Raw genomic sequence first — 44045 nt, forward strand, 5'->3', positions numbered from 1 at the left:
GTGGTCGGTGAGCGGAGTCGAACCGTGGTAGGTGAGCGGAGTCGAACCGTGGTCGGTGAGCGGAGTCGAACCGTGGTCGGTGAGCGGAGTCGAACCGTGGTCGGTGAGCGGAGTCGAACCGTGGTCGGTGAGCGGAGTCGAACCGTGGTCGGTTGGCTGTAACTCAGCTTTTAAACGCGTTAAATTAGTCGTAAACATAAATTCCGTCTATTTTCTACTAACTCAAATAGACTTGGAAGCCAAGGCACGGCGCGAGTCTTCCGGGGCTTTTTATTTCAGCCCATGGGAAGGTCGCAAGGAAGAATTAATTAACCGTGGTATTACGGCTGGTCGCCCCGGTATTACTACCACCCTAGCTCAGGACATAGAACCAGAGGCGATCGCCATCACCAGAGATGGTAATACAGCTTACATATCCTTACAAGAGAATAACGCGATCGCCGCCCGGACTTTATCCTACCACTCAGGAATTTTAATAAGCTGTTCTTTCATGGCCATCGGGCAGTAGCTGCAAGATCCCCGACTTCTGACATAATTAAGTATAGCTATGTATAATTTCTCCAGAAATCAGGTATCTGTGGGGGGATACAAGAGGCGATGTTAAATGCGATAGCGAAGCGCTACTGTAAGCAGATCGCCACCAAAGAAAGCGTTACAAAGCCATAAAAAATAAACCTTTGCGTACCTTTGCGTACCTTTGCGCCCCTTTGCGTTTAACAACAGATATTGTTTTTTTGTCTGTTCCCTGCTCCCCAAGATAAAAATTACCCGTTAAAAACCTATCAAACAAACTCTTAGTTATATGACAGCAAGAAAGATTCTTATTATTGGTTACGGTAACCAGTTACGCAGTGATGACGGTGTAGGGATATGGGTAGCCCAGGCTTTACAATCAATGGAGTTAGAGCAAGTAAAAACTCTAGCGGTTCACCAACTCACCCCAGAACTAGCCGATATTTTAGCTAATGTCGATTTAGCAATTTTTATTGATGCTTGTTTGACCACCCACAGCACTCAAGTGGAACTAGAATTAATTACACCCAACTCCGACCACATCATCACCACACACACCGGTAACCCTCCCGCTCTTCTGACTTTTACCCAGGCGGTTTATGGTTGTTCCCCCCGGTCTTGGTGGGTAAAAATTCCTGCAGTTAATGTTGATTTCGGCCATAAATTCTCAGCTGTCGCTCAAGCTGGATGTGCGATCGCATTAGAAAAAATTTCTACCCTTCTCAAATTTACCTATGCAAAATTCACTACCGAGAATTGACGCTCACGACATCCTGGGAACTCAAAAGCAAAACCCCCTAGATGCTATTTTTAAACCCAAGACAGTAGCAGTAATTGGCGCGAGTGAGAAAAAACAGAGTGTAGGACGTACCCTACTGTGGAACTTGATTAGTAACCCCTTTGGGGGTACGGTTTTCCCAGTTAACCCCAAACATCATAGTATTTTGGGGATTAAAGCTTACCCTACTGTCCTTGATGTACCTGAACCCATAGACCTAGCAGTAATTGCTACCCCGGCCCCCACAGTTCCCGGTATCATCAAGCAATGTGTAGCAGCGGGGGTTAAAGGTGCGATTATCCTCAGCGCCGGTTTTAAGGAAATTGGCACCCAGGGAGTCATTTTAGAACAGCAGATTCAGGCCGAAGCACAAGGTAAAATCCCCATTATTGGCCCTAACTGTCTAGGTGTCATGGCTCCCCTGACTGGTTTAAATGCTACCTTTGCTAGTAAAATCGCCCGTGGGGGAAATGTGGGCTTTATTAGTCAAAGCGGCGCTCTGTGTACTGCCATTTTAGATTGGAGTTTCCGGGAAAATGTCGGCTTTAGCGCCTTCGTCTCCCTAGGTTCTATGCTGGATATAGGTTGGGGAGATTTAATAGATTATCTCGGAGATGACCCGGAGACTAAAAGTATTATTATTTATATGGAGTCCATTGGGGATGCTGCTTCCTTCCTCTGTGCGGCTCGGAAAGTGGCTCTGACTAAGCCCATTATTGTCATCAAAGCCGGACGAACAGCGGCCGCAGCCCAAGCCGCTGCTTCCCACACCGGTGCTCTAGCGGGGAGTGATGAAGTGCTAGATGCAGCTTTTCGCCGTTGTGGGGTCTTGCGTGTCAATAGTATTTCTGACCTATTTAATATGGCGGAACTCTTAGCAAAACAACCCCGCCCTTCTGGACCACGGCTGACAATTTTAACCAATGCAGGGGGTCCGGGGGTATTAGCTACAGATGCTTTAATTGCAGCGGGGGGAGAGATTGCACCCATACCCAGGGAAACTCAAGCAGAGTTACAAAAAATACTACCGCCCCATAGTTCTGTGAGTAATCCCATCGATATCCTGGGGGATGCAGACCCACAGCGGTACTCCCAAGCCTTACAAGTGGCTTTAAATACCCCACAGAGCGACGGGTTATTAGTCATCCTCACCCCCCAAGCAATGACAGACCCGACTCAAACAGCCCAGATGTTGGCGGATTGTGTCCAGGATATCCAGCAAGCATCTGTGGTCGGTGAGCGGAGTCGAACCGTAAAAACTAAACCAATTCCCATCCTGGCCAGTTGGATGGGAGGAGAAGAGGTAGCAGAGGGACAAATGATTTTAAATAAACACCATATTCCCACTTACCCCTATCCTGATACTGCCGCTCGGATGTTTTGTTATATGTGGCAATCGAGTTACAATTTACGTGGTATCTATGAAACCCCCCTAATATCGGATTCTTCCACTGGAACGCCAGACCATAAAACTGTAGAAGCAACTATTGCAGCGGCTACAACAGCCCAACGCCAGATTTTAACAGAGTTAGAGTCAAAGCAGATTTTAGCAGCCTATGGTATTAATATAGTGCCCACAGAGGTGGCTTATAGTCCAGCAGCAGCGGTTAAATGCGCCGAAACTATTGGTTATCCCGTGGTGTTAAAGTTATTTTCCCACACTATTACCCATAAAACTGATGTGGGAGGTGTGCAGTTAAACCTAATGGACTCCACAGCTGTAACTCAGGCTTATAATTTAATTCGTCAGCAAGTAGAAGAGAAAGACTTTTTAGGGGTGACTGTGCAACCGATGGTAAAAACCACCGGTTATGAGTTAATTGTTGGTAGCACTGTAGATGCTCAGTTTGGACCGGTTTTACTGTTTGGTACTGGGGGTCAGTTAGCTGAGGTGTTTAAAGATTACGCGATCGCCCTTCCTCCTTTAAATACTACCTTGGCGCGGCGGATGATAGAACAAACACAAATCTATCAAGCACTTACAGGGGTGCGGGGGCGCAAAAGTATTGACATAGCGGCTCTAGAAAAACTCATGGTAGTATTTAGTCGTCTGGTTGTGGAACAACCCAGAATCAAAGAAATTGACATTAACCCTTTATTAGCTTCTTCTGAGAAGTTAATCGCCCTGGACGCGCGGATTATTCTCCATGACCCGGAAATCCCAGACCAGGAGTTACCCAACCCCCCCCTAACCCTAGAGATTCTAGAGAATTTGCGCTAAAAACTTTCGCGTCCGGGCTTCCTTGGGGTTGGTGAAAAAATCATCAGGTGTAGCTGACTCAATCAGGGAACCACTATCCATGAGAATTACTCGGTCAGCAACTTCACGAGCAAATCCGACTTCGTGGGTAACTACTACCATCGTCATCCCATCCCTAGCCAGGCTCCGCATTACATCTAATACTTCTCTGACCATCTCTGGATCTAATGCAGAAGTGGGTTCATCAAACAGCATAATTTTAGGTTTCATCGCTAAAGCACGGGCGATCGCCACCCGTTGTTGCTGTCCACCAGATAATTGTCCGGGATATTTCTGCGCTTGTGCTAAAATACCAACTCTTTCTAGGAGTTGCATGGCTAATTCTTCAGCTTTTGGCCTTGTCAACCGCCGCACCCAAATGGGAGCTAAAGAAATATTTTGCAGTACTGTTAAATGGGGAAATAAATTAAACTGCTGAAAGACCATCCCGACTTCTCGGCGAATCATTTCAATATTTTGCAAGTCATGGCTAAGGGTAATACCGTCAATGATAATTTTTCCCTGTTGGTATGTTTCTAAAGCGTTAAATGTGCGGATAAAGGTTGACTTACCAGAACCAGAAGGCCCCATCAAAACTACCACTTCTCCACGATTGACATCTAAACTCACGCCCTGGAGAGCATGAAATTTACCGTACCATTTGTGAACATCTTCAGCAACAATTATTGGTTGTAACTCTGACATAGGCTCTAAATTGGGAATCATTAGTAATATTGCTCTATTGACTAATATTTAATTGTCTTTCTAATCGTCTAGAGGCTAAGGACATCAAGTAACAAAATATCCAGTAAATTAATCCAATAAATAAATAAACTTCTGCATAGCGTCCCAGAAATTGGGGCTGCGCCAAAATAGAACGGGAAATACCCGTGAGTTCTACCAATCCCACCAGAGATAATAGGGAAGTGTCTTTAAATAAGCCAATAAACTGACCAACTATTGCTGGAATCACCGCCCGTAAAGCTTGGGGGAGAATAATTAAAATTACTACTAAAGGTGTATTCAGTCCTAATGCTTTTGCTGCTTCGATTTGTCCAATTGGGATCGCTTGCAGTCCGCCACGCACGTTTTCTGCCATGTAAGCAGCACTAAATAATACTAGTCCCGCAACTCCTCGCAATAACCGATCTAAACGCAAATCTGTGGGCAGAAATAATGGCAACATGACTTGGGCTAAGAACAAAATTCCAATTAGCGGTAGTCCTCTCACAATTTCAATGTAGCAGATGCAAAACCAACGCACTACAGGCAAATAACTGGTGCGTCCTAATGCTAGTAAAACACCAATGGGAAAGGAAAGTATTATACTAACCACTGCCATGAGTAATGTTAGTAATAAACCGTTCCAAAGGTTGGTAGATACCGGTTGTAAGCCAAATCCACCGCCAATTAGCCACAGAATTACGGGGAAGGACAACAACCATATTAGAGAAAGCCAAGGTGCTATTAGTTGATGAAATTTACCTCCTAACCAAAAACCTGTAACGAGCAAAACTGCAATCAACAGCAACCACAGGCGGGATGTCAAATCCCAGGGGAAAATCAGGCACAAGAATCCCGCAATCAAGGCATATGCAGCTTGGCGCTTTGTCAACTGTTGTTTACTAAAGAATACACCCACAGTGATGGCACTGAAGGTGGAAGCGATCGCCAGGACAATCCAAACTCGCCAGTATAAGGCTTGAGGAAATCTACCGACTAAAAATAAACGTAAATTCACCCAAATCACTGCCCATTGTGCTTGAGTAATTGCCCAATTCAGTAATCCCCATACCGTCCAAAACAACAGTAATAAGCAGATAACAGTTAATAAGCTGTTATACCAGCTACTAAAGAGGTTTTTACGTAACCAAGTGAGTTTAGTCATTAGTTATAGCACTACGCATACACGTTAGGACATCATAATTGTGGTTTTAAGGGAACAGGGAACAGGGAACAGGGAATGGGGAAATGTCCTAACACTTGTGGTTACTGCTATAGTGGTCATTGGTCATTGGTCATTGCTTCCTACTCCCTGCACCCTACTTATTTGATCTGCACTTGGCGGTTGAATAAGTTCATTGTTAGGGAAATAGTTAAACTTAGGGTGAGATATGTCAATATCAGTAGCAACATTACTTCTACGGCTCTCCCGGTTTGGTTAAAGGTGGTAGAGGCCACAAAATAAAGATCGGGGTAGCCGATGGCGATCGCTAAACTGGAATTTTTAGTTAAGTTTAAATACTGACTGGTCAGTGGCGGAAGAATTACCCGCAAGGCTTGGGGAAATATGACCAGACGCATAATTAATAATGGTGGAAGTCCTAGCGATCGCGCTGCTTCCCATTGCCCTTTTGGTACTGATTGAATACCCCCGCGAACGATTTCGGCAATAAACGCACCAGTGAAAAACACCAAACCCAGCAATAAAGCTGAAAACTCTGGAGATAAAGTAAACCAAGGCAGTTCTAGTCCATCTTGGCTGAGTCCCAAAAATCCCCAGAGGGAAATTTTCTCCTCTCTTGTGGGAAAACCTAAAAATACAGCAAAGTACCAAAATAATAATTGCAGCAGTAAAGGTGTATTGCGAAAAATCTCTACGTAAATACTCGTAATCTTTCGCAATAGCCAGTTATCAGAAAAACTCGCTATCCCGGCACTAATCCCTACAATGGTCGTGAAGAAAATACCTAAAATCGCCACCCGCAATGAGTTCACTAATCCTACCCACAAAGCGTAAGTGTAGGTATCAGTTGGTTGGTAATTCAGTAGGCTTTCACCAATCCCAAAAGAGGCTTGCTGCTGGAGAAAATCAAATCCTAACTGAATGCCTAATTGCTGCAAATTGCGGTGGAGATTACCCCACAGAATCATCACCATAACTGCTGCTAACAATACAGCCATCAGTTGTGCTACAATATTCCAAAACCGATAATCTCGCCATATAGGTGGTTTGGGATTAGCCATGAGTGATTTTCCCCTTTACCGAAACGGCGGCGAATAGAGTAATCCGCCCTTTGTCCATAGTTGATTTTGACTGCGAGGGAGATTCAGGTTAGTATTTGGACCTAGATTGCGATCGTAAATTTCGGCATAGTTCCCGACCTGTTTGACTATCCTGGCGGCGAAGTCGTTTGTTAAACCTAGTCCTTCTCCCAGGTTGCCTTCTGTGCCTAAAAAGCGTTTAATATCTGGGTCGTTACTAGTAGCCAATTGTTCCACATTTTGGGAATTAATCCCCAACTCTTCGGCTTTAATCAGGGAATAAACTACCCAGGTCACTGCACTAGCTAATACAGAGTCACCTTTAGCAACCGCTGGTGCTAGGGGTTCTGAGGAAATTATTTCATCCAGAAGGACGTTATCTTCTGGATTGGGTAGAGTGGTTCGCCGAGAGACTAAGGCAGAACGATCAGCTGTAATCCCATCACAACGCTTTTCAGCATAAGTGGCAAAAGTCACATTAATATCTTCAAAGACGATGGGCTTGTAGGTGATGTTTCGTTTCCGCATTTGGTCTGCTAAATTTTGCTCCGTAGTGGTTCCATTTTGAACACAGATGGTTTTGTCTTTCATATCTGTCAAGGAATTAATTCCACTATTTTTGCGCACCATGATGGCTTGACCATCGTAAAAGACAACGGGGGCAAATTCTAGACCGATGGAAGTAGCGCGGCTGAGAGTCCAGGTGGTGTTACGGCTGAGAACGTCTACTTCCCCTGTCTGGACTGCGGTAAATCGCTCTTGGGCGCTCAGATTGCGAAATTCTACTGCATCTGGGTTGTCAAATAAAGCAGATGCGATCGCTCGGCAGATATCCACGTCGATACCACTATACTTACCGTCAGTTTCCACAAAGCTAAACCCTGGGATTTGTCCACTGACACCACAAATTAGCTGACCACGACTTTTGATGCTATCCCAACGATTACGAGTTGTTTGTGTTCCGGGATTGTTGGCTGTGTTTGTTGTTCCTTCTGGGTTGTTACAAGCGGTAATAGCAAATATTAGGGGAGCGATCGCTAAAATTAACGCTGATCTTCTCATAAACTTCATGAATGCTGCACCTGACAAATTGTATTAGTGACTACAATATTTTTCTTGTAAATAAGTAGCTATTCGCAATATAAAACTTTTTGAGTACCTATGCTAAATATTCCTGGAATCTCAAATATTAATGTAGTCACTAAAAAATATTTCAAGGATGTTGCGTTTAAATGCTCACCATTGCATCCCCAGGCTATAAAGCCTTGGGGAATTAGGCGAGTTTAGTTAGAGATGAAACTGAATTACATTATCCAGCGGTTGTAAGAACTTGTTATTCACAACTTCCTGATACATCTTCAGGTCTGTTTCCCAGTTATCGATGATTTTAGCTAAAGCTGTTAAACCCTGTTTTTCGTCTTCTGGGTTGATGGGGTGTAAGCAATTAGCGGTAAATAATACAACCTTTTGTGAGGTTTGCTCTGCTAATTGCAGGAGTGCTTCGTTAATGTCTAGATTCATTTGTACCCCTGGTTGATTGTACATAAACTTCAGAGACGCTTGTACTGGCGTTGTACCGTATTCTAGCCATGGTCCGGAATTTAACAGGGTTCTGTATATATATTCCCGCGTTCCATTTTCTTGGTTATCAAATGGCGCATGACCCCGAAAGGTGATACTTATGCCTTTGTAGTTTACTTGTGGTAGGGTCTGAATATATTTATGAGCAATGGCTGGAATTTGTACTACTTGCGGTTGTCCTTGTACGGACAAAGGTTGTGCGAAAATAATCCGATTTAAGTCTGCTATGACTGTAATCCCATTTTGAAAGGTAACCTGGGCTGCACTGTTGGTCAATATTGGCGCTTTGGCTAATTCCCACTCACTGGGTACAATACCACTGTATTTGAGAAAGTCTGGGGTTAAAATGGTGGGGTTGTTTTTCTGCGCGGCGATCGCGATCGCCATTTCCTGTATATTTAACTTTGAATTCATCTGGAGTTGTGATATAATTGTTTACAGTCATGATTCAATGAATAGTATAACATTTTACCAAAAAAACTGCTAACTTGCTTTTAGCACTTCTTCCCAACTGCTCCTTTTTAAGGCAATAGATAACTGTCTTAATCTTTCACTCACTTCTAAATCAGATGTTGTTCCTTGCAAACTCTGGGGAATTTCGGCTAAAAGTAATGGGTTTCCTTGTAACCATTCATTAATAGCCACCCCTGTCCAAGTACCTTGTTTATCTCTGAAACTATCAACTAATCCCTTGAGTTCTTGAACACAATAGGACTCAAAACTGGCTGCATCAAAAATTGCCGCACATAAGTATTCTTCAAAGGCATTAATATCACTTTCCACTTCAAAACTTACGGCTTCTTGTGGTACAATAGGTTCCGTCATCCCAGATTTTGATAGTGTTACCTCTGTCACCCCTAACACCTTTTGGCGAGTTTCCGGGTTAAACAGCAAATCAGCACCATACTTTACATATCTTTTCAAAATACTATAACCAGGTTCCAATCCAGTATAATAGTTATCAACAATTTCAATATCTACTCCCAAACTTTTCACAATTTTATTGCGGGTATCACTGTTAACTGGACCGCGAATTAACACCTCTGCTACTGGACGCGCAAAGCGTAAAAATAACACACTTAAACTATTTTCTAACTTAGATAAAAAATAAGCTTCGGAATTTTCAATTAATCTAGCTTTAACTTGATCACTTCCCCATAATAAAGTGGTCATGTATTCCACTAACTTTAATGCTTCATTCTTTAATTCTAGAGCAAGTTCATGGGCAATTGTTGATAACACCCTGGTAATATCAATATATAAATCATCACGCCAAGCAAAATTAGCTTTCATGCGGTCAAATTCTGGATTGGAATTAGCCAAAAAAATAGTATCTTTCTTTCGCAATGTTTCCTCCCGCAGTTTCTGCATTTCGCTGTTGACAACTTGCAGATATCTTTGGCGGAATTTTTCTATTTTGGGTAAGGAGTCAGTAGTTAAATTCTCTAATGTGTTTCTAGATACATAATCTTCATAATATTGTTGTAAATCAGCTTTAATGCTTAACCATTTTTGATTCCACCATTCTGCAAATAAAACTCGTCGATTATTTTCTGCAAATAATTTTGCCTCCTCAGTATTTTCCGGGTGCTTCTGACCGACTAGATGATAAATTTGTTCAGAGGTGCTAATGATTTTATTCAGAGAAGCTTCACACCGTTTCTTTAAAATATTCACACGCTCATGATTAATATAATTAAAGATTTTCTCTTTAATAGCTGGGATACCAGTAGCATTGGTTTTGAGAATTTCTGCATCGGTAATCCCAGTTAATCGCTGTAAATGAGCTGCAATCATACCAGCGTCGCCAATTTCTAATTTAGTCTGTGATCCTGCTATATTATTTAAAATCAAATATGCACCAGCAGAACCAGAAACAAGACGTTGACTAGGTAAGTTCGCCCGTTTTGACCAGTCTTGAAATGCTTCTTGGATATGGGTTTCTAGTGCTTCAGGACTAGCTATAGAATCAATGCGACTGAGAAATACAAACAGTTTATCAGCAACGGTGACGTTTTTATCCCCTAGTTCCGTAAATTTGATGATTTCTAATTCCTTCTCTCTCAGACTAGTAAAGCGCTGTACCAAAATCACAGCGTCACAGTCTGATAACATTTCCTGTGCTTCATCAACGTGTTTTGCTAAACCTGAATCTAAACCGGGAACATCATAAAAAACAATTCCTTCAGCTTGTGCAAGTTTGTTAGTATAAAGTCTAGCTTCTAACACAGCATGAGCGTATCTTTCATCAGCTACATACTTTTTTAACAGTTCTTTAATATCTTCTAGTCTGGTAAATGGAAAAGTGCGATCGCCTTCCCTCCTCACTTGCTGTAAAGTTACTTGATTAGCGTGGATAGTATTCAGGTCTTCCTTTGCGTTGGCTTTTTCTAGTTCCGTGAGTAAGTTGGTAAATTCAGCTTCGGTTTTAGCTTGTACCTCTAGTCGTTGTTCAGACTCATTTGCAACGGAGTAAATTTGTGTAGTGGTAAATGTACATCTTCCTCCCTTTGCTGGGAGTAAGTCACATTCTAACCAAGCATTGACAAAGGTACTTTTTCCGGCTTTTTCTAACCCCACAACCGCAATCCGGAACTCCCGTTTTTGCAGTCTTTCCAACTGACGACGGGTGGGTTCTGCTTCTTGGATCAGAGTTTCTATTAATTTAGTAGGAACTTGTGCTTGGGGTAAATTAGCTAAACTCAAAGCGTGTCTTTGAATATTTAAAGCATCGCTCAGACGAGTTTCATAGTAGGAAGATGCTGTTTTCCAATCCATTTTGGCAAATCCTTTAAATCCTGTTAAATTCTTCTAAACCCAACACAGATAAATATTTAATACAAGCTATTTTGCGGATCACCCCTTGACCATGAGCAGGTAGATTACTTTTTAAAGTGTATGAGATTTGCTTCCCGATCATGTCTTGTCCATCAGCAATGTTAATTCTGATGTAAACTTCTCTTTGTTCACTTATATCTGTGATCTTCTCGTCGGTTAAATCTAGGTTCTCCTGGACGCTATCAGCTTTTTGATCATTAGTACACAGAAAATAGGAAGCATTACCTATCAAGTCCTTGATGTCAGCTTGATTAATAGGGTTATTGTTGGTAAATTTTCTCGCTACTGATGCTGGTACAACCAGACATAAAGATGCAGATTCACTCTTTTTTGGGGGAGTAGCAGGGGTTGGAGCAATCGGAGATTTTAATGGTAACTGTGTGTTTTCTCTATTTTTTAGAAATAAATAAACTAATAAAATTCCCAAGGCAATAATAATAATAATGAAGTACAAGTCTTCATTAATCATTTGCTCTCCGCTTGGACTCTGCGAAGTATTTTTGCTACTATTTAATAAGTTGTTTTTTATCAAATTACCTAACATATATAAATCATCTTTCAACTTAGAGTTACCTTCAATTCCCAAATCTTGACAAATTTGATCAGCTTGTGTTTTATCTGAATCAAGGATACGGTAAATTACCGCATATAAAACTCCCACTTTCTGACCCTTGATATGATCATACTCCTGAGCATACACTTGTTGATATTGTTGATATAGTTCTTTTAATTTTGATGGGTGCATATGATTGTATTTGAATTTATATGCAAAATCAACTTTTCACATTCCAACTTTGTCCTAAGCTATCAAAATCTTCAGAGAGGTTTTGAGCTTTTTCCTGCATAGGTACCCAGATATTTCTTTGTTTTTCATAATCTAGAGTAGTTTCTTGGTGTGCTTTATCCAGTCTGGCTTGATAACGGTCAATAATATCATTCTGAATTTGAGATACGGTTTTTTTTAAACAATTAATTTGTGTGATTAACCAAGTGGCGATTTTATTGACTATTTCTGCTTCTTGCTGTTTCGACTGAATAATCCAACTGGTCAGCAAATCTTCTACACTAGGTATTGCCGCATTATCACTAGAACGGGTTTGATATTCAGTTTCATAAAAAGTTTTTTCCCATATCCATAGAGTATACCAGAGTCTTTCTTTTTTTTCTACCTTGATTTCTTCTTCCCAAGTTCCTTGATGAATAGGAAAACCAGCTTGAAAGCAGAAATTAAATGTCAATTGGTTAGCGTCAACTTTAATCAGTTGTCCTTCTGGGAATTTGATGGCTATATGGGGGGCTTGATTATTGGCATTTTCTTCAATATAAGCCAAATGACAACGGAATAATTCAGAAACTGAATTGTAAATTCTCTCTACCACCTGTTGGGAAACTTGCTTTAATACATCTTGCAAAATAACGTTTAAATGTATAGCTAGTTCATTTAGTCCCTCATTGATCTGTTGGAGTCCTTTTTTCTGTGCTTCTGTCCTCGCTTCCATATTTTTGCCTTCTTTAGCTAGGGAACCTGTATAACCCAAGTTAATTAAACGCTGTAAATTTTTTGAGAGTAAATTCACGCTTAATACATTGGCTCGTTTCAAGTTGGGAGTGTCTAAATCTACCTTTCCGGTTTCTAAAGACTTTGCAACTGCTTCTAATACTTGGTTAATTCCCTTGTTCAATTCCGGGAAGCATCCGTATATGGGGAATAATTTCTCTCCTAATTGATTATAAGGTGCCTGTGCTTGCAGTTCCCCAATTACCTTTTTGATGTGATTAACTAGGTCTTCTGTTGATTCCCCTGCTGAAACCTGTTTAACTTTTATTTCTAGGTCTTCGCAGGGTTTTTTAAGCTGTGCATCACTTTCTTCAAGTAATGACTGTAGCGCTGACCTGGTTTGTGATATCTTTTCGCACTCTTGTTGATATTGTTCCTCAGAACTATTAACAATAGCGGTTGTTGTTTGTAAAGACCACTCTCTCACAGCATTTCCAGCAGCTATATTAAACCGTTCTATGATTTGAGGGATGACTAACTGAGGGAAATGTTGATTAATATGTTTTCTTAAGTTATCGTGAAATTCCTGTCCATAGGATTTTTGCCATAATGCTTGCGCCACTCTGTTTTTGTCGTGAACAGACCATTTTTGAGTGTTCCGGGGCAAATCTTCTAATATATCTTCAATTAATACACTAAAATAGTTATCCGCCTTTTTACACGCTTCACCGCTGTAAATAGTATCAAAACTTTGCATTTGCAGGGATAACAAGGCGGGCCATGTACTTAATTTGACTACTTCTAAATTTTCGATTTCCTCTGAGTATTCCCTTAGCTGCTGGGTTAACTCCCTTTTAATATTAGCTATGGTGCTTTCACAAAAGCGATTTTCTGTTTCTGGCCAGTTTTTATCGGTGCGGAAAACATCGATTCGATTCAAAGTAAATAGCATTCTCGCGGGAGAACCGCCTAAATCTTTGACCTGCTGTACTACTTCTTGTAGTAAACTATGTACTTTTTGGGAATCTGTCTCTGCGCTGTTATAGGTGACTATACACAGAGCCTCGCGACACTGTTTAATCACATTAGCGTTACCCTCATCACCCACGTAAGCTAAACCGGGTAAATCCAGAATTCTCACGGTGGTACCTTGTGGTAGTTCCCATTGGGAGTCGTTTAAAAGTCTAATGGGGTAAAAAATTTTAGATTGTGGACAAGCTAAGTTGGGTTGTGTTTCTCGGTTTTCGATATAAGTGATCATCGCCTGGTAGAGACGCTGATAAATTTTCTCTTCAGTAATACCCTTCCATTCTCCACACTCCCACAATGCGCCTGGGGTTTCATAGATGACTAAAGACTTTTGTGGATTGTATTCAATAGTCACAGTACCAGCACTCATTTCACTCACCGCTACTGGTACAATTTCCGCTCCGCAGAGTAAATTAACTAAGGTGCTTTTACCGCTGCTGGTGGTTCCTGTGGTAGCTAGGGTAAGAGTGGGATAACGCAGTTCATTCACCAGTTGATTTAAGGCTGTTTCCAGGTTATGTGACAGTTTTTCTATTTCCGGTAGATATGTCTCTGGTAAGTGCTGGCAGATTTCTATGTGAAAATTATTCCAGCATTGAGCCAGTAGTTTGGCTTTAAATTCGATAGCTTCAAATACCTCGTAGACTTGATCATTCATATTATTTTGTATTTATTTGTACAATTGTTGTACTTTCTTAGTGTAGCGTATTGGTAGCCTAAATCTCTATATGCTCAAAATTTCATCATTTCTTCATAGAATTAATGATTTTTGGGGGTTGATGTATAAGCTCTTACCACAACCCCCGATGTTAGGCGTGGGGATTGTCAATCAAGCCTTTTGCTGTTGATACATCTGCTTAAATACAGCTTGTTGTACTTTATGATCTACAATTGGGGCGGGATAACCACAGGCTTGTAATTCTAAAGGTGGAATTTTGCCTGTGACTAAATATTCTGAGTCTACCGACCGGAGTTCTGATACCCATTGGCGAATATATTCTCCTTCCCCATCAAATTTTTGGGCTTGACTGGCTGGGTTAAAAATTCTTAAGGGCTTGGGATCCATACCACTAGAGGCGCTCCATTGCCATCCGCCATTATTTGCAGATAAATCACCGTCGATGAGTTTCTGCATAAAGTATTTTTCTCCCCATTGGGGATTGATAATTAAATCTTTGGTTAAAAAACTGGCGACAATCATCCGACACCGGTTATGCATCCAGCCAGTTTGATTTAATTGCCGCATGGCTGCATCTACAATAGGATAGCCGGTTTTACCTTCACACCAAGCCTGAAAATGTTCTTGGTTATTCCGCCAGGGAAAGTTTTTGAAGGTGTCGCGGTAAGCACCTGAAGCTAATTCGGGGAAGTTATACATGGCGTGTTGATAAAACTCCCGCCAGGCTAATTCCTGTTGCCATGTGCGGATACTATTTTCTGCTTCTTCGCTGTGGCTATGTTCTGCAGCCTCTAAGGTGGCTTGCCACACTGTACGAATGCCAATAGCTCCAAGTTTCAAAGCCGCACTCAGTCTAGATGTGCCATCAATTCCAGGCAAGTTACGCTGTTCTTGGTATTTTGTGATATGATGATTAGTAAATTCCTCTAACTGTGCCTGTGCTGGGGCTTCTCCCGGTTGAATAATTAATTCTTGCTCCCAAATATATCCTATGTCTTGGGCTGAGGGTAATTCAATTACCCCTACTTGTTTGGCAGTTTCTGCCTCAGTCTCTGTTAATCCTAGGGCATTTTCTAGGGTTGCTACTGGCTGCGCCTTGGGTCTGCTGCTCCAATTTCTCCAAAAAGGAGTATAAACAGTGTAAGGAGTTTTCGCACCTGTACGAATCTCTTCCGGTGGGTGCAGCAATTGGTCCCAAGTTTGCTGACATTCAATACCTTGTTGTTTGAGCGCAGACATCACCTCCCGATCCCTGGTTTGGGAATAAGGCTCTACGTCTGAGTTCCAAAATACGGCTTTGGCTTTTAAGGCCACTGCTAAGGCTGGTATGGCCCGGATGGGGTTGTTATGAATTATTAATAATTGGCTACCTACTTGAGTATATCTTTGTTGCAGTGCTTGTAAACAGCCAATCATGTATGTTACTCTGGCGGGGGCAATATCGTCTCGTTCCAGAATCTGGGGGTCAAGGCAAAATACCCCTACTATTTTGGCGCTCCGCTCCCTAGCCGCAGCTAGTCCTGTATTATCGGAAATACGTAAATCACGACGATGCCAAAACAAAATTAACTCAGACATTGCACACCAATAATACAGCAACGGACGGGTAATTGAACAACTAGAACAACTATTATATAGTTGGCATTTGACTTGTGATTTTTTCTGTGCTAGAATGCTAACATTAAGGTATTATAGGGTACGATTATTCAATCGCTCCATGAGTTGATGGGCGTGGCAGGCGATCGCCTGCCAATTGCCAGATTTTACCAGTGATGATGGGAATAATTGACCGCTCAAGCCCACAGCGATCGCCCCGGCTTGGATAAAATCCTCTGCATTGTCGGGGGTGACTCCCCCAGTGGGAATTAAGGGAATATGACCGAGTGGACCTTGTAAACTTTTAATGTAGTTGACCCCGCCCACAGCTTGCACGGGAAACACCTTGACACAGCTAGCTCCGTGACTCCAAGCGGTGACTATTTCTGTGGGGGTCAAAGCACCAGGAATAATGGGGACATTTTTGGCTAGTGCGGCTTGAATCATCGCCACATCAACATGGGGAGTAAAGAGAAATTGCGCCCCACAGGCGATCGCCTCTTGCAGTTGCTGGACATTGAACAGGGTACCAGTACCAATTACACAGTTTGGTAATTCTGCCCGTAATTGACTAATTAATTCCCCGGGGCGATGGCTATTCCAGGTAATTTCAATTAACTGCATTCCCCCAGAGGCGACCGCCATAGCCATTTTGGCAGCTAATTGCATATCTGAGGCGCGGATAACGGCGATCGCCCGGTGTTTTTGCAGATGTGATAACCAAACTTGATCAGACATGGATGTGATTTTACAACTGATTCCTAACTAGGGTTGGGAACAGGGAATAGGGAACGGGGAACACACCGAACAGTTTCAGCTATCTGTCATCCCCAAATTTTCTGATTTATTTAACCCAAAATGTACACTTTTGATAGGAAACCCTTCAAAAACCCTGAACCTATTTTCTTGTTTAGCCTCCTCAAAGCTTTGATTTATGGTTTTACATTTATTCACCAGAGCAACTAAATAACTCCTCCCACACAGAGAACTATATATCTAGTATCATCCACCCTGAGCCAGATGGAATCAGCAGTCAAGACTTTTAAGCTTAACTTAGTTACAGCCTAAATCTACCAGGTGTAAAACCCTATCCCTGGGGTTGTGAGCCAGAATTTTCAAAGATTAATTCCTATGCTTGATGCAACTATCACCAACATAGTCGATGGGGTGCGTGGGTACGCCCACCCCTTAACCGACGCTGCGCAAGACTACGACCCATTGCTGAACTTAATTGGCGAAGCCTCCTACTGTACCCATGAATTTTACCAGCAACGGGCAGAAATTACCAAGCGACTCATTCAAGAACAGGGATTTACAGCTTGATGATACCAAGGGGGTTCAACCTCTAGACCGCGTTCCTACCTGGGAAATGGGAGACGCACCCGAAACTTTTCCCTCTGGTCTTTAGAAAACCGGTTTTTACCCTGTGCTCACATCCCCAATCTTTGCTGTGACTCACTCACTCATGTAATTAATTGGAGCTAAAAATTATGGTATTAAGTCGCTGGGAACCTTTTAGAGAAATAGAAACCATGCAACGCCAGATGAATCGTCTCCTTGATCAAATTGCCGGACCGAGTGAAACTGGGGATATCCTGAGCGATCGCTTAACATTTGTACCCCCAGCAGAAATTGACGAAACCCCGGAGCAAGTCACCCTGCGGATGGAAATTCCCGGGATTTCACCCCAGGACTTAGATGTTAAAGTCGCCGCAGATACAGTTTCCGTCACGGGTGAGCGTAAATCTGAAATCAAAGAAGAAAAAACAGGGATGCGTCGTTCAGAATTTCGCTATGGCAGATTTCAAAGGATAATACCCCTACCATCTCGCATTCAGAACGATCAAGTACAAGCAGATTTTAGAAATGGTGTTTTATGTCTCACTATGCCTAAAGCCGAAGAAGAAAAGAGAAGAGTAGTTACCATTAGCTTACCAGGACAAGACCAGAAGGAGCTAACCGGCAGTTAACTCTCCATTTTTTTTGTGAACCAAGGGGCGATGCTCCCTCAACAGCAGTATTAAATTAATCTATCGCCCCCTTACCTATCAAACCATGCAGAAACCTACGCAGATTTACTCATTAGTTGCGATGATAACTGTGGAGGGCAATATTCAGGAACCAGCACTTTCAGCAGAGATAAGAGAGTATCTCTGTCTTCTGTTTGGGCTGCTAAGAATAGCTGATGCAGATATGGCTCTAGCTTTGTCCAAGGTATCATTGCTTCCTGGGCGGCATAAATTTTTGGATGTATAGTTCTTTGAACATTGTCTTCTTGAATCAACAGCTCTTCATAGAGCTTTTCCCCTGGACGCAACCCTGTGATCTTAATCTCAATGTCCTTCCCTAAAACTAGACCACTGAGTTTCACCATTTGCACCGCCAGATCGTAAATTTTCACCGGTTCCCCCATATCCAAGAGGAAAACCTCCCCCCCATCCCCCAGAGCGCCCGCTTGAATGACCAGGCGAGCTGCTTCGGGAATGGACATAAAATAGCGAGTAATTTCGGGATGGGTAATAGTAATCGGTTGTCGCTGCAAAATTTGCCGCTGAAATCGGGGTACGACTGAACCAGTACTATTTAAGACATTACCAAACCGCACCATAATCAAACGAGTGTAAGTGTCCGGCTGTTTTGATAAAGCTTGCAAAATCAACTCAGCCACTCGTTTGGTTGTTCCCATCACACTGGTGGGACGTACAGCCTTATCGGTAGAAATTAAAACAAAAGTCTCAACTTTACACTCATTGGCCGTGCGGGTAGCTACTAGTGTACCGTAAATGTTGTTAATCACTCCTTGGGCTGGGTTCATTTCCACTAAAGGAACGTGTTTGTAAGCCGCAGCATGATATAAAGTATCAACATCATATTCTGTAATTACCTGTTTGAGACGTTCGGCATCAGTTACTGAGCCTAGACAAGCAGAACAACATAAATTAGGGTAGGTTTCTCGTAACTCTATCTCAATGCTGTATAGTGCAAATTCATTTAATTCATATAGAACCAGGTGGCGGGGTTGTTGTTGAGCAATTTGGCGACAGAGTTCTGAGCCAATAGAACCACCCGCACCCGTGACTAAAACAGATTTATTTGTGATGTTGACTCGCAGTAAGTTGGGATCTGGTAGAACTTCCTCACGTCCTAAAATATCGCCTATATTAATTTGACGTACCTGATCGATGGAGACTTTACCAGATATGATTTCTGCTAGGGTGGGTACCGTTTTGACTTCTAAATCTAGAGCTTTGAGTTCCGCAACAATTTTTTGCTTTCTTTTGGGGGTAGCTGATGGAATTGCTAAGAGTACTAGCTGCACCTGGTACTTGTTAATTAGATATTCCAACTTATCAGGGCTATAAACCTGAATGCCATTAATCGCATGTTTCCATAGTTGTGAATTGTCGTCCACAAAGGCTATAATCTCAAAGTTGTTATCCTGAGCAAGTGCTTGGGATAGTTGAAATCCAGCTTGTCCGGCTCCATAGATAATTACTGGTTCCAGGAGTTGCTTGCTATCTGCTACACTACCATTGGGTTGAGAGTGCTGTTTTAATCTCAGGGGGGAACTCAAACCATATAACAGCCATCGGGCTATGAGTCTGACTGTGACTATTAAAATTAGTGTGATTAAAGTATCTAATATCTGAACAGAGATGGGGAGGAAATTGACCCGGAAAATCAAATCCAGGATGATCAATCCTCCTTGTCCCAGGATAACTGATTTGAATGCTGTGTATAAAAAGGCAAATTCACTGTACTTGAGGACATTTTTGTACATTCCCAGTAGGGAAAATAACAGGATTTTTCCGGGAATCAGCAGAATAATCAAAGCGAGATGTTTACCCAGCATATCCAAAGGAAATAAACTCTGGGAATTTATGCAAAATGCAATATAAATTGCCAATAAAAATAGTAGAGAGTCAGTTAAATAGAGAATCAGATGCTTTTTGGTTCTTGAGGAAGTCTTGAGAAAATGGGCAATATTTTTGATAAAAACAGTTTTTTTCAAAACACTAAGCAGAAAATATGTTATTCGCATAATTATGTATGTGAAAGTGTGATCAAACAGTTTTGAAATTAAATTTGGTATAAATTAAGTATTAATAATCAAATCCCCGACTTCTCGTAACACTTGTACATTACCAGGAGTCGGGGATATTTGGGGGATATATTAGTAAATTTACACAGTTATGATCTGCTATTCCCTCTCGCCGATTGTAAGCGGGGATTGTAACTGGCTCCGGTGCGCCCGGTAACTAACCACAGCACTGAGCGCCCTATGTCCCTAGCGATACGGGGGCGAGCTTCTCGCCGAGAGCTTTGGGAGGGGACGGGGACGGGAGTAAAGGCGATTCCCTGACTACCAAAAACGATAGTTGCGATCGCCTGGGAGCGGGGCATATGGTAGTCTGAGGTGACGAGATAGACGTGGCGAATATTATTTTGTTGCAAAGGTGCAACCATGGTGGTAAAATTAGTAACTGTATCTGTGGCGCGGTTGTCGTACTGGATGCGATCGCCTCCCTGTAGCCCTTGGTTGTCAAGTCCGCCTAAGATGCTGCGGATTTCCGGGTCGCCCACGGAGACCCAGATGGGAAGGTCAGGGAATTCTTGAGCCATTTCTCGGGTGAATTTGGCTCTGCTGCTGTCCCCACTGAGCATCAAGATGGCTTGGGGCTGGGGGTTTTGTTGAAGTGCTATGGCTAGACGCAGGGGGATAGCGGTGGCTATGGTGAACATTCCCAAGCAACCAGCTAGGGTAAATAGGCGCAGAGGTTTGAGCATAATCCATGGATGAGATTTCAGCTATATGCCTATGTTAGAGGCAAATTTTTCATCTGAGATAATTTTCCCCAGATATCCGTTTATCTCACCTTGACCTGAGATTCTAGCCACCGGTTAAATGTGGTTAGGGTAGTTTTAATTTTTGGTAAAATTACTTCTATATCGCACCCGTGGTAGTGTTAAAGGCGATCGCACCAGCACCAGTGTATTTAACAGTAATATTCCTATTTTTCCTGATGTGTACCATTTAACCAAGCTTCTAGGTCAGCAATGGCAGTAAAGTCTAGGAGGGCTTCCCCTAGGGACTCCAGTTGATTCAGGTCTAAGGAACGGATTTGAGCTTCTTGGTTGGGTGAAAATACTCCACAGCGACGCTTCAACAGACGGATAATTAGCTGGGCTTCACCCTCCTGTCTACCTTCGGCTTTACCTTCGGCTTTACCTTCCTTAGCTCCTAGTTGAAACACATCCCGATAGAATCTTGTCTGGGTAATATCTGCTGTTTTCAGGTCTAACATCTTCAATATTTCCTCTGGACTGATTTGGGGGAATTTGCTTACTAGTATAGCCTCTATCAAGTCTAGTCTTTGTGTGAATTGTGTTTTGTTCTCTACATTTTGCAGTAGTTTTTGGGCTGCTTCACCTACCCGGTTTTGAGGGAGAACGATTAACTGTAATATTCCCAGGTTAGGACTTAGGTCTGTTTCTGACAGCAAGTCTTCCAGGTAAAGTCTCTGTACTTTTTTCTCTAAATCTCCATAAGGTATTTCTGACCCCAGTTCATGACCACGGGATTTGAGGATGATTAGTCCCCGCCATGGTCTGCTGATGTTGTATTCTTTCAAGTATGAGTGGACTGAGGCAAAGTAGCGCCCATAAAAACCTTTATCTGGTTCCATTTGCGCTTCCACAAATACTATGGGTAGGTTGAGGTCGTCCCCTATGGGAGTTAAAACCCCATCGTAGCGAAATTCCTCTGCCTTAATCACTGGGGCGGAGTAGTCAAACTCACAGTCTGGAGGAATTCCCGGTATCAGTTCAGCCAGTAGGCTCTTTTGAGTTAGGAATATACGGTAAAATAGCTTGTCTGTTTTCATCACTCTGGGTAGGTTGATGTCCTCCCCTATGGGAGTTAATACCCCATCGTGGCGAAATTCCTCTACCTTAATCACAGGGTCGGAGTATTCAAACTCACAGTCTGGAGGGATTCCTGGTATCAGTTCGGCAAGGATACCTGGTTGAGTTAGGAATATGCGGTAAAATAGCTTATCTGTTTTCATCTTTTTTCAGAGCAGCGATCGCCCCCAGGGTAGTGTTAAAGGCGATCGCCTATTATTTCACCCTATATCAATTGCAGAATAAACAACCGCTTCACATATCATCTTTTACATCTTTTGTCAATACCTTCTCACGAGAATCTGTAGTAAGTTGCTTTAAATACATTTCCAGAAAGGCGATCGCGGCTATTGTTATGAGTAAGTTTATCCAGGCTCCAACACTAGCGAACAGATAAATGTTCAGGCCTATGGCACTGGTAAATATCATATAGCTAATGGCGACCTGGGAGTGATTCCATCCGGCTTGGTGTAAACGTTGATATAGGTGAGTGCGATGGGCTTTAAAAATATTTTCCCGGCGCTTTAACCTGCAAATTAAGGTATAAATAGCGTCTCCAGCAATAGGTAAGGTGATGGTTAAGGCTGACCATGCTTGCACAACAGAGCCATCATGGGAATAATTGAATAGGGCTATGGCTACTGTAGCCCCTAAGACAGTACTCCCTACATCTCCCATAAATATCTTGGCGGGGGACCAGTTCCAGTACAAAAATCCCGCTAGAGCAGCTATCAGCAGCACCCACAGAGGTTGATTTCCCATCAGTGCTATCAAACTCAGTTGAATCATGGTTACCCCCGCTACTAGACCATCTAAACCATCCATGAAGTTGTAGAAGTTAATCAGGGCGGTCATACCCACGAGGGTGAGAAGGATAGCGACTGTAATACCAACCGGACCGAGGTTGGTTAACCAGGGTTGAGGAAAGATCCCAAAGAAAGATATGGCAATACTGGCTGCAACTATCTGTACTAAGTATCTCAGCCTAGCTGGAATTTGCCAACGGTCATCCAGTAAGCCAACCACTGTCAGAGGTAGGAGTACTAACCAGATATGGCTAACGTTGATCTGGGCTGTACTGAGAGTATTGGGGGTAAATAGCCAGGAAAAGCACCAACTGACAATGAAAAAGGAGGCTACAAAACCCAGTCCGCCCCCTCTGGGGGTAGGTTGAGTGTGGGAACTGCGCTCATTGGGAATATCTATGAGATGGGCGCTAAGTTGATTTTTGATCAGATAGACCAACAGACAACTAAGCAGGAAGCTCAGGGGAATGAATATGAGGTAAATCACTTGGTATGAAATTGGTATTAGATTTTAGATGTCTAAGTTAAAGCAAGTAGATGCATGGGGTGTAATTTATAAATCTTTGTATAAAATTAATGGTTAATATTTGCTAGTATAATCTGTAATTGCAACTAGTCAGATCCCCGACTTCTGCTGATAATCTTCTCATGCGATCACAAGTGCTGATAGAAGTCAAGGATCTTTTACAGAGGCGTTGGGCTTTTGCCTAGGAGGGATGCTGTAAATTCCAGTTGTCCAAACACCAGGTAATGAGTTTAAATAATCCCTTGTGCCCGCATCAGGGCGATTTCTTCTCTCAGACCTGTTTCTAATGAGCGGGGCGTAAAACCAAAGTCTCGTGTAGCTGCTGCGTAAGGATAGGCTTTATCTTCTTGGAGTCGCAGAATTTGTTCCCGTCTCACCGGGGAACGTCTACCCAGGGTTTTCTCTAGGAGAGTAGCTAAAGTAATACCCATGCTAAAAGGTAGAGAAAGCTGATATACAGGTTTACCCATGAGTTTGCTTAGGAGTTTGAGCAGGTCTCGAAAGGTGAGAATGGTTTCCCCAGAGAGGTCGTAGGCTCCCTGGATATGTGGGGATTGCCAAACATCGAGGAGAGCTTGGGCTAAGTCCTCAGTATGGACTGGTTGTAGGAGATTATTGCCCTTACCGAAGACAGGAAAGAATTGATACCGATGGCAAAACTTGATCAGCTTGTGTAGGTTTTTGTCTTTGGGAGAACCATAAATCATGGTTGGGCGTAGCAAGCAATAAGACCCACCATACTGGGATAGAACTTGTTCTGCTTGTTTATACTCAGCTGAATATTGGTTGTATTGAGAGTAAACCCCTGTTGTACCAATGATGATTAATCGCGGAGTTTGCTGGAATTTATTCAAGCTATCGAGGAGGGTAGGAATCTGGCGCAGTTGGACTAAATGAATAATGGTTGTAAAAGCTGCTTGGGATAGAACTGTGTCCCATGTATTGGGGTTAGCGCTGTCGCCTTGGTGATAGGTAAGTTTGAGATTTAGGGAGTTTATGAGATCGCGGTTACTGCTAGGACGAACTAAGCAACTGATTTCCGAGCCAGGATGAAGGGTGGCAATTTTTTGCAGGAGTAGTCCACCGGTGAGTCCTGTGGCTCCTGTTAATAATGTTTTCATAATATAAGATAAGTTATTTATCCCTGAGATTTAGATTTGAGTAATACGTTTTCATAGGTCTGGTAAGTTTGAGTAAACATATGATCAAAGGTAAATTCCTGTTCATATCTTTGTCGGGCTGCGGTTCCCATTTTGTAACGTAATTCCGCATTTTTTATTAGTTGCTTGAGTCGGTCTTCCAAGGTGTGCACATCACCGCGAGGGATGGTGAAACCAGAAACTCCTTCATCAATAGCTTCTGCTGCTCCACCAACATCGGAAGCAATCACTGGTAGTCCCGCCCGCATGGCTTCAATAATAGTTAGGGGAAAGCCTTCCCAATGGGAGATTAGGGCAAATATTTGGGCTTGAGCTAAGACTTGAGCAATATCTTGGCGGAAGCCCAGAAAGTTTACTGTTTGGGAAAGACCTAATTTAACAGCGAGGTTTTTGATATTATCTAGTCCAGGTCCATCTCCCACCAAGTTGAGTTGAGCACCGGATACTCTTTGAAAGGCTTGGAGCAAGGTGTAGTGATCTTTTTGTTTATCAAACCGGGCTACCATGACAATTTTCACTGGCTCACTATCAGCGGGGTTCGACCTCAGGGATGGGGAAATATCTGGCATACCATTGTGAATGGTTTTAAGTCGCTTGGGGTTCATACCGGTTTTTAACCCGATATATCGGTCGTGGTCAGACACACAGATAATTTGATTGGACAATGGTTCTGCCAATCGCTCAATGATTTGATAAATTTTGCGGGTAGGTTGAGGAACACCTTCAGTAAAAGCCCAACCGTGGGCTGTGAACAAGCAAGGAGTTTTGGTTATTTTCCCGGCTAAACGCCCCAAAATTCCTGCTTTACTGGAATGGCTGCTAATAATATCGGGGCGGAATTGTTTAATAGTTTGGAGGAAAAACCGCAGGGTCTGCCAGTCTTGAAAGGGCTTAATCTGTTTGTGAAATGTTGTACAAGCACGAAAGTCTATATTGTTGGTGTATAGGTCGTCCGTGTAAAGTCCCGGCATTCCAGTAATAACTAGGACTTGATGTCCATCAGCTTGTAAGGCCTTACTCAAGTCACGCACATGAACTTGTACACCCCCAACTGTATCTGCGCGGGTGATTATATATAAGATTCTCATTATTAAGGTTGGTAAGTAGTATTCAGTTAGGTCTTAGAAGCACTGAAAAGCCAGATATACAAAGTTCTTCATCTGATTCTGAGTTTAGATCCCCGACTTCTATCAGCACTTGTGATCAGATAACAAGATTGTGTTCAGAAGTCGGGTATCTTTGGCCTTGACCTATTAACTAAGATTGTGTTTTCAAACTTCTATTTAATTTATACCTGATAATAATTGCTATACCAATCGATAAAACGCCTGATACCCACGTCAATGGGAGTGGCGGGTTTAAACCCCACATCTGCAATTAAATCATCAACATCAGCATAGGTCATGGTTACATCTCCGGGTTGCAGAGGCAACATATTCTTTTGCGCCTTCATCCCCAAGCAGTTTTCTATAACCTCAATGAAATGTAACAACTCCACGGGATTGTTATTACCAATGTTATATATTTTATAAGGTGCTTTACTAGTCCCTGGGTCAGGTTTATCCCCCGACCAATGAGGATTACCTTGGGGAATAGTATCGATAACTCTTACCACCCCTTCGATAATATCATCAATGTAAGTAAAATCACGTTTCATTTTACCATAATTGAATACATCAATGGGTTGACCTGATAAAATGGCTTTGGTAAATAAAAAGTACGCCATGTCCGGCCTTCCCCATGGTCCATAAACGGTAAAAAAGCGTAGTCCGGTGGTGGGTAAGCCGTAGAGGTGGCTGTAAGTATGTGCCATTAGCTCGTTGGCTTTTTTACTGGCAGCATATAAACTAATCGGGTGGTCTACATTATCATGGACGGAAAAGGGTATTTTAGTGTTGGCTCCATAGACAGAACTGGAGGAGGCAAATACTAAATGTTTGACTTGGGAGTGACGACAACCTTCTAAGATGTTGGTGAATCCCAGAATATTACTGTTAATATAGGCGTGGGGATTTTGGAGAGAATACCTCACCCCAGCTTGGGCTGCGAGGTTGACAACTACATCAAATTGATGTGTTGTAAATAGGTTGTTGATTCCCTCTTGATCCGCTAAGTCCAGTTGAGTAAAGGTGAATAGCTGCTCTGATTGCAGTTGAGCGAGGCGAGCTTGTTTGAGGGAAACGTCATAGTAGTTATTCAGGTTATCGAGTCCTATAACCTCGTCACCGCGGTTTAATAGTCGCTGGCTCAGGTGGAAGCCAATAAAGCCTGCAGCACCTGTAACTAAGATTTTCATAATTTTTTTATTGGCATCCTAGGGTTTAGATGTTTAACTAAACAAATTTTGGTAACAATTCATCAATTGTTTCTAAGTGATGGAAACCACATACTCATAGTTCTTACCGGGGGTAAGTATAGGTAAAACCGATGACTAGATGAGATAAATTCTGCTATTCCACCAGTTCAACATGGAACTATTACTTTCACCCAGGGTTATTAGAACTTAATCAAGGCGATCGCTTCTCATTTATGGATGCTCATCTGATATTCAAGCTAGTGGACAGGTAAGCGATCGCCCTCTGACATTTCTTAGTAACGTACTTGTGCGATCGCCTTCCATTGTACAAATAAATTTTAACACTCAGTATATTTGTATTTACATCATGGCACTTAGTTTACATTACAACCGGTTCACAATCACCATTACTTTTCAGCTAAAATCAGAGCTAATCCCAGATCAATAATTTCCTGGCGATCAACCATCTTCTCTAATGTTTCTATATCGTAAATCCCCTCTGCTACTTCCAAGGATGCAGCATTGAGGGCTTGTTCGTAACTGTCTTCTAGACACAGGCGCAGTTCTGGAGGTTGGAGATAATACCCTCCTGCTTTGCGCCGTTTATTTTTCCTTTGAATCTCCAGAGCCGAGTTACGAATAGAAACATCCCAAGAACGTGTAGTCCTATTTTCAGCCTGTTGTTTAATCAGATGCAGGAGCAGAATTTTCCCATGACTACAAATATTATTGATTTTGTCGTCTCTGCTCATTTCTTCCAAGTCTTCCACAATGGCTAGCGCCCCAGAAATATCACCTTGAAGCAACAAGCCTTTTAATTCTAAGAGTTCTTCCATAGGTTAGGGTCATCTAGCTCATCTACTGTATATCTCTCAATTAGTTTATACTTCGGTATTATAGCGTAGTTGGTGAAAACTATTCAGGTGTTGCTGTTGGCTGTGGGGTCAATCAAAGCCAGGGCGTGATTGATAATTTCCTGTTGATTCACCAGGTTTTCTAACTCTTCGGTTTCGTAACGTCCCCCTTCTACTTCCAGAGAGGCTTGATCAATAGCCATGGGGTAAGCAACCTCTAGGATTTGAAGTAAATCTTCTGGGTTTAAATAATGTCCCCCTGCTTTGCGCCGCTTATTTTTTTCCCTAATTTCTCTGACACTATTGCGAATAGAAACATCCCAGGAGCGCGTGGTACGCTTTTCTGCCTGTCGCTTAATTAAGTGCAGTAGCAGTATAACTGTGTAACTACGAATATTGTTGATTTTGTCATCCCGACTCATTTCTTCTAAGTCTTCAACAATGGCTAGCGCCCCAGAAATATCACCTTGAAGCAACAAACCTTTTAATTCTAGGAGTTCTTCCATAGCTGAGGATGATTTAACTTAGCTCTTTTTCTAGTCAGATTTTAGCACTTTAAAATTGATTCCTATTGAGAGAGGTGTTTAACTGCTTCTTCTTTTTCAGTCTCAAAGGAGCGATCGCCTCTATTATATTATCCTAGGAATAAAACCCCTATCAATCCCTCAGATGGTAAAAATCTCAACTATGGTCAGGGGAATCGCTCTCTACTTCTTTGGTGGTGTCAATTGCTGCTTTGAGATTATTGATGCTATATTGCGGTTGATATCAAAGCCTACTATATCTGTGGGGCTAAAGCTACAGGAAGACTAATATAGCACCAAGTACGCAAATGCAATCATTTTATTTTTTGATCAAATCACTAGATTTATTATTTTTGTAGCTTTTGAATTACTTATGTTTACATGAGTTGAGTACTACTTTTTTCGCAAGACGATATTGTAATGAGTAAAAGCGATTGCAAACCATGGTGGAACCAATTTTTCTAGCCATGCATAACCTTCAGCACCAGGTAAATCTGGCAAAATCCTGAAGTATCTTTTTGAAACTACCTCAAACCCATTATTTTTGAACAGTCTAGCCAGAATACCAGGCGTAGTAATGCGCTCGTTGCCATACACATGCTCTATGCCATGGTTATCAGTAAAACGTTTTATGGTCTTAAAACCTCGCTGACGGAACAGGGATAATTGAATTAGTGGATTCCAACCATTCCCCTCTGAAATGATTATGTATCCTCCAGGCTTTAATATATCAAAACAGATAGCCGGTAGGTTTTCTCGCGGTTCAATATGATGAAATGCCTGTTCCATCCATATTACATCAATGGTATTTGACCCAACATTCAAGTCAAAAATATTAGCAAATTTAAAATCTGCATCAATTTCAAATTTCACATTATCTCTAAGAATACGTAAACGTTCTCTAGCAACATTTAAACGTGGTTCACTTAAGTCAATACCTAATACTGAAGCACCTTTTATAGCAAACCATAATGACTCTGTACCACAGCCACAGCCGACCTCCAATATCCTCGGTCTTCCTTTGAAACTTGATAAAGTATCTTCTATTTCTTTGACTTGATTTCCATAATGTTTAGCAATATATTTGCCGAAATTACGCTTGTAGGAGTAATAATATTTGTCAAATATACGTTGGTTGTCATCTGAAAGTTTTTCAGATAACAACCACCACTCCATAAATTTTGTAATATTTGTTGTATTAATCATGATGCCAAGCAACCTAATAATTAGAGTTCATTGAATATCTAACCTCAAAGCAATAATAACCTAAACATTATCGTTCATTTACTAACCTTTAGTTTTAAAGTGTAAAGTTCTTGATACAGTGACTCATAAAGCCTCACCACATGATTAATTTCAAAGTTTTCCTGAATCCGATGGCGAGCATGTTCCCCCAGGGTGAGACGCTGGGAACTTGGGAGACTGAGTAAGGAGTCGAGAGCCTCAGCTAAACTGATCATGTCATTAGGATCAACAACTTTACCTGTCTCCCCAACAATATAGCCTGAGTCCCCCACATCGGTGACAACACAAGGAACACCACACCCCATGGCTTCACCCAAAACATTGGGAAAGCCTTCGCCATAGGAAGAAGGGGAAACTAAAACATCCAGGGAAGCCATGAGCCGGGGAATATCTTGACGCAGACCTAACAAATGGGTGACGTGGCTGACTTGAGCCTTGTCGATGGCTTGCATCAGTACAGAATTATCAGTATCAATACCACTTCCCGCCAGCAAGAAATGGGCATCTGGTCTTTTTTGATGTAGATAGCCAGCAGCTGCAAAAAAGCCTGTATGATTCTTCTGGGGGTCAAAGCGAGCAATCACACCCACCAAAGGTGTATCGGCTGCAATTCCTAACTCTTGTCGTACAGATTCACGCAAGTTTGGGTTGGGCTGAAATCTTTCTAGATCAAAACCGTTCGGTGTGACTATGAATTTATCTGGAGCATAACCAAGTGATGTATGAATATCCTTCGCTATAGCAGAACAGCACTGAATGCGATGGGGAATAATTGGGGATAGTCGCGCACATAATCCTGCAACCAATCGAGTAGTGGCTTTATTCTTTTCTTTGGATAGGTCACTATGGCGAATATTCCAAATTACCTTTGACACTCCAGCCATAGGAGCGGCCAATCCCCCCAGTAAGTCAGCATGATACATCCAGGTATGAACTATATCAGGTTGACTGTGTTTTAATAACTTGACTAGCTTGAGTAAAGCCAAGGGATTGGGAATTGTGCGACTCATACCCAAGGCTGTGACGGGAATACCTAGGGCTTGAATGCGTTTACCGATCGCACCAATATCAGTTAGGGATATGACTTGAGGGGTAAATTCTGGTGATAACCGCTCTAGAAGTTTGAGCAGCATCATTTCTGCTCCGCCAGTGTTAAGTCCGGTGATGATAAGAGTAAGTTTAATCACATGGGTACGATTGAGTAGTGGGATATCAAGCCTATTAGCCATATTGTAATAATTTGTCACCGCTAAAATAGCTAATACCAGCAATCTATAGGATAAAAGGATGGGGTTACCCACCAATCCCGGTAGACTGACTTGCCGATCTAAACCCAGACTTTCGACTCTTATCTGAATTTAGTGATAAATTCAGATAATTTGGTCATATGGTGATGGTAATCAAATACTTCACGACCTCGCCTTTGACCTGCAATCCCAATCTGTAATGCACGCTCCGGATATTGCCATAATCTTATAATTCCATAGGCTAAAGCATTTGATGTGTCTGCTGATACAATCTCTGCATGGATTCCGGCATCCAAATATCGGGGAACATCTGGAACATTGGTAGTTAACACTGGACGCCCTGTTGAAAGAAACTCAGGTAGTCTAGTGGGAAATGCAGCGTTGACAGTTTGGCAATCAGGACGAGGTAACACTAAGCAATTGGCAGAACAAAGTGTAGAAAGGTAATTTTCATCACTTACTCTCCCCAAGAAACGTACACGAAAACGTAAAATTTCATCTTGTTCGCAAATCTGGCGTTGTTTTGCCGCAGGTCCTGATAAACCATCTGTGCCCAAAACGTCTAAACGAATAGGACACCCTTTGGAAAAGGCTATTTTGACTGCATCTAATAAGTTTTCAAATCCATCACCAAGTTTACAAGTACCTGCATAAAGTACAACAAACTGTTTATCTTTAATTTCTGTATCTGGGGGTTTTAGTTGCTGACTGAGAGAATAATCAAAAATACTAGGAAGAATCAAGCAAGGAATTTGGTGACGAATGTACTTTTCTGAAATATAATGGGTGATGGAAATTACACCTTGAGAACCCAAAAGCGGTAAATAACGTCCTAACCAATCGTCATAAAACATAGGATTAATCAGCCCGCCTTTAAATTGGCTAGGGGGGAACCACTCCACCATATCGTAAAATAGTGGAACACCATAAAAACGTGCCAGCATGACCACAGGCAAATAAGATATTACACTTCTGCCATAAATCATGATGCTGTCAACTTGGGCAGTGTGTATTAATTTATAAACCCTGACCCAGCTTTTGTAAATAGCTTGCAAGTATTTCCAAATGCGTTGGATAAGCGATAATTTTCTACCATCATTCTCGTAACAGTTTTCAGTTTCGTATTTGATATTTTGCCAAGATAGTTCCCCGGTATCTGTGTGGTCTTCATTCCGCAAAGGTATACGCGCAGTTGTTACAACAAACACTTCAAAACCATTTTCGTTCAATCCCTTAGCCAAAGTCCTTATTCTTGATGCTGCAGCACTTCCAAATGGGAACTTAAACCAACCAATAATTAATATTTTATGATTTTTCTGCATAGAAGAACGAAATTTATTTGTAATAATTGAGGACTAAGTTTATGGAGTCAAAGACGGAGTAAATTCACGGTCATAAAATTGAGCATGAAGAGATTGTTCAAAACAAGTATAGATCAACAGTGTTCCCAAACCATTTATTGCTACTTGGCTATTGGGCACTTGTCCCTAATTTCACAGCCAAGAATGGTTGCAGCGATACTATTAAATATTGCTATGATGTCATCTTTACTAGCCAGTTTAAATAACAAAATTAATTTTTCAGACGATACTTTGTTGAATCAACGAGAAATATTATCACATAATAGTTTAAAAATCCTATAGGATGGGGTCTCTGTAAAAAGTTTAATGCCATAATTAACCAGCATGATATTAATAGGTTTCTATGTACAGTGTTTGATTGACTAAAAACTAGATATGTCCAGTAGAAGACACCTAAAAATGAAACTAAAGTACCCACTATTCCATATATTGCCAATGGTGCAAAAAGGTTAGCCCCCATGTAAATATTATAGTACTTACTACTTATATCTTCACGATATCTATGCCCTTGTCCAATTAAAGGTGAATCCATGAAAGCTTCCGCCGCCAGAGAAAAAAGTTCAGATCTGTTATCACCAACAGTTAGTCCTTCTGAAGAACTTTCATCTCGTTCAAATCTCTGTATGGTCAGACGATATAGTGTGAAATTAGTTTCACTATCGTATTTAGCAGTATTTACATAAAATCCTAGGGATGCGATGATAATTGATCCTAACAAAAAATATTTTAGTCGTTTAAAATTACCGTAAAAAATAATTAAGTATACGGAAACTGTAATATAAAATGCCATGGATAAAGTAAAGATTCCTCCTATTATTATTATCCACTCTAGTTTCTTGGAAAAGCCATATATTTTATTAATCAGCAATGCAAAAGTAATGTAATAAGCAAAAGTTCCTGGTTCATCAAAGAAACCTGCAATTCTTATTATAGTTGCTCTCCCAACATGATTAATTGAGTTACTAAATGTCAGGAGAAAATTATAAGCTGTTCTTGTATCAAGATTTTGATGAGTTGAAACTATATCTATTGCCCCTACTATTCCCAAAAAGAAAGCCGCAGTTCCCATAATAGCCATGAGAGTTATTACGTAAATGAAACTCTTCGCCATCTTATGGATTGAATAAAAATTATATACATAAATGTAAAGTAAAAGTATTGCTATATACTGTATACTTATTGTAATATAACTCCCTTGATGGAATTCACCATGGAGGAAAGAAAGGGGAAATACAAAGAAGAATGCTTGAGCAATGAGGATGCCGACCATTGTTCGGTTAGGAAGAATAATTCGACCCTTGATAACTAAGAGAAAAGAGGTTAAAGCTAGTCCACCAGCGATGAGGATTTTATGAGGGTGGTTTGGGACTGCAAAAATAAATGTAAACGGTGCTGCAGATGTAAAAAGAATCCAAATAAGCAAAAAGTTGAGAAAATCTCCGCGGGTTGAGAGGAATCTTATGTCTTGAGAATTAAGACTATCATAATTATTTTTGCGGTTTTTCCATTGGTCTAGAATTTCTAAATTACTCATATATTCATGTTGATAATAAAAATATTTACCATTTACAATCTCTCTAATAGCGAATTCATCTAATTAGGGAGCATAAAGACCAATATCCTGCAGATAGTGTACTGCCATTCGTTGATTAATCAGGTCATATCTATCATAAGGGCGGATCGCTCCCAGTTAGAGGATGTCTGTCAGGGCGGATCGCTCTTGGTTAAAGGATGTTTGTTAGGGCGATCGCCCCTGAGTGGTTATGCTACCTGAATATATTCCCAGGGGTTTTTAGCCTGGGGTAGAGGTTGGTTATTTTCTTGGTAAAGCTGAAGATAACTGTCAATCACTTGCTGGCCATGTTTGGCTGCTTCCTCATAAGTATTACCGTGGGTGTGGATGTCTTGAAAAGGGAAGTCAGGGAGGTGGACTACATAGCAGTTATCCTCTTGAGACCAGAAAATAATCATACTATAATGTGAATTCATTGCAATTCTTCTAGTCTTGCGAGTCTTTGTTTAAGTTTCTCTAAATAGATTTTAGCATCGTCACCATCCTTACCTGCAATTGTAATCGGCATATCTGGCATTTTTTCGTGAATCCAGATTGTGTGACTACCTTTACCAGTCCGTTGGATAAATCCGGCTTTTAACAACATTGCCTTTAGTTCTCGAATTTTTCTAGGCATTCAATTAAAAGTTATTAAATAAATATATCGATCCCCGTCAGCTGTTAGTTAAGTCATATTTTTCAGGGCGATCGCGCTTGGTTAAAGGATGTTTTTCAGGGCGATCGCCCTTGGTTAAGTCATATTTTTCAGGGTGATCGCAATTTTTTTTGGCTGAATATATGCTGATTCCAACTCAGATGTTACATGAGTTTCTGGTATGGGCAATAATATTACTTATTAACTAAAACAGAATTATAAACATTTTGATATGCATCAGCCACCACCTTTACAGACCATTTGTCAACTGCGCGTTGTCGTGCCGCCAGTCCAAGGGTCATCAGTCGTGAGAAGTCAGATAAAAGCCACTGTATACCGTGAGCCAAATCAGTGGTATCAAAGGCTTTGGCTAAATATCCAGTTTTGAGATGTTCTACAATATCAGGTAGCCCACAGGTATTAAAGGCAATCACTGGGGTTCCACAGGCGTGAGCTTCCAAGCCGGTATTAGGTAAGTTATCTTGGCGGGAAGGAATTATCATGACATCAGCCGCACTATAAAGAATACGTAGACTGAGTTCATCATGCAAACGCCCCATGTAGTGAATGGGAAAACCTAAATCAATGGGTTCCTTTGGTGCTAGTTGCCCGAACACGACTAATTGTAATCCAGGCATTTGTCCCCGTAGATGGTTGAGGGCTGCTTGCAACAGGTCAAATCCCTTACGGGGGTCACGACTACCGTTTAAGGCACCAAATAACAGCAAGGGAACATCAAGAGGGAGATGCAAGAGTTTTCGCGCTAGGTTTTTCTCAAAGGGTTGCCAAATATCGGTGTTAATGGTGTTTGGCACTACCCTAACTGGCCAATCAGCCATTAAGGCACTTTTGGTCACACAATCTGCCAACCATTGACTGGGGGTAACGATTTGCAGAGGTTTTTGCCAGTGTTTACGCTTCCGGTTCCATGTCCAGCGGTTGAGGTCAAACCCACTTTCATAACTGGGGCGGTTATCTTTCCAGTAGCCCTGACACCACCGGAATTCTTCGGTGTAATGTTCTGCTCCACAGAAAGCCCACATATCATGGAGAGTCCACACTACGGGCTTACCCAGTTTAGTAATGTCAGGGATTGACAACATTTCACCATTCACCCAGTGCAGGTGTAACACATCTGCATCTGTGCAATTCAGGCGATCAGACCAGGTAGAGGGGATAATGGCAGGGGAATGGAGAATGGGGTTATCTGTTCGCAGCCATTGTCGGGGTAAGCTCCCCAATTGGGGGCGGAGTCGAGCTAATCCCTTGGCGAGTTTGGTTTTATGACTCTGTACAGTCCAATCACCGGAGGTTGCTACATTCACCGCCATAGTGGAATCTAGTCCATGGAGGCGTAGAGCTTGGTGGATACGATAGGCAGCCCGGGCTGCGCCACCCTGTATATCAGAGTGGCTAATATGGATTATTTTCATTTGATTAGAAAATTTCTTGATATTCTTAATATCGATGTATAATTAATTATGGTTTTCACCACCTCAATTGCTTTTTAGGATACGAATTAGCTTTAAGCGCAATCGCAATATAAATAGCAAGGGCTTCCTGAAAACTGTACTTTTTTGAGACCATGTTATGGCGGTTAGATAAAACTTATTGAAACGGGAAGGATTGAGAGCAACCACTTCTGACATGAGTTCCTTAGCTACATCAAATTTTTTACCTACCAAGTAGGAAAATACTAAACTTGTCAATCGAATTGGTAATATCGAGCTAGTATTAGCAAAACTCTCAAAAGCTTTATGTCCATCTCTCTCCAGGGGATCAAAGCCTTGATCCCTCCTTGTCATGGCGCAAGCAACGGCAAACTCCGACAAATAAGTTTGCTTTTTCACCTTGGAGGGAACTTTACTGACAGAACTGACAGAACCTTCAATTGGTTCCCTTTGATATAAGATTTTTGGAACAATAGCAAAACGAGTGACTGTAGCCATTCTTAACCAAAGGTCGTGATCCTGGGCAAACTCGAAAAATTCACGATAGCCCCCCACTTGATCATAGCAGCTGCGCCGAAACATCACTTCTCCGTGACTAAAGAGGTTATAATTAATTAATTGAGATAGTTGATCCTCAGCTATAGTTCGGCATACAACCTCCCATGTATTTTTCACCATGTTAAAATTGCGCATATAACAGCCCACAACCCCAACATCAGGATTTCTCATCAGTAAGTCAACTTGCATCTCTATGCGATCAGGTAAAGAAATATCGCCAGACCCATGAATCGCAATTAATTCTCCTTGAGAAGAAGCAATTGCACCACGCAAAGCCCTTACCAATCCTTTGTTTTCGTGGGTGAGCAGACGAATTCGTGGATCTTGATAAGATGCCAGTTCATCTAAAGTGTTGTCTGTTGAGCCATCATCTACCAGAATAATTTCGACATTTGAATATGTCTGCTTTAGTAGACTATCGACAGAAGGCTTTACATAAATAGCACGATTGTAAAAAAGCGAAATAATACTAACAAGGGGTTTATCTAAAACTTCATTGCTGTGTGTCTGATTCACTTCTCAATTTTACCTTTGCTAGGTTATATAGAACGATCTAAATAATATTCAAACTGAAAGAGTAACTTTTATAATATCATTACAATCAACATCTAAGTGCAAGGGAGCAAAATTATCAACTTTATTAGTCTATTGACTCTAATTGCTAAAAAATTATTTTCAATGTTGTTGCATCTCACTGAAAATACTGACGCCAAGGTGAGATAGCTTTTTATTTATCTGATCATAACCTCGATAAATTTGCCATGCATTGCTAATATTAGTTGGGCTATCTGCTACCAAACCCGCAATCATCAAGGCGGCACCGGCTCTTAAATCCAGGGCTGTTACTTCAGTTCCCTGAAGTTTATTGCCTCCCTGAATGACCAAAAGATTATCCTTAACTTCATAATTCATTCCCATTTTGGCCAGTTCCTCTGCATAGGCGTAGCGTCCAGGAAATCTCAGATCAATGACCCGGCTTTCTCCTTTAGCCATTGCGCCTAAGACAGTAAATAATGGTTGCATATCCGAATTAATTCCCGGATAAGGGCCTGTACTGATATCAATGGGATAACAGCTTGAACCTCGAACAATTAGGCGGTTATCTAAGCGATAAAAACGAACCCCACTTTCCCGCAGATGAATCAGAGGAACTTCTAAGTGTTCAAAGGGAAAGTCTACAATCTCGACATCTCCATTAGTGACAGCAGAACCAATTAGCCAGGTGAGTGCTTCAACATTGTCGGCAATTACCTCATGGATGGTACTACCTAATTCATTCACCCCTTCAACAATAATGCTTTCTTGTCCACGGACTTCTATCTTAGCTCCCATGGATCGCAAAAACTTAATCAGATCCTGAATTTCGGGACGGATGTGTGGTCCCCAAATGCGGGTTATACCTTCAGCTAGGCAAGCAATTATAATACTGTTTTCAGTAGCCCCAGTGGAACGAATAGGTAAAACAATCTCTGTTCCCCTGAGGTTTTGATGACTAGGAACTTCAGCACAAAGATAGCCTCCTTCTTCTTCCCAGACATGAGCACCGAAGGATTCCAGCACCATAACATGGATATCATATTTGCGATCGCCTAGCTTACAGCCTCCAGGTAATGGTACTTTACCCCTACCTGTACGACCGACTAACGCACCTAAAATCAGCAAAGTGTTACGAATAGAACGTTTTGACCAAAGCAACTCTGATCGAGGTGGGTTAGTCTCTACAATTTCTAGCTCACTCTGGTTGATTAATTGGCAAGTTTTACCCAGTGCTGTTAGCATCTCAACATGAAGACGAGCATCAAGTAAACCGCTTGGGTAGTTCTTAAGTCGAACCGGAGCCGACGTTAACAAAGAAGCCGCTAAGAGGCGAAGAGCAGAATTTTTTGCACCGCTAACCCTGACCTCTCCGACCAAACGGGAAGGGTGAACAATCAGGTTATTTAAGTTTTCTGTCATTTTTTAAGGTAGGAAACGAACTTCTGTTTCTAAATGAATTCCCAATTCAGCTTCAACAGTCTTTTGAATATGTGTGATTAATTGACGAACATCTGCGGCTGTTGCACCGCCCAAATTTTCAATCCAATTGGCGTGCATGGGACTCACCCGCGCTGCACCAATTTGAAAACCTTTCAGACCCGCTTGTTCGATATACCATCCAGCCCCCTTACTCCCGGGATGTGACTTAAAAGTGCTCCCTGCAGTAGGTTTATCTAACGGTTGCTTACGCTTACGCTCCGCAAGATGGTCAAACGTGTTTCGGCGAATCTCATTTGGGTCGCCCTCCTCTTGTAAGCAAAAACGAGCTTGTAATATTAGGCGCTTTCCATTTAATAAATCGGTGTGACGATAACCAGCATCAACGTCTTCCATTGTTAGTGTTTCAATGGTGCCATCCAGATTTAAGACATCGAAATTTTTCACAATTGCTCTCATCTCACGGGGACGAAAAACAGTCAACCCAGCATTCATAGTGATCGCGCCGCCTACGGTACCGGGAATACCAATGAGAAACTCAAAGCCCGAAAAGCCCTCCCGTGCTGCGAATTTAGACAATTGAGGTAAGAATACACCACTCCCAGCAATAATTAAGTCTCCATCACGTCTCAACTCAGTGAGGGAGTTACGAGTTAATATTACTAACCCAGGTAGTCCAGCATCATCAATCAATACATTAGACCCACGACCAAGAAAATAAATAGGTATTTCCTGTTCATAGGCCCAGGTTACCAAGTTGGGTGCTGTTTCAAGATTTGGTTCTGCCAACCATTGCGCAGCACCTCCTATTTTCCAGGTTGTATAGGGAGCCAATAAAACTTTCTGTTGAATATTACAATCCATCACTGTGTCTATTCTTGTAAGGTACTCCTACAGCCACAATATTTTCAGGAACGTCATCTAATACAACAGCATTTGCTCCTATAATTGCATTTTTTCCAACTCTAATTTTTCCCACAATTACAGCACCTGCAAATATTTTTACTCCAGATTCAATATATGGATATTCTTGTGGTAATCCTGGTTTTACATGACTACCAATTGTTACGTTTTGCCATATCTTAACGTTTTCTTCTATGACTACTCCCTCACCAATAACAACTCCTACAGGATGTTTAAATTCAACACTAGGATGAATAATAGATTTTTCTGAAATATAACATCCATATCTTGATTGCCGATAACGAATCAATTTAGCCAAAAGGATATAACCTTTTGTGCGAAGCCATCTTGATAACTGATAATTTCTATAAACTTGTTTATCGGGAGAAAAAAAGTTTGTTATTGCTTTACGGATACCTAATCCACCACTAAATTGCATCTGTGCACCTATCTCTTGACGACCTAACTGATAATTTCTATAAATTTGCTTATCAGGAGAAAAAAAGTTTGTTATTGCTTTACGGATACCTAATCCACCACTAAATTGCATCTGTGCACCTATCTCTTGACTAACCATAGGGCTGGGGTGAGGTTATGTAATCATAGTAAATTTATTATCTTCACCATCCACACCACTCAAAGCCATAGTCCGAAAACTGCTACTATTAGCCAGCAATTCCTCATAAGTACCCTGTGCCACTACCTGTCCCTGATGTAACTGAAAAATACAGTCGCATCTCTGCACAGTACTCAAGCGGTGGGCAATTAAAATTACCGTCAACTGATGACTCAACCCCTCAATAGCCGCCATCACTTCCTTTTCCGTGGCATTATCTAAAGCACTGGTAGCCTCATCAAACACAATCACCGAGGCATTGCGATACAGCGCCCGGGCAATGCCTATGCGCTGCCTTTGACCCCCACTCAGCCGAATTCCCCGCTCTCCCACGTAGGTATCATATTTAGCTGGTAATCCCTCTATAAATTCATCAATCTGAGCCAACCGCGTCGCCTTTCGCACCTGCTCAAAATCAATCTGGTCTTGAGGAATCCCAAAAGCAATATTCTCCGCAATAGTGCCATCACTCAGAAAAATCTGCTGGGGTACATGGGCAATACTCTGTTGCCATTGGCGTAACCTCTCACCTTGTAAAGGTAACCCATCTACCCAAATTGTGCCTTTATTTGGTTGTAAGAGTCCCAAAATTAAATCTGCTGTGGTACTTTTCCCACTTCCCGTACTCCCCACAAACCCTACTGTGGTCTTGGCGGCAATCTGCAGGTGAAAATCACGCAATACCCAGGGTGTTTCCTGGTGATAACCAAACCATACCCCATCAAACCGTAGTTCCTGTTCCAACCCCAAGGGACTGGAAACAGTCGTTCCCAGCAGTGGCTCAATGGGTCGTTCTAAGGCCACTAACACCCGCGTTAACGCCGCCCGCGACCCCTGAATTTTTGCCACAGATGCAAAAGCCTCTTGCATAGCCGGTAGTAACCGTTTCGCCCCCAGGGCTAAACTACCTAATACTGGCACCGCCTGGCTAAAATCCCCATTTTGACCTAAACTCAGTGCTAAAAGGGCGATCGCAGACAATGCCAAAGCCTCTATGAGATATCTGGGGGACTGGGAAATAATCAAATTAGTCGCTGTAGCTTGCTTTAAAGCAGCCTCCGCCCGCAGATACACCCGTTCAAAAAAGTCTTGGGAATGTCCCAATAGCACATCCCGAATCCCGCCAATCCCCTCCTGCACCACCTTGATTTTCCGTTGCCCCGATTCGGCGATAATTTTGCTATTACGCTTGAGTAAGCGTTGCCGGGTGCGATAAATCACTGTGTAGGCTCCCCCCAAAATTACCCCTGTCCAGAGGGCAATGTTGCCATCAATGAATAATAGCGTCGCCATCAAAGCAGGTATAACCAGGGCATCCGTGAAAAACGCCACCAAGGGGATCAAGATATTAATAGTCAGAAGCGTGGTATCCCCAGTTACCGTCTGCATCAAATCGCTACTGTTGTGCTGCACATGGAAACTGTAGGGCTGTCGCAGAGTAGTGTGATAAACCTGGCTACTGATATCAGAACCCACCGCTGCAGCCAAGCGCAGCCGCACATGCAGGGTCAGCAATCGCAGCCCATTAGCTAATACTGCGGCGACAATAAACCCCACAGCTAAGGCCCTCACTAGTTGGATTGGGGTCTGAATCTGCAATAAGTTTAATACTGGTTGGAGATGGGGAGCATTCAATAGCATCTGTGCATTAGTCAAGGCTCCCAGAAAGGGAAAAATTGCCCCCACACTAACCATCTCACTCACAGAAGACAGTAGCATCAGCAGTAGCAAAGCCCCCAACTGCACCTGACGGCGACGGCTCAGGTAGCCCCACAATTGCCGTAATTCCTTAATTAATGTTTGACTGTGCTTATGTCGGTTTTTACCGTCAGTATTTTTAGGCATTTTTTGTAATTGATCAGGATTTTTATGCAACATTGGCTAAATGGTTGACAGTATCCTCTTTTTAAACCTTGAGATCAGAAATGCAGGGAATAAGCATACTATTTTTCAATGTTTATATAACATCCAACAAATGGCGATCGCCCATAAACATTTCCCATGTTTCAGAAAGCAGATGTAACTTAACCCTTAAGTTCTAACGCTCTGCTGCTATTGATAAATTAAATTGACAAATCACACAAAAATCCTTAACCTTCTTCCTAGTCGGTTAAAAACCGACTTCAGCTTTTAGCCAGGGAATTCATTCCCTGGCTCCCTGGTTTTTGTGTTTAGTGGAGGTTAATTTAACTTCAGTTTGTTGTTCTGAGCCTGAAATTGTGGTTCTCAGTCCTGTATGTTTATTCTATGTAACCTGAGATTTCAATCATACGTAATGGCGATCGCGAAGCGCTGCTGCAAGCAGATCGCCCCTTGGTGCAGAAGGTCATCATAAATTACCACTACTTGAGGAAAGCTGTTGTAACCAAGTCTGTAACTGTTGCACATCCCGAAAGTCTAGTAATTCCTCTGCTAAACTTTCCAGTTGCTCTACTGGTAGCATCTGAATTTGCTGTTTGAGTGTATCATCCAAGGTTCCCAAGCGACGCTGTAACTGACGTATAACTAATTGGGTTTCCCCTTCAAGTCGTCCTTCAAGTCGTCCCTGTTGTAGTCCTTGTTTTTCCCCCTGCTGTAATCCCTCTTTCAATATTTCCTGATACCAGGGCGATTCTCTCAATACCGTCATGTCCCACCTCATGATTTGTTGAACTAAGGGAATATCTAAGACAAAACTAGCAAAAAATGACAATAACGGTTCTAAGTCTTGCAGTTGCTCATCCTGTCTTAACTCCCTCACCGCTTCTCGTAATTTCTCTTCCCTGTTTCCACCCTGCAAAATTGGTACAAATGGCAATAGGGTTGATATCTTCTGCTCAAATACCAGGTTAACATCTACCTCCCACAGGTTAATCACTTGGTAGTCTTGATAGGCTCTTATCCCTAATATCTCTGATTCATAACGTTGGGGAATGGTTTGTTTACTACTTGGGGGGAGGATGTTGATTAAGACTGGATATACCCTTAAGTTATAACGTTCTTCTGCTAAAGCTGTATAAGCCCGTATCCTTTGGGGCATTCTCTGATTGTACCGTAGCTGTAATTCATTGAGCAGCAAAAATTCTCCTATTTCTGGGGATAAAACCTTCAGTAAAACATCACTTTCCCGCTCTATCCACTGAAATTCTGTGTTGAGGATGTCTTGTACTTGTAAGTCACTGCGCTGGGTAATCCACTTTACCCAGGTGTTGGGTGCAAGACTGATTAATCTTTTCCCCCCTATGTCTGCTTTTTTCGCCACTGTTGGTTATGATGATGTTGATTTGATCTCAGGAGCGATCGCCCCTTGGTGTAAAAGTTCTCACCAATCCAGGGAATCAATTAAGAGTCTTCCTGGTTTTGGGGTTTGGGTGGAGGTTAATTTAAATCGGTTTCGTGTTCTGCTCCGGATATACCCTGAAGTTCTACAGCTCTGCTGCTATTGATAAATTAAATTGACAAATCACACAAAAATCCTTAACCTTCTTCCCAGTCGGTTTTTAACCGACTTCAGCTTTTAGCCAGGGAATTCATTCCCTGGATCCCTGGTTTTGGGGTTGGGTGGAGGTTAATTTAAATCCGTTTCTTGTTCTGCTCCTGAAATTGTCGTTCTCAGTCTTGTATGTTTATTCTATGTAATCTGAGATTTAAATCATACGTAATGGCGATCGCGAAGCGCTGCTGCAAGAAGCAGATCGCCCCTTGGTGCAGAAGGTCATCATAAATTACCACTATTTGAGGAAAGCTGTTGTAACCAAGTCTGTAACTGTTGCACATCCCGAAAGTCTAGTAATTCCTCTGCTAGACTTTCCAGTTACCCTACTGGTAGCATCTTAAGCTGCTTTACTGTATCATCCAAGGTCCCCAGGCGGCGCTGTAACAGACGTAGAACCATTAAGCTCTCTCCTTCAAGTCGTCCCTGTTGTAATCTCTCTTTCAATATTTCCTCATACCAGGGTGATGCTCCCAATCCTGTCATCTCCCACCTCGTATCATGCAATGGAAACAGCAGACCTAGAAACAGAGGCTTTGGGTGCATTCACAAACAATAAAAATTATTGAGAGCATGATGGTTCAGTTGTTTAGCATTTAGCCGCGTAAACTCACCCACTGAAGGATTCCCGTCAGGGTCAATTACTCCTGTTACCTGTTGCCAGAGTTCCTTGGGTGCCAAAGAAATATCATATCTACCATCATCCGACGACTGACAGACATAATACCACTTTTTTTCCTGACAGTGTTCACACCAAAAAGCCTCTAACCACTCTCCATGTAAGGTTACTGCTGTGTAATTGGCGATGGACAATAATGCCGCCCGCCGACTTAAGCCTCGTTCCTGTAATTGTCCTGCTTTGTCGGCGAAAAGTCTATATTTTTGACTCACGCTATCCAGATAACAGCCATGTATAGGACAATAGATATCCCTACGTTTTGAACGTTTCCGATTTCGGTCACACCTTCTCCGCAATTCGACCTCCTCAGCTAAATCTAACTACAACTTGCGAAGGTTACGTTTAGAGGGACTGAGATCAATTGAGACCATCGAAGCCCAACTCTTAATAGGACTTACGCAACTGGCACAGGCGATCGCTACGCAGAGCTTGCATCTGTGTGTAGCAATCGCTAAATGAAAGCACATTGGTATTATATAAGTGATGTCAATGGCACGGGGGGATGCCTAGTGCAGTTGATAGTAGA

General features: G+C 42.0%; 39 protein-coding genes and 1 pseudogene. 5 read left to right on the plus strand and 35 right to left on the minus strand.

Translation table 11 applies throughout. The features are described from left to right. A partial coding sequence (locus tag NWP22_RS05595; RefSeq protein WP_280801614.1) for a hypothetical protein occupies nt 1-198 on the minus strand: 198 nt, incomplete at its 3' end. A gap of 34 nt (nt 199-232) precedes the next feature. On the opposite strand from NWP22_RS05595, the gene NWP22_RS05600 reads away from it, so the two are divergent. The 3 genes from NWP22_RS05600 to NWP22_RS05610 all read left to right on the plus strand — a co-directional run bounded on the left by NWP22_RS05600 (nt 233) and on the right by NWP22_RS05610 (nt 3512). Continuing rightward, on the plus strand, nt 233-508 hold the full coding sequence (locus NWP22_RS05600; protein ID WP_271734944.1) for a hypothetical protein: 276 nt from the start codon (nt 233-235) through the stop codon (nt 506-508). Between the two features lie 294 nt (nt 509-802). Next, nucleotides 803-1273: a hydrogenase maturation protease gene (locus NWP22_RS05605; protein ID WP_271734943.1), complete on the plus strand. Its 471-nt coding sequence runs from the start codon at nt 803-805 to the stop codon at nt 1271-1273. After that, a complete protein-coding gene (locus NWP22_RS05610; RefSeq protein ID WP_342393869.1) occupies nt 1248-3512 on the plus strand; it encodes an acetate--CoA ligase family protein in 2265 nt (754 codons plus the stop codon). The genes NWP22_RS05605 and NWP22_RS05610 overlap by 26 nt, the downstream gene beginning before the upstream one ends. Here NWP22_RS05610 and NWP22_RS05615 read toward each other — a convergent pair. The 10 genes from NWP22_RS05615 to NWP22_RS05660 all read right to left on the minus strand — a co-directional run bounded on the left by NWP22_RS05615 (nt 3495) and on the right by NWP22_RS05660 (nt 16474). Next, nucleotides 3495-4235 carry an amino acid ABC transporter ATP-binding protein gene (locus NWP22_RS05615; RefSeq protein WP_271734968.1) on the minus strand — a complete coding sequence of 247 codons (741 nt, stop codon included), beginning with the start codon at nt 4233-4235 and terminating at the stop codon, nt 3495-3497. The genes NWP22_RS05610 and NWP22_RS05615 overlap by 18 nt on opposite strands. A gap of 34 nt (nt 4236-4269) precedes the next feature. After that, nucleotides 4270-5418, minus strand: a complete 1149-nt coding sequence (locus NWP22_RS05620; protein ID WP_280801615.1) for an amino acid ABC transporter permease — start codon at nt 5416-5418, stop codon at nt 4270-4272. Nucleotides 5419-5576: 158 nt separating this feature from the next. Further along, nucleotides 5577-6497, minus strand: coding sequence for an amino acid ABC transporter permease (locus NWP22_RS05625; protein WP_271734941.1), 921 nt, complete (start codon nt 6495-6497; stop codon nt 5577-5579). A gap of 15 nt (nt 6498-6512) precedes the next feature. Beyond that, a complete protein-coding gene (locus NWP22_RS05630) occupies nt 6513-7577 on the minus strand; it encodes an amino acid ABC transporter substrate-binding protein (RefSeq protein WP_271734940.1) in 1065 nt (354 codons plus the stop codon). A 225-nt stretch (nt 7578-7802) separates the two neighbouring features. Next, a complete protein-coding gene (locus NWP22_RS05635; protein WP_271734939.1) occupies nt 7803-8510 on the minus strand; it encodes a hypothetical protein in 708 nt (235 codons plus the stop codon). A 69-nt stretch (nt 8511-8579) separates the two neighbouring features. Then, entirely contained in the window at nt 8580-10874 is a 2295-nt protein-coding gene (locus tag NWP22_RS05640) for a dynamin family protein (RefSeq protein ID WP_280801616.1), read from the minus strand. A 13-nt stretch (nt 10875-10887) separates the two neighbouring features. Beyond that, a complete protein-coding gene (locus NWP22_RS05645) occupies nt 10888-11679 on the minus strand; it encodes a hypothetical protein (protein ID WP_271734936.1) in 792 nt (263 codons plus the stop codon). Between the two features lie 28 nt (nt 11680-11707). After that, nucleotides 11708-14119 (minus strand): dynamin family protein, encoded by a 2412-nt coding sequence (locus NWP22_RS05650; RefSeq protein ID WP_271734935.1) that lies wholly within the window; start codon nt 14117-14119, stop codon nt 11708-11710. 171 nt (nt 14120-14290) lie between these two features. Continuing rightward, nucleotides 14291-15718: an FAD-binding domain-containing protein gene (locus tag NWP22_RS05655; RefSeq protein ID WP_280801617.1), complete on the minus strand. Its 1428-nt coding sequence runs from the start codon at nt 15716-15718 to the stop codon at nt 14291-14293. 111 nt (nt 15719-15829) lie between these two features. Then, a complete protein-coding gene (locus NWP22_RS05660; protein ID WP_271734933.1) occupies nt 15830-16474 on the minus strand; it encodes a bifunctional 4-hydroxy-2-oxoglutarate aldolase/2-dehydro-3-deoxy-phosphogluconate aldolase in 645 nt (214 codons plus the stop codon). A gap of 393 nt (nt 16475-16867) precedes the next feature. Between NWP22_RS05660 and NWP22_RS05665 the strand changes: the two genes are divergently transcribed. After that, complete coding sequence (locus NWP22_RS05665; RefSeq protein WP_271734932.1) at nt 16868-17059, plus strand: hypothetical protein; 192 nt, start codon at nt 16868-16870, stop codon at nt 17057-17059. A gap of 167 nt (nt 17060-17226) precedes the next feature. Further along, a complete protein-coding gene (locus tag NWP22_RS05670) occupies nt 17227-17706 on the plus strand; it encodes an Hsp20/alpha crystallin family protein (protein WP_271734931.1) in 480 nt (159 codons plus the stop codon). Nucleotides 17707-17801: 95 nt separating this feature from the next. Here NWP22_RS05670 and NWP22_RS05675 read toward each other — a convergent pair whose 3' ends face one another. From NWP22_RS05675 to NWP22_RS05790, 24 genes and pseudogenes are all read right to left on the minus strand, one after another. Continuing rightward, nucleotides 17802-19748: a polysaccharide biosynthesis protein gene (locus NWP22_RS05675; protein WP_280801618.1), complete on the minus strand. Its 1947-nt coding sequence runs from the start codon at nt 19746-19748 to the stop codon at nt 17802-17804. Nucleotides 19749-19927: 179 nt separating this feature from the next. After that, complete coding sequence (locus NWP22_RS05680; protein ID WP_271734929.1) at nt 19928-20524, minus strand: YdcF family protein; 597 nt, start codon at nt 20522-20524, stop codon at nt 19928-19930. A gap of 224 nt (nt 20525-20748) precedes the next feature. Then, nucleotides 20749-21804, minus strand: a complete 1056-nt coding sequence (locus tag NWP22_RS05685; RefSeq protein WP_280801619.1) for a DUF2887 domain-containing protein — start codon at nt 21802-21804, stop codon at nt 20749-20751. 91 nt (nt 21805-21895) lie between these two features. Then, the gene (locus NWP22_RS05690) at nt 21896-22885 is read right to left on the minus strand and encodes an MraY family glycosyltransferase (protein ID WP_271734926.1); all 990 of its coding nucleotides are present in this window, start codon (nt 22883-22885) and stop codon (nt 21896-21898) included. 317 nt (nt 22886-23202) lie between these two features. Beyond that, nucleotides 23203-24093: an NAD-dependent epimerase/dehydratase family protein gene (locus tag NWP22_RS05695; RefSeq protein WP_271734925.1), complete on the minus strand. Its 891-nt coding sequence runs from the start codon at nt 24091-24093 to the stop codon at nt 23203-23205. Between the two features lie 17 nt (nt 24094-24110). Continuing rightward, entirely contained in the window at nt 24111-25220 is a 1110-nt protein-coding gene (locus NWP22_RS05700) for a glycosyltransferase family 4 protein (RefSeq protein WP_271734924.1), read from the minus strand. A 200-nt stretch (nt 25221-25420) separates the two neighbouring features. Continuing rightward, nucleotides 25421-26428: an NAD-dependent epimerase gene (locus tag NWP22_RS05705; RefSeq protein WP_271734923.1), complete on the minus strand. Its 1008-nt coding sequence runs from the start codon at nt 26426-26428 to the stop codon at nt 25421-25423. Nucleotides 26429-26835: 407 nt separating this feature from the next. Beyond that, complete coding sequence (locus NWP22_RS05710; protein WP_271734922.1) at nt 26836-27264, minus strand: DUF29 family protein; 429 nt, start codon at nt 27262-27264, stop codon at nt 26836-26838. A gap of 83 nt (nt 27265-27347) precedes the next feature. Further along, complete coding sequence (locus NWP22_RS05715) at nt 27348-27788, minus strand: DUF29 family protein (RefSeq protein WP_271734921.1); 441 nt, start codon at nt 27786-27788, stop codon at nt 27348-27350. 411 nt (nt 27789-28199) lie between these two features. Continuing rightward, the gene (locus NWP22_RS05720; protein ID WP_271734920.1) at nt 28200-29012 is read right to left on the minus strand and encodes a class I SAM-dependent methyltransferase; all 813 of its coding nucleotides are present in this window, start codon (nt 29010-29012) and stop codon (nt 28200-28202) included. A gap of 74 nt (nt 29013-29086) precedes the next feature. Further along, on the minus strand, nt 29087-30280 hold the full coding sequence (locus tag NWP22_RS05725) for a glycosyltransferase family 4 protein (RefSeq protein WP_271734919.1): 1194 nt from the start codon (nt 30278-30280) through the stop codon (nt 29087-29089). A gap of 119 nt (nt 30281-30399) precedes the next feature. Beyond that, entirely contained in the window at nt 30400-31620 is a 1221-nt protein-coding gene (locus NWP22_RS05730) for a glycosyltransferase (RefSeq protein WP_271734918.1), read from the minus strand. A 250-nt stretch (nt 31621-31870) separates the two neighbouring features. Further along, a complete protein-coding gene (locus tag NWP22_RS05735) occupies nt 31871-33193 on the minus strand; it encodes a hypothetical protein (RefSeq protein ID WP_271734916.1) in 1323 nt (440 codons plus the stop codon). Between the two features lie 227 nt (nt 33194-33420). Further along, nucleotides 33421-33648, minus strand: a complete 228-nt coding sequence (locus NWP22_RS05740) for a type II toxin-antitoxin system HicB family antitoxin (protein ID WP_271734914.1) — start codon at nt 33646-33648, stop codon at nt 33421-33423. Beyond that, a complete protein-coding gene (locus NWP22_RS05745) occupies nt 33645-33848 on the minus strand; it encodes a type II toxin-antitoxin system HicA family toxin (protein WP_271734913.1) in 204 nt (67 codons plus the stop codon). The genes NWP22_RS05740 and NWP22_RS05745 overlap by 4 nt, the downstream gene beginning before the upstream one ends. 212 nt (nt 33849-34060) lie before the next feature. Next, nucleotides 34061-35299 carry a glycosyltransferase family 4 protein gene (locus NWP22_RS05750; protein WP_271734912.1) on the minus strand — a complete coding sequence of 413 codons (1239 nt, stop codon included), beginning with the start codon at nt 35297-35299 and terminating at the stop codon, nt 34061-34063. A 63-nt stretch (nt 35300-35362) separates the two neighbouring features. Then, on the minus strand, nt 35363-36391 hold the full coding sequence (locus tag NWP22_RS05755; protein ID WP_271734910.1) for a glycosyltransferase family 2 protein: 1029 nt from the start codon (nt 36389-36391) through the stop codon (nt 35363-35365). Between the two features lie 159 nt (nt 36392-36550). Then, entirely contained in the window at nt 36551-37831 is a 1281-nt protein-coding gene (locus NWP22_RS05760; RefSeq protein ID WP_271734908.1) for a UDP-N-acetylglucosamine 1-carboxyvinyltransferase, read from the minus strand. A gap of 3 nt (nt 37832-37834) precedes the next feature. After that, nucleotides 37835-38713 (minus strand): UDP-N-acetylmuramate dehydrogenase, encoded by an 879-nt coding sequence (gene murB / locus NWP22_RS05765; RefSeq protein WP_271734906.1) that lies wholly within the window; start codon nt 38711-38713, stop codon nt 37835-37837. After that, nucleotides 38703-39329 (minus strand): LbetaH domain-containing protein, encoded by a 627-nt coding sequence (locus NWP22_RS05770; RefSeq protein ID WP_280801620.1) that lies wholly within the window; start codon nt 39327-39329, stop codon nt 38703-38705. Before NWP22_RS05770 ends, murB begins: the two co-directional genes overlap by 11 nt. A 15-nt stretch (nt 39330-39344) precedes the next feature. Further along, on the minus strand, nt 39345-41213 hold the full coding sequence (locus tag NWP22_RS05775) for an ABC transporter ATP-binding protein (protein WP_271734903.1): 1869 nt from the start codon (nt 41211-41213) through the stop codon (nt 39345-39347). Nucleotides 41214-41697: 484 nt separating this feature from the next. Then, complete coding sequence (locus NWP22_RS05780; RefSeq protein ID WP_271734902.1) at nt 41698-42609, minus strand: Rpn family recombination-promoting nuclease/putative transposase; 912 nt, start codon at nt 42607-42609, stop codon at nt 41698-41700. A gap of 456 nt (nt 42610-43065) precedes the next feature. Next, nucleotides 43066-43386: pseudogene (locus tag NWP22_RS05785) on the minus strand (DUF4351 domain-containing protein). Beyond that, on the minus strand, nt 43387-43815 hold the full coding sequence (locus NWP22_RS05790; protein ID WP_271734901.1) for a hypothetical protein: 429 nt from the start codon (nt 43813-43815) through the stop codon (nt 43387-43389). Nucleotides 43816-44045 lie beyond the last annotated feature (230 nt).

It is taken from the genome of Anabaenopsis tanganyikae CS-531 (genome assembly GCF_029891675.1).
GTDB classification, from domain to species: domain Bacteria; phylum Cyanobacteriota; class Cyanobacteriia; order Cyanobacteriales; family Nostocaceae; genus Anabaenopsis; species Anabaenopsis arnoldii.

Coding starts and splice junctions, on each gene's coding strand:
- NWP22_RS05715 (WP_271734921.1), bottom strand. CDS start 27,788: ATGGAAGAACTCCTAGAATTAAAAGGTTTGTTGCTTCAAGGTGATATT.
- NWP22_RS05700 (WP_271734924.1), bottom strand. CDS start 25,220: ATGAGAATCTTATATATAATCACCCGCGCAGATACAGTTGGGGGTGTA.
- NWP22_RS05680 (WP_271734929.1), bottom strand. CDS start 20,524: ATGCTCAAACCTCTGCGCCTATTTACCCTAGCTGGTTGCTTGGGAATG.
- NWP22_RS05695 (WP_271734925.1), bottom strand. CDS start 24,093: ATGAAAACATTATTAACAGGAGCCACAGGACTCACCGGTGGACTACTC.
- NWP22_RS05705 (WP_271734923.1), bottom strand. CDS start 26,428: ATGAAAATCTTAGTTACAGGTGCTGCAGGCTTTATTGGCTTCCACCTG.
- NWP22_RS05745 (WP_271734913.1), bottom strand. CDS start 33,848: ATGCCTAGAAAAATTCGAGAACTAAAGGCAATGTTGTTAAAAGCCGGA.
- NWP22_RS05710 (WP_271734922.1), bottom strand. CDS start 27,264: ATGGAAGAACTCTTAGAATTAAAAGGCTTGTTGCTTCAAGGTGATATT.
- NWP22_RS05640 (WP_280801616.1), bottom strand. CDS start 10,874: ATGGATTGGAAAACAGCATCTTCCTACTATGAAACTCGTCTGAGCGAT.
- NWP22_RS05670 (WP_271734931.1), top strand. CDS start 17,227: ATGGTATTAAGTCGCTGGGAACCTTTTAGAGAAATAGAAACCATGCAA.
- NWP22_RS05630 (WP_271734940.1), bottom strand. CDS start 7,577: ATGAGAAGATCAGCGTTAATTTTAGCGATCGCTCCCCTAATATTTGCT.
- murB (WP_271734906.1), bottom strand. CDS start 38,713: ATGGATTGTAATATTCAACAGAAAGTTTTATTGGCTCCCTATACAACC.
- NWP22_RS05735 (WP_271734916.1), bottom strand. CDS start 33,193: ATGAGTAATTTAGAAATTCTAGACCAATGGAAAAACCGCAAAAATAAT.
- NWP22_RS05730 (WP_271734918.1), bottom strand. CDS start 31,620: ATGCAGAAAAATCATAAAATATTAATTATTGGTTGGTTTAAGTTCCCA.
- NWP22_RS05650 (WP_271734935.1), bottom strand. CDS start 14,119: ATGAATGATCAAGTCTACGAGGTATTTGAAGCTATCGAATTTAAAGCC.
- NWP22_RS05750 (WP_271734912.1), bottom strand. CDS start 35,299: ATGAAAATAATCCATATTAGCCACTCTGATATACAGGGTGGCGCAGCC.
- NWP22_RS05635 (WP_271734939.1), bottom strand. CDS start 8,510: ATGAATTCAAAGTTAAATATACAGGAAATGGCGATCGCGATCGCCGCG.
- NWP22_RS05615 (WP_271734968.1), bottom strand. CDS start 4,235: ATGTCAGAGTTACAACCAATAATTGTTGCTGAAGATGTTCACAAATGG.
- NWP22_RS05665 (WP_271734932.1), top strand. CDS start 16,868: ATGCTTGATGCAACTATCACCAACATAGTCGATGGGGTGCGTGGGTAC.
- NWP22_RS05685 (WP_280801619.1), bottom strand. CDS start 21,804: ATGAAAACAGATAAGCTATTTTACCGCATATTCCTAACTCAACCAGGT.
- NWP22_RS05775 (WP_271734903.1), bottom strand. CDS start 41,213: ATGCCTAAAAATACTGACGGTAAAAACCGACATAAGCACAGTCAAACA.
- NWP22_RS05740 (WP_271734914.1), bottom strand. CDS start 33,648: ATGAATTCACATTATAGTATGATTATTTTCTGGTCTCAAGAGGATAAC.
- NWP22_RS05660 (WP_271734933.1), bottom strand. CDS start 16,474: ATGTCTGATCAAGTTTGGTTATCACATCTGCAAAAACACCGGGCGATC.
- NWP22_RS05645 (WP_271734936.1), bottom strand. CDS start 11,679: ATGCACCCATCAAAATTAAAAGAACTATATCAACAATATCAACAAGTG.
- NWP22_RS05610 (WP_342393869.1), top strand. CDS start 1,248: ATGCAAAATTCACTACCGAGAATTGACGCTCACGACATCCTGGGAACT.
- NWP22_RS05760 (WP_271734908.1), bottom strand. CDS start 37,831: ATGACAGAAAACTTAAATAACCTGATTGTTCACCCTTCCCGTTTGGTC.
- NWP22_RS05620 (WP_280801615.1), bottom strand. CDS start 5,418: ATGACTAAACTCACTTGGTTACGTAAAAACCTCTTTAGTAGCTGGTAT.
- NWP22_RS05625 (WP_271734941.1), bottom strand. CDS start 6,497: ATGGCTAATCCCAAACCACCTATATGGCGAGATTATCGGTTTTGGAAT.
- NWP22_RS05770 (WP_280801620.1), bottom strand. CDS start 39,329: ATGGTTAGTCAAGAGATAGGTGCACAGATGCAATTTAGTGGTGGATTA.
- NWP22_RS05725 (WP_271734919.1), bottom strand. CDS start 30,280: ATGGCTAATAGGCTTGATATCCCACTACTCAATCGTACCCATGTGATT.
- NWP22_RS05655 (WP_280801617.1), bottom strand. CDS start 15,718: ATGTCTGAGTTAATTTTGTTTTGGCATCGTCGTGATTTACGTATTTCC.
- NWP22_RS05720 (WP_271734920.1), bottom strand. CDS start 29,012: ATGATTAATACAACAAATATTACAAAATTTATGGAGTGGTGGTTGTTA.
- NWP22_RS05605 (WP_271734943.1), top strand. CDS start 803: ATGACAGCAAGAAAGATTCTTATTATTGGTTACGGTAACCAGTTACGC.